Source organism: Rhodobium orientis (assembly GCF_003258835.1).
GTDB lineage: Bacteria > Pseudomonadota > Alphaproteobacteria > Rhizobiales > Rhodobiaceae > Rhodobium > Rhodobium orientis.
On the sequence record NZ_NPEV01000042.1, the window covers coordinates 1 to 50,515 of the forward strand.

Below are 50,515 nucleotides of genomic sequence, written 5' to 3' on the forward strand. Positions count from 1 at the left end.
CGGAAGGTCTGCGAGCAGGTGCCGTGGTGGCGGTAAAAGGCCCCGACCGTGGCAAAGGCCGACGACCGGCCGGCCTTCACCTCCTCATACTCCCTGATCAGGAAACGCCACTTCTGAACATAGTTCCGTTCAATCGTCCGGTCATAGCTGTTGTCGCGCATGGGTCGCTCCTTTCCGCAATCCCATCAGCGAATATCTGAACTTGCACAATTGCGAGGAGGCCGTAAGGCCGACGCGGCAATCCATGCGGCGGCGCAGCGCGGTCAGGCGTCTGTAGAAGCCTCCGACACGACCGTTCCCGCCTCCGCGGGCAGCGTCGCAATCACCTCCGCCGCGACGAAGGCGGCGATGACCTCAGGTCTCTTGTCCCGGCTGCCCTGGGCGCCGATGGGACAGACGAGGCGGGCAGCATCGACGGCCGAATCCTGCCTCGCGCAGTAACGCTCGAAACTCGCCCGCTTCGTTTTCGAGCCGATCATGCCGACATAGGCGGCATCGCCGCGAAGGAGTGTCTCGCGGACGATGAGGAAATCGAGCGAATGCTCGTGGGTCATGACGACAAAGGCGCTGCCGGCGCGGGCCGCCCGCACGACCTCTTCCGGCAGTGCCGTCAATCGTTTCTCAGCGTCGGGCCCGGTGCGGTCCAGTTCTTCCTGGCGGCTGTCAACGAGGACGGCGCGGACGGGCAGCAGCGCCAGCGCCTTCACCAGGGCGCGGCCCACATGGCCGGCACCGAACACAAAAACCGACGGCAGGGCGTCGGCATTCGTCGCGACTTCGGCGCGGATCGCGGCTTCGTCATCGGCGCCGAGCAGCGAGACATGCAGCGTCACCTTTCCGCCGCAGCACTGGCCGATCTCCGGGCCGAGCGCCAGGTCGAGGACCGGCGTTTCCGAGCCCTTTTCCGCAAGCAGCTTGCGCGCCGCGTCGATTGCCAAGAACTCCATCTGGCCACCGCCGATGGTGCCGAGCATGGCGTCATGCGAGACCAGCATCCAGGTGCCGGCCGCGCGGGGCGTCGAGCCCTTCGCCGCGGCAAGCCGCACCAGCGCGGCCTTGTCGTTGGCGGCGAGGAAGGCATCGAGCGCAGCGGGAGAGACGATCATTCTTTTTGCCCCTCTCCCTTGAGCCGCTCGATGGCCATCAGCACCCGTTCCGGCGTCGCCGGTGCGTCGAGCCGCGGGCAGACGCAGTAGTCTGCTGTCGAGGCGACCGCCATCGACAACGCTTCCAGCACGGAGATCGCCAGCATGAAGGGCGGCTCGCCGACGGCCTTGGAACGGCGAATGGTCGGCTCGCGGTTTTCCGACCAGTCGGCAAGCCGCACGTTGAAGACGCGCGGCCGGTCGGAGGCGAGCGGGATCTTGTAGGTCGACGGGGCGTGAGTCCTCAGCCGGCCCTTTTCGTCCCACCACAGCTCCTCCGTCGTCAGCCAGCCCATGCCCTGGACGAACGCGCCCTCGACCTGGCCCCGGTCGATCGCCGGATTGAGCGAGCGGCCGACGTCGTGGAGGATGTCGACCCGGTCGACGCGGTATTCGCCGGTGAGCGTATCGACGCTGACTTCGGAAACGGCGGCGCCATAGGCGAAATAGTAGAACGGCCGTCCCTTTCCCGCCGCCCGGTCCCAGTGGATGTCCGGCGTCTTGTAGAAGCCGGCGGCCGACAGGTGCACCCGGCCCAGATAGGCCTTCTTGATGAACTCCGGGAACGGAAAGCGCGTGTTGCCGACGCGGACCGTATTCGGCTCGAAAGCAACCTGTTCCGGCGGCACGTCGAAGGCCTCCACCGCGAAGGCGACGAGCCGCTCCTTGATTTCCTCGGCCGCCGCCTTTGCCGCCATCGCATTTAGGTCGGTGCCGGAGGAGGCCGCCGTTGCCGAGGTGTTAGGGACCTTCGCCGTCGTCGTCCCGGTGATCTTCACCTTGTCAAGGTCGACCTGGAAGCAGTCGGCGACGACCTGGGCGACCTTGACGAAAAGGCCCTGGCCCATCTCCGTGCCGCCATGGTTCAGGTGGATGGAGCCGTCATTGTAGACATGGACCAGCGCGCCGGCCTGGTTGAACCAGGTGGCCGTGAAGGAAATGCCGAATTTTACGGGCGTCAGGGCGATGCCCTTCTTGACGATCCGGTGGCTTGCGTTGTGGACAAGGACCGCCTCGCGGCGGGCCGCATAGTCGGCATCCTCCTCCAGTTCACCGACGATGCGCTCCAGAATGCTGTCGGTGACGGTCTGGTGGTAGGGCGTCACGTCGCGTTCGCCGGTGCCGTAGAAATTGGCCTTCCTGACCTCCAGCGGGTCTTTGCCCAGCGCGTAGGCGATCTCCTCCATGATCCGTTCGGCCGCGATCACGCCCTGCGGCCCACCGAAGCCGCGGAATGCGGTGTTGGAGACCGTGTCGGTCTTCAGCGGCCGGGAGACGAGGCGCACAGTCGGGTAGTAATAGGCGTTGTCGGCATGGAACAGCGCCCGGTCCGTCACCGGCCCGGAGAGGTCGGCGGAAAACCCGCAGCGGGCGGCGAAGTCGCCGCTCATCGCCAGCACCCGGCCGTCGTCGCCGAAGCCGACCTCGTAGTCGATCAGGAAATCGTGGCGCTTGCCGGTGGCGATCATGTCCTCGTCGCGGTCGGGCCGCAGCTTCACCGCCCGGCCGTATCTCTTTGCCGCCACTGCAGCGACGGCGGCGAACAGCGAGGACTGCGTCTCCTTGCCGCCGAAGCCGCCGCCCATGCGGCGCACGGCGACCGTCACCGCGTTCGACGGCACGCCGAGCACATGGGCGACCATGTGCTGGACCTCGCTCGGGTGCTGGGTGGAGGAGACCACCGTCACCTCGTCATCCTCGCCGGGAATGGCGAGCGCAATGTGGCTTTCGAGGTAAAAGTGGTCCTGGCCGCCGACCCGCAGGGTTCCCGCCAATCTGTGCGGTGCCGCTTCGAGCGCCGGACCGACATCGCCGCGCTGAAGCGTCAGCGGCTCGGTGACGTTCGGATAGCCGGCCTCGATGGCCTCGGCGACGTCGATGACGTGGGGCAGTTCCTCGACGTCGATGCGCGCCTTCTTGGCCGCCCGCCGCGCGGCATCCCGCGTCTCGGCGATTACGGCGAAGACCGGCTGGCCGTGGAACGCGATTTCCTCCTCTGCGAACACCGGATCGTCATGGCGGCCGGTGGAGGAAACGTCGTTGACGCCCGGAATGTCGCGCGCCGTCAGGACGCCGACGACGCCGGGGAAGGCTTCGACCTCGGAGAGATCGAGGCTTTTTATCCGGCCACGGGCAACGCCGGAAAGGCCGAGGGCGGCGTGCAGCGTTCCTTCGGGCGCGGCGATGTCGTCGGCGTAGTCGGCCCGGCCGGTGACGTGCTTTTCGGCGGAATCATGCTTTTCCGGCGTATGGACGCTGCCGCGGATTTTTAGGTCCATCCGGCGGCCTCCGGAACGGGCATGGCGGAGAGGCGGACCGGCTCGCCGATGTCCGAGGTCTCGTAGAAGAAGCGCAGGAGCAGGTTGCGGGCGATGAGGGCACGATAGTCGGCGGAGGCGCGCCAGTCGCCGATCGGGGAGAAATCCCCGGCGAAGGCGCTTGCCGCTGCGGCGACTGTCTCCTCGGTCCAGGGTTTTCCTTGAAGGGCCGCTTCGACGCCCCTCGCGCGCTTCGGGGTTGCCGCCATGCCGCCGAAGGCGATGCGGACGGATGCGACCGTGTCGCCGTCGAGCCTTAGCGCAAACGCACCGCAGACGGCGGAGATGTCCTCGTCGCGGCGCTTGGAAATCTTGTAGGCGGCGTTGAGGGTGTCCGGGGCCGGCCGGGGGATGTGGATCGCTTCCAGGAAATCGCCGGGTTTTCTGTCCTGCCTGCCGTAGTCGAGGAAGAAGTCTTCCAGCTCAAGAATCCGCCGCTCCTCGCGGTGGCGCAGGATCACCCGTGCGCCGAGGGCGATCAAGACCGGCGGAGTGTCGCCGATGGGCGAGCCGTTGGCGATGTTGCCGCCGACCGTCCCCATGTTGCGGACCTGCCAGCCGCCGATGCGCGGCCAGAATTCGGAAAGGTGCGGGAACATGCGCCTGATCGAAGCTGCGGCCTCGGAGTAGGTGACGGCTGCACCGAGAGTGAGGCCCGCCTCGTCCTCCGCGATCTCCTTCAGCTCCGTGAGATGGCCGACGAAGATCGCAGGCGAGATGTCGCGCATCTCCTTGGTGACCCAGAGGCCGACATCGGTGGCGCCGGCAACGATGGTTGCCTCGGGCATATCCGCGCGCAGTTCGGCGAAGTCTTCGAGGTCGGCCGGCAGGAAGGCGCGGGCGCCGTCTTTCTCGACCTCGACCCGCGCACCGTCGAAGGACGTGAGCTTTGCGGCAATTGCCTCGCGCCCGGTGACCAAAAAATCCTCGGCCGGATTGCCGAGGGCACAGGCGGCCCTGGCCGCGTCGACGATGGGCTGGTAGCCGGTGCAGCGGCAGAGATTGCCCTGCAGCGCCGTTTCGATCTCCGCCTCACCCGGTTCCGGCACCGAGAGCCAGAGGGCATAGAGCGACATGACGATGCCGGGGGTGCAGAAGCCGCACTGGCTGGCGTGTTCCGCGACCATCGCCTGCTGCACCGGATGGAGGCCATGGGGGCCGGCGAGGCGCTCCACCGTCACCACATGACAGCGGTCGACGGAGGCGAGCAAGCGGATGCAGGCGTTGACCGGCTCGTAGCGTAGGCCCTTTTCCGTCAGGCGGCCGATCAGCACGGTGCAGGCGCCGCAGTCGCCCTCCGCGCAGCCCTCCTTGGTGCCGGTAAGGCGGCGGGCGAGCCGGATGTGGTCGAGCAACGTGTCGTTCGGCCCGACCGCTTCAAGGCGGATCTCGTCGTCATTGAGAAGGAAACGAATGTCGCGGCGGATGGCGGTCATCGGTCGGCGGCTCCCGCGCCGTTCAGACAGCCTCCTCCGTGCGCCATGTGCACCCTTTCGTTTCTCCGCATGCAACCCACTGTCGTCCAGCGGCTTTGTTTCTGGCAAGTCCATATTTTGAGCAGGCAAAGGGAAACGGCAATCGGGCCGGGCACGCCCGGCAAAGGCCGCTTGCGCCTTGGGCGCCTGCAACGCACACTCGGACTTTGTGCCAGCCGCGCCCGCGGTCGTTTTTCCCTTCCCCCGGAGATGCCGGTGACGCGAACCCTCATCGAAAACGCCGAAATCGTCGTCACCATGGACGCCGAGCGCCGCGAGATTGCCGGCGGCAGCGTGCTGATGGAGGACGGGATCATTGTCGCCGTCGGCACGGACGTCGCGGCCGAGGCCGTCGACGAGGTCTTAGACGCGTCCGGCTGCGTCGTCACGCCGGGGCTCGTCAACACCCACCACCATCTGTTCCAGACGCTGGTGCGCGCCGTGCCGGGCGGCCAGGACGCGCTCCTTTTCGGCTGGCTGAAGACGCTCTATCCGATCTTCCTCAAGATGACGCCGGAGGATTTTTTCGTCTCCGCGCAGGTCGGACTTGCCGAGCTTGCCCTTTCCGGCTGCACCATGAGCTCCGACCACCAGTACATCTTCCCGAACGGGGCGAAGCTTGAGGATACGGTCGCGGCGGCGGAAAGCATCGGCGTCAGGTTCCACGCCACCCGCGGCTCCATGAGCGTCGGCGAGAGTTCGGGCGGCCTGCCGCCGGACCGACTGGTGGAGGCCGAGCCGGATATCCTGAAAGATTGCGAGCGGGTCGTCGACGCGCTCCACGATGCCGGCGACGGCGCCATGGTGCGGGTGGCGCTGGCGCCCTGCTCGCCGTTTTCCGTCTCGACCGGCCTCATGAAGGAGACGGCGGGGCTTGCCCGCCAAAAGGGCGTGATGCTCCACACTCACCTCGCCGAGAACGACGAGGACATCGACTACTCGCTGGAAAAATTCGGCTGCCGGCCGGGCGACTATGCCGAAAGCCTCGGCTGGACCGGCGACGACGTCTGGCACGCCCACTGCGTGAAGCTGGACCGGGCGGAGATCGACCTTTTCGCCCGCTCCGGCACCGGCGTCGCCCATTGCCCCTGCTCCAACTGCCGGCTCGGCTCCGGTATCGCCCCGGTGCGGCAGATGCGCGATGCCGGCGTCAAGGTCGGGCTCGGCGTCGACGGCTCGGCCAGCAACGACAGCGGCCACATGCTGTCGGAGGCGCGCCAGGCTCTGCTGCTGCAGCGGGTGAAGAACGGTGCCGATGCTATGAGCGCCCGCGAGGCGCTGGAGATCGCGACGCTTGGCGGGGCGAGGGTGCTCGGGCGACACGATTGCGGGTCTATCGAAGTCGGCAAGCGCGCGGACATCGCGGTCTGGAACGTCTCAGGGCTCACCGCGGCGGGAGCGTGGGACCCAGTCGCCGCGCTGGTGCTTTGCGGCCCGTTTGCCGTGCGCGATCTTTTTGTGGAGGGCCGGCCGGTGGTCAGCGGCGGCGTGCTGACGGGGGTGGAGCTCGGGCGGGTTCTTGAGACAGCCAGGACCCGTGTGGCGCGGCTGATGGGATAGTGGTGGTTCGCCGTCCCCTCTTCCGTCATGCCGGGCGGAGCGAAGCGGAGGCCTGGTACCCAATGCTCCTATCGACGCGGTCGCCCGCAGCGACCGCTTTCTGGATCGCCGCGTCGCCTTCGGCTCCTCGCGATGACGTTGAAATTCTTGAGAAAATAGCCAATTCCCGTCATTGCGAGCGCAAGCGAAGCAATCCAGACGCGGACTCTCGGCTCGCTGAGGGCATACCGTGTGGACAGGGGCATTGGACCCCGGGCCTCGCTGCGCTCACCCGGGGTGACGGCTGAGTGGGCGGCAGGCGAAGGCATCTAACACGTGCCTACGAAGCCGCGGCTAAAGCCGCACGAACGCCTCCGCGTCCAGCGAGCGTTCCTCAAGATTCGCGCCCGGACCGTCGCGGTCGACGACCAGAAAATCCTGCTCGGCGGCGAGAACCAGCAGCGGGTGGTGCCAGACGCCCTTGGCATACTGAACGCCCTGGTGGCCGCTCGCCCGGAAGCAGCGGAGGGCGTCGGTGCGCGGCTCCGCGGCGACGACGACGAGCCAGTCGTTGGCGCTGAGCGGCATGAAGGCCTGGCTGGCCAGCGGATGGCGTTCCAGCATGGCGATGCGGATCGGGTCGGGCCGGCGGCGGCCGCGAAAGATGGAGAGGATCGCCGTGCCGCCCTCGCCCGGATCGGCGGCGGCGACGGCGTGATAGCGGGTGGCGAAGCCTTCGTTGATCTGGAATGATGTCGCGCCGGCCGTCTCGATCACCGTGCCGAAGGGCGCGAAGGCATCAAAAGTCAGCGGTTCGGGGACGAGGTCCCTCATGCCTTCTTCCCGAAGATGCGCAGCCGGCTGATGCCGCCGTCGGGAAAGATGTTGAGCTTGACGTGGCTGACGGGGCCGAGGTCGGCGAGGTCCGCGGCCTCGAAGGTGTGGACGGTGTCGGCCTGAAGCTTCTTCTCGCCCATCAGGAGCGACCAGTTGACGGACTGGACGGTGATCGCCGCATCGTCGTGGGCACCGGCCAGGATCGCCTGCAGCGAGCAGCGATCCGGATAGTTGCCGCGGAAATGGGCGGTGTCGACCTCGATCTTTTCGACGACGCCGGCGGCGCCGAGTTCGACGATGATCCAGTCATTGCCGGGCGCGCGCCTCCGCCGCGTCTCCCAGCCGTCGCCCATGTCGACGCCGCGGCCCTCCGTCAGGATCGCCTGGACGTTGCCGAAATGGGCGTCGTTGTAAGCAACGATGCGCCCGCCGTTGTTCAGCGCCGAAAGCTCGACCGTTCCGTTTCCCGGCCAGTCGGCGACCACATTGCCGTAGACGCGCAGGCGCGCGATGCCGCCGTCCGGGAAGATGTTGAGCCGCAGCCAGCGCCAGGGGCCGGCCTCTGCGACCTCGGCAAAGTGATGCGCCGAGGGACCCAGCGGCGTGGAAGAGAGAATCTCCGTCCAGCCGGCGTCGTCCTCCGGCGCGGTCTCAGCGTCCGATGCCCAGAGCGAGGCGGCCGGCGGATAGTTGCCGGTGAAGTGGGAGGTGTCGATGTCGACGCCGCGGATGATGCCCCGCGCGCCGAGCTTCACCACGCACCAGTCATGGCCGGTGTCGCGGCGGCGCTTGGTCTCCCAGCCATCCATCCATTTGCCGAAATCGTCGTAGACGTCCGGTTTGAAGACCGGGGCGGCATCGCCGAGCATGCGGCCCATGGCGGCGAAGGAATCGTCGGAGCAGGCGACGGCCTCACTGCCGAGGCGCGGCGAGGCAAGGTTTACGGTGCCTTCGGCCCAGGCCGGCAACTCTGCGGCGGCGGCGGCGATGATTTCTCCCATGGGACTTCCTGCGGTTGGTCGCGGCATCGGCCGCACGTCGTCGGGAATAACAGGAACGGGCGGGGAGACAAGGGGCAAACCCGCCTCGCCATACCGTGTGCCGGAATTAGGACACGGCACCGGCCGTCGAGGTTCTTTAAGGTTTTTCTGCAACAGTGTGCCCGGAAAGCTGCAATGCTGCCCTTTTCCGTTAGGTTTCAGGGCCATATCATTGCGCAAATGCGGCGCAAATAAATCTTTTGTGTGATATGCGGCACTGAATACCGTGGTAATTCGGTTGTACGGCTATCCCAAGCGACGAAACACCAAAACGCCCGATGGCAACGACCTGAGCGCAACACGAGCGGATTCGATCATGACCCGACGGCACCTGCGGTATTCTCCCCTCCTTCCGGCCCTTTGCGTTGCCGCAACGGCGCTGGTGGCATCCGGCCCCGCCCTTTCTGCGGAAAAGGCCAAGGATGCCGGCGACGTCGCCGAAGCCGGGCGTCTGCGCCTCGTCATCTCGCGCTCCGAACAGCGGGTCGACGTCTATCGCGGCCTGAAGCTCGTCACCTCCTCGCGAATCTCGTCGGGAAAGCCCGGCCATGCGACACCCGTCGGCGTCTACAGCATCCTGGAAAAGCGCAAATGGCACCGCTCCAACATCTATAGCGGCGCGCCGATGCCCTTCATGCAGCGCATCACCTGGTCTGGCATCGCGCTCCATGCCGGCCACGTGCCGAATTATCCGGCCTCCCATGGCTGCATCCGGCTGCCGAAGCCCTTCGCCCAGAAGCTGTTCGGCATGACCGAGGTCGGGGCCGACGTCATTCTGACCGCCGAGCCGGCGCGGCTGACGTCGATCCACGACGCCCGCCTGTTCCAGCCCTTGGCGCCGGATGCCGTCGTCTCCTCCCATGAGGAGCCGGGCGATGCGGAGGCTGTGCCGCCGCATGTCGCGCTCGCCGACTTCGAATATCTCGTCGACCGCATGGCCCGCTACCAGAACCGCTCGACCCAGCCGCTCCGGATCCTCGTCACCCGGCGCACCGGGCGCCAGCGGATGATGGACATCCAGTCGATGCTGAAGGAGCTCGGCCACGATCCGGGCGAGATCGACGGCTATCTCGGCGGCAATACGGGCGGCGCGATCCAGTCGTTCCAGCGCGCCACCGGCGCCGCGCCGACCGGCATGGTCACGGACGAACTCGTCGCCGCGCTGCACAAGGCGGTCGGCCGGCCGGAGATCAAGGGCCACCTCTATGTGCGCCAGAACCGCAAGCCGCTGTTCGATGCACCGGTACAGATCCGCGACGTGGAAGCGCCGCTCGGCACCCACGTCTTTTCGATCGCCGACTTCGAGCCGGGCGAGACGAACGTTTCCTGGATGGCGCTGACGGTCGCGGGAAGCCATATCAGCAGCCCGCGCGAGGCGCTCGACCGGATCGACATCCCGCAGGACTTGCGCACCCGCATCTCCGAACTGCTGATGCCCGGCTCGTCGCTCGTCATCACCGACGACGGCATCGGCCGGGAAACCGGCCGCGGCACCGACTTCATCGTCCAGCCGAAGCTGCAGAAGCTGGCGCAGAACTAGGTCTGCGCCCGCGCCGCCGCGCCCGCCTTGTCGGACCGGCGCCGGCCATTGAGGCCGAGCCGCTCCTCGGCGGCGCCGATGATCGCTTCCAGAAGATCCGCATAGGACATGCCGGCGAAGCCGGCCATCAGGTTCTGCTTGCCGTCCCAGCACCAGCCGGGGTTCGGGTTGACCTCAAGCAGCTTGATGGTGCCGGCCGCATCGGCGCGGAAGTCGAAGCGGGCGTAGTCGCGGCAGCCGAGACGCTCGAACAGGCGCATGGAGTGGTCGATCAGCATCGCCTGCTCCTGGTCGGCGAGCGTTGCCTCGCGATATCTGATGCGCGTCCAGTAGGGGCTCTCCGGGTGCCATTTGGATTCGTAACAGAGGATCTGCGGCAGCTCCGGATCGAGGCCGGAATAGTCGACCTCCAGCAGCGGCAGGGCGCGCAGGCCCCGGTCCGGATTGCCGATCAGGCCGACGCTGTATTCGCCGCCGGACAGAAACTCCTGCACCAGCACCGGATTGTCGGGAAACAGCGCCCTCAGGCCATCGAGATAGGCGAGCAGTTCCTGCTGGTTGGTGACGACCGCGTCGCGGGTGATGCCCTCGCTGCTGTCGCCGAAATTTGGCTTCAGGAGCGCCGGAAAGACGGACGGCATCGTCGCGCCCTGGTCGCCGGGGCGGATATAGGTTTCGAGCGGCACCGGAACGTCGAGCTGGGTCGCGACGGCGCGCACCAGCCCCTTGTCGTAGCAGTTGGCAAGGCAGCGCGGCGGCGCGCCGGTATAGGGCAGGCCGACCATCTCCAGCAACGCCGGGACGTGCAGCTCCTTGAAGGGATCGTTGTTGAAGCCCTCGTCGCAGAGATTGAGGACGAGGTCGGTGGAGAGGTCCGAGAGGTCCCGTTCCAGCGTCGCGTGGTTGTCGAGGTAGCGCACGTTGAACCGGCCGATGTCGACAAGCGCCTCCTTCAGGAGCCGGATGGTCTCCATGTCCTCGTCGTTGAAATGGCCGTCGCGCTTGACCGCATCGGGCAGGCGCGGGTCGCCGAGGAGCACCGTCACATCGAGCGTGGCGCGCGGCTTGCGGGTCTTTTTGGCCTTCACCGGCGCCAGCGCGGTCAGCACCATGCGCCGCGCCATCATGCCGAGGTCCTGGTCGCGGTCGGACAGCGATTCCATCTGGCCGTGGTAGCGGATATCGCGGTAGCCGCAGGCTTCCATGAGGGCCGTCAGCGTCTCGCGGGTGTAGAGGCGCTCGGCATAGAACTGGTCGGCGAGAACGCCGAGTTCGTCATGGACGATGACCTCGCGCGAGATCAGCCGGTTGCCGTCGGAGGAGAGCGAGCGCTCGCGGCAGACGAAATGGTGGCCGTCGATCCATTCCCAGGAGCGCGGCTCGTAGTGGGTCTTGATCCAGTCGCCGTCGGACAGGTCGAGATAGAGCGTTCCGGACGGCTTCAAAAGCTTGCCGGCGCTCCTCAACACCTTGGCATCGTCGTCCTGGCTGGAGAAATAGCCGAAGGAATTGCCGAGGATGGTGATGCAGTCGAAGCTGTCGGCGGTGAGCCGAGGATTGCGGGCATCGCCCTCGCGGAAGGTGGCGGAAAGACCCTCGGCGGCGGCGCGTTTCCGCGCCAGCCGGACCAGGTAGCGCGAGCGGTCGAGGCCGGTGACGTGGCGGAAGCCGCGGCGCACCAGCTCCAGCGAATGCCGCCCCTGGCCGCAGCACAGGTCGAGGATGCGGCTTTCCGGGGTGACGTCGGCGGCCTTCAGGAGAAAATCCACCTCGCGGCGGGTATTTTCCGTGTTCTCCACCACGTCGCCGTCGGTCTTGATGTAAAGCGCGTTGAACAGGCGCCGCCACCATTCCTCCGGCAGATGGGCTTCCAGATCGGCGACGGGACCGAGAGTGCGTTGCGGCACGGGCAGTGGCGCCCGCGGCAAGCGGGAATTTGCGTTCGACATGGGATAAGCGGCTCCAGAAAACACCCTGATACGGATGTCTTGATGGAGGTTGCGAGGGCGCCCGCCGCTTGCCGTTGCCGCAGAAAACTGCGGGTCCGGTGCCCACTTCTTCGCGAGCCGACCTCCTGGCCTCAGCGACCAAGATCCGAAATGCTCACTAAACCAAACACGGCCCCAGTCAATACGATTTTTAGGTCCGGCGGCATTGCGCTGCGGTGCAAAAAAATTTGCCGCACGTGACGGAACCGAACGGGCGCTGCAACATTTCTTCCTGTGGGCGTTACCGCCTTTCCGGGACCGCGATTTCCCTGCGATTCCCCGGCACACCGTGACAAAACGCCAGCCGAGGCTTTATACCGGGTGCCAAGAATCCTGTATCATAGAGGGACGATCCGGTCGCCGGCTTGCCAGAAAAGTCGCCAGTGCGTCGCCCTCGGGCCCCAGTGCGTCGCCCTCGGGCCAAAGACAAGAAGGAGCTTGATCAGTCGTGGTAAACATCAAGGAAGGGGACTTGTACCTCGTTCATTTGAGCGTTCACGGACTGATCCGCGGCCAAAATCTTGAACTGGGACGCGACGCCGACACCGGCGGCCAGACGACCTATGTCGTCGAGCTCGTCGAGGCCCTCGGCCGCATGAAGGAAGTCGGCAAGGTCGACCTCTTCACCCGCCGCGTGGCGGACCCCGCCGTCGACCCCGAATATGGCGAGCCGACCGAACAGATCGCCGACAATGTGCGCATCGTCAGGATCGATGCCGGACCGTCGGAGGAGTATCTCTACAAGGAACACCTCTGGGACCACCTCGACAATTTCGTCGACAACGCCCTCGCCCATTTCCGCGCCGAGGGGCGCACGCCCGATCTCCTGCACAGCCACTATGCCGATGCCGGCTATGTCGGCACAAGGCTGGCGCATATTCTCGGCGTGCCGCTGATCCACACCGGGCATTCGCTCGGCCGGGTCAAGCGGCGCCGGCTTTTGGCGACCGGCCTGACGCGCGAGCAGATCGAGGCCCGGTACAATATGAGCCGGCGGATCGAGGCGGAGGAAAACACGCTGGCGACGGCCGAGCGGGTGATCACCAGCACCCACCAGGAGATCGAGGAGCAGTACGCGCTCTACGATCACTACCAGCCGGAGCAGATGCGGGTGATCCCGCCCGGCGCCGACCTCAACCGCTTCTATCCGCCCTCCGAGGCCGAGGGCGATCCGCGAAAGGCCCCGATCGCGGCGGAGATCGACCGGTTCCTGAACGAGCCGGACAAGCCCTTCATCCTGGCCCTGTCCCGGCCCGATGCCCGCAAGAATATCTCCGGCCTCGTTACCGCCTATGGCGAGAGCCCGGAACTGCAGGATCTCGCCAATCTGGTGATCGTCGCCGGCAACCGCGACGACATCGCCGACATGGACGACGGCGCGCAGGAGGTGCTGACCGATCTGCTCTTGCTGTTCGACCGCTACGACCTCTACGGCAAGGTCTCCTATCCCAAGCACCACAAGGCCGACGACGTGCCGGAGATCTACCGGCTGGCCTCGGCCCGCAAGGGCGTCTTCGTCAATCCGGCGCTGACCGAGCCCTTCGGCCTGACCCTGATCGAGGCGGCGGCGAGCGGCATTCCGATCGTGGCGACGGAAGACGGCGGCCCGCGCGATATCGTCGGCAATTGCGACAACGGCCTCCTCGTCGACGTTCTGGACACCGATGCGATCACCGAGGCGATCCGCAAGGTGCTGGAAGACGACGACGTCTGGGAGACCTACGCCAGGAACGGCGTCAAGGGCGTCAGGACCCACTATTCCTGGGAGGCCCATTCGCGGACCTATCTCGACGAGGCGGTGCCGGTCATCGACCGCTCGGGCCTGTTGTTCCGCCCGGAACTGCGCCGCAAGGACTCCGTCTACCGCGACCGGGCGATCTTCACCGATCTCGACCAGAACCTTCTCGGCGATCCGGACTCGCTGCCGGAGTTCGTCGAACGGATGCGGCGCAACCGGTCGACGGCGAGCTTCGGGATTGCCACAGGCCGCCGGCTCGACAGCGCGCTGAGGGCGCTGCGGCGCAACAAGATCCCCGAACCGGACGTGCTGATCACCTCCGGCGGCACCCAGATCCACTATGCGCCGGACCTGACGGCGGATGTTGCCTGGGCGCGCCACATCGACCACCACTGGATGCCGCGCAAGGTGCGCAAGCTGCTTGCCGACACGCCGGGCCTGGAACTGCAGCCGCCCGCGGAACAGAGCTGGTTCAAGATCAGCTACTATTACGACCCCAGCATCGCGCCCTCGATGGACGAACTGAACAGCCTGATGCACCGCGAGGAAATGGCGGTGAACATCATGCTGTCCTTCGGCCAGTTCCTCGACATCCTGCCGATCCGGGCCACCAAGGGCCTGGCCGTGCGCTACGTCACCGACCGCTGGGGCATCCCGATCGACCAGACGCTGGTCGCCGGCGGCTCCGGCGCCGACGAGGACATGATGCGCGGCAATACGCTGGCCGCCGTGGTCGCCAACCGCCACGACGAGGAGCTGTCGCAGCTCGTCGACCTGGAGCGGATCTATTTCGCCACCCAGCCCTTCGCCCGCGGCATCCTGGAAGCCATCGACCACTACGATTTCTTCGGCGAGTGCCGGGCACCGGAGCCGGAGGAAAAGGAAACGGAAAGCGCGGAGACCTGAGCGGCAGGCGCCTGTCCCCGCGCAGCGGCGTCCTTGCCGTCGGTCCGCAATCCGCCGGGACGGCCGGGATGGCCTGACGTCCCCTCCAACAGCTTGCTTGCGGCCGGGCCATCCGGCCAGTCCGGGCGAGCGCCGCCGCCCCTTCCGGGCGGCATTCGACAACCGCACCGCCCTTCCCTATGTAAGGGATGAGACATTCCGTCGTATGCAGGTTTCGGCCCTTCCGGCCGCACGGCACACGGCACCGCGGTCGCGGTCCTTCCAATCAATCTCTGGTCCATAGAACGGGAGCGGACATGAGCATCCAAAACGGCGTGGTCGAAGACCTCAAGGCCTTTGTCGAAGAACACAGGCCGGCAACGCACATGGTTCTTCACCACATCACCTCTCTCGACCGCCGCTTCATGCTGCGCAGCGACCTGCTCGATGCGTTGCGGTCGATCCCCGAAGAGGACACGCAGGACGGCATCCCGATGCAGGACACGGTGCTGGTCAAGACGCTTGAAAAGGCCCAGGAAGCGGCCCGAGACGGCGACTGGTTCTACCTGTCGCTGAGGGTGCGGATCGCGCGCTGGGCCTATGTGCGCATCCACCTCGACACGCTCGACGTCGAAGAGGTGTCGACCGACACGTACCTGCAATGCATGGAAAAGCTGGCGCTCGGCACCGGGCCGGTCGAGAACGACTGGACGCTGGAAATCGACTTCGAGCCGTTCACCCGCGAGTTCTTCAAGATGCGGGAATCGCGCTCCATCGGTTCCGGCGTCGAATTCCTCAACCGGCGGCTTTCCAGCCTCCTGTTCGACGGCCATGGCGACGGCGACCGCAAGCTTCTGGAATTCCTGCGGGTGCACCGCTATCTCGGCCAGCAGCTCATGCTCAACGACCGGATCAGCGACGTTGCGGGCCTGCGCGACGCGCTGCGCCGGGCGCTGGAAATCCTCTCCCGCGAGGAGCCGGAGACGGAATGGACCGACCTTGCGGTCAAGCTCCACCCCCTCGGCTTCGAGGTCGGCTGGGGCCGCAACGCCGAACTCATCGCGGAGATGATGCAGAACCTGCTCGACATCCTGGAGGCGCCCTCGCCGCGGATGCTGGAGCAGTTCCTGGCCAGCGTGCCGATGATGTTCTCGGTGGTGATCCTGTCGCCGCATGGCTGGTTCGGCCAGGCCAACGTTCTCGGACGGCCCGACACCGGCGGCCAGATCGTCTACATCCTCGACCAGGTGCGGGCGCTGGAGCGGGAAATGCGCGACCGGCTGGCGCGCCAGGGCCTCGACATCGAGCCGCGCATCGTCGTCGTCACCCGGCTCATTCCGGAGGCCGACGGCACCAGCTCCGACCAGCGCCTGGAGCCGATCGTCGGCACCCACAGCGCCACCATCCTGCGCGTGCCGTTCCACAATGCCGACGGCACCGTGCATCCGCACTGGATATCGCGGTTCGAGATCTGGCCGTATCTGGAGCGCTTCTCCTTCGACGTGGAGCGCGAGGTGCTGGCCGAGCTCAACAGCCGGCCGGACCTCATCATCGGCAACTATTCGGACGGCAACCTGGTCGCCACGCTGTTGTCGCAGCGGCTGAAGGTGACCCAGTGCAACATCGCCCACGCGCTGGAAAAGACGAAGTACCTCTACTCGGACCTGTTCTGGCACGAGAACGACGACCACTACCATTTCAGTTGCCAGTTCACGGCGGATATCATCGCCATGAACGCCGCCGACTTCATCATCACGTCGAGCTTCCAGGAGATCGCCGGCACGCCGGACAGCGTCGGCCAGTACGAGTCGCACGGTGCCTTCACGATGCCGGGGCTCTACCGGGTGGTGCACGGCGTCGACGTGTTCGATCCGAAATTCAACATCGTCTCGCCGGGCGCGGACTCCAACGTCTACTTCCCGCCGAGCGACACGGACCGGCGCCTGCCGCACCTGGAATCGGAAATCGAGGAACTGGTCTTCACGCGCGATCCGGGCGGCGACATCCGCGGCAAGTTCGCCCATCCGGACAAGCCGCTGCTGTTCTCCATGGCGCGCATGGACCGCATCAAGAACATCACCGGGCTCGCGCGGTGGTTCGGCGAGTCCGAGAAACTGCGTGAGGAATGCAATCTCGTGCTCGTCTCCGGCCATGTCGATCCGGCCAAGTCCGGCGACCAGGAAGAGGGCGAGCAGATCCACGAGATGCACCGGATCATGGACGAGTACGGTCTCAATGACCAGGTCCGCTGGCTCGGCATGCATCTGGAAAAGCAGTTCTCCGGCGAGCTCTACCGGTTCGTCGCCGACCGCAAGGGCGCGTTCGTGCAGCCGGCCCTGTTCGAGGCGTTCGGCCTGACGGTGATCGAGGCGATGAGCACCGGCCTGCCGACCTTCGCCACGTGCTTCGGCGGCCCCCTGGAGATCATCGTCGACGGCAAGTCGGGCTTCCACATCAACCCGAACCATGGCGACGAGGCGGCGGAAAAGATGGCCAGCTTCTTTGCCGCCTGCAAGAAGGACCCGTCGCGCTGGACGACGATCTCCGACCAGGCCCTGAAGCGCGTCGAAGAGCGCTACACTTGGAGCCGCTATGCGGAACGGCTGATGACGCTGTCGCGGATCTACGGTTTCTGGCGCTACGTCACCGACCTGGAGCGGGTCGAGACGCGGCGCTACCTGGAAATGCTCTACGGCCTGCAGCTCCGGCCGCTGGTCGAGAAGATGGCGAGCTAGACAAGGGGCGCCAACCAAGGGGCGGGGGCATTCCCGCCGCTCCCGCTGCCCTCATTCCGTTGGCGTCTTGGCGAAGGCGCTGATCAGGCGGTCCGAGAACTTTTGCGTCCTCAGGATATGGGTGCGGGTGATTTCCGTTGCCCGGGCGGCGTCGCGCTTCAGCGCGGCGTCGAGCAGGGTCTTGTGGTCCTCGCGGGCCGCGGTCAGGATTGCCTGCTCGCGCAGCGCCACCCGCCGGTAGCGGTAATGACGCGTAAAAAGCTGGTTGTAGAACGCGCGCAGCGTCGCCGACGGACAGGCGGCGCCGAGCTGGTCGTGGAAGGCGCGGTTCGCCGTTTCCAGGGCCCTGAGGCTCGCCTCGTTCTCGATGTCGACCGCCTGCTCCTGCTTGTCGAGGCCGTGATAGGCGCCGACCAGCGCCATCTCCCAGTCATCGTCGCCGGCCTCCACCGACTGGCGCACCACATCCACCTCGATCAACAGCCGCGCCTGGATGATGTCGGCGAGATCCTCAGCGGAAAACGGCGCCACGGAAAAGCCGCGGCGGTCATTGGCGATCACCAGCCCGTCGGAAATCAGCCGGTTCAGCGCCTCGCGGATGATGGTGCCGCTGACGCCGTAGTCGTCCTTGATATGCTGGGCCTTCAGCCGCGACTCCGGCGCATAGCGCCCGAGCACGATGGCCTCGCGGATGGACTCGTAGACTTGTTCGATCAGCGTCATGGGCCGACTCGGACTCCCCCTGTTTCTCAACAAAATGCATGACTGCTCGAATTTGGCAAATTATCGGTAATTCTATTTTTTATCGATATTTTTGTTGACGCCGGTCCGAGCTGCGAGTAATTCTTAACGCCAACAGGAGCGCGTCCCGGCCAACGGGACGCCGCCGCCGGCATGCCCCGGCGGTGCGACACCAAAGGGGGAGAGCCCATGATCGACCTTCGCGACATCTACAACGTCCGGCTCGGTACCGACGACCTCGACGGAGCCCAGCATTTCGGCACCGAGATCCTCGGCCTGCAATGCGTGCTTCGGACCGACGATCACGTCTATCTGCGCTCCGACAAGCGGCACCATTCGGTCGCCTTCTTCAAGGGCGAGAAGAAGGACAGCACCATTGCCTTCGAGCTGAAGCGCTGGGACGGGCTCGACGACGCACTGGCCGAGCTGGAGGCCGCCGGCGTCGCATGCGGGCGCGGCAGCGACGAGGAAGCCGCCGTCCGCTTCACCCACGAATTCGGCTGGTTCATCGATCCGACCGGCAACCGGGTGGAGCTTCTCGCCCGTCCGTTCGACGCCAACCGGCCCTACCATCCGAACCGGCCGACCGGCATTACCGGCTTCGGCCATGTCGGCCTCAACACCACCGACCCCAAGCGCGACCAGGCCTTCTGGCTGAGCCATTTCAACGCCCGGATCTCCGACTGGATCGGCCCGGCCCCGCTGATGCGCGTCAATGCCCGGCACCACCAGATCGCCCTGTTCCCGACCAAGGGCCCCGGCATCCAGCACATCAACCACCAGGTCGACACCATCGACGACCTCCTGAAAGCCGCCTACTACTTGCAGGACAAGCAGGTGCGGATCGTCTTCGGACCTGGGCGCCACGCCACTTCGGGCGGCTACTTCCTCTATTTCGAGGGCCATGACGGCAACACCTTCGAGTTCTCCACCAGCGACCGGATGATCATCGAGGACGAGGCCAACTACCGGCCGCGCCAGTTCGCCCTTGAGGACGAGTCCTTCTGCCTGTTCGGCGCCAAGCCGGACATCGCCGAGTTCCGCAAGTAGCCCGCTTGCGCGCATTGCCGCCGGCGCCGATCGCGGGGCCGGCGTCGTGCGGCCGGATCGATGCCGGTCCCGCTCCTGTCGCAATTCGCGCGTCAAAAATAACGATATTTTTCATTTTGACGATATTTTTTCCTCGCGTCGGTTGACATGGAATAAATTATATATAAAGCATATTTTTATCGATATTAAGAGCCTTTCGCAAAAGGGGCCATCACCAGGGAGGACGACATGGCGTCGGCCGCAAACGACAGAGCCGTCAAGGCCGCGGAGCACCACGACACCGACCCGTCGTCCCTTGCCGCCCGCGCTGGATGGATCGGCCGGGTCAGCGGCATCCTCGCCCGCGGCGAGGCCATCGTCGCCGGATCGCTCGCCGCCTTCACCTTCCTCCTGCTGCTCCTCAACGTCGTCACCCGCGCCCTCTCCGTCCCGATCCTGTGGGTCGACGAGCTTGCCGTCTTCGCCATGGTGTGGATGGCCTTCGTCGGCGCCTCGCTTGCCATTCATCACCGCGGCCACATCGCGGTAACCCTCGTCTCCGACGCCCTGCCGTCGCGGCCGAAGGCGTGGCTGGCGCTGACCGTCGACCTCTTGCTGCTCGCCTTCATCCTCACCCTCCTGGTGCTGATCTGGCGCTGGTTCGATCCGGTGACGGCGCTTTTCGCGGAGAACCTGGAAGCCTTCAGCCTCATCGACTTCAACTTCATCTACCAGGAGCCGACGGTCACCCTCGGCGTGCCGAAATTCTGGTTCTGGCTGATCCTGCCGATCTTCTGCCTCACCACCATCGTCCACAGCCTCAGCAACATCGCCGTGAGCCTCGGGCGCCTCGGCGGCTGGGAGTAGCGCCGTGGCGGTCGGTCTTTCCTTTTTCGCGCTCCTGCTCACCGGCGTGCCGATCGCCTTCGTGCTCGCGGCCTCCGCGCTGATCTACGTGGCCGTCAGCGGCAACACCGTCCTCTTCCAGTCCTATCCCTCGCAGTTCTTCGGCGGCCTGGAGAGTTACGGGCTGCTTGCCCTGCCGCTGTTCATCCTGCTCGGCGAACTGATGAACGAGGGCGGCATCGGCCGGCGGCTGATGACCCTTGCAATGGCGATGATGGGCCAGGTGCGCGGCGGTCTCGCCTACGTCAACCTTGCCGCCAATGTGATGATGGCATCGATCCTCGGCTCGACGGTTGCCCAGATCGTCGTCATGAGCCGGCTCGCCGTGCCGGAGATGGACCGGGCCGGCTATCCGCGCGACGTCTCCATGTCGATCACGGCCGCCGCCGGCATGCTGGCGCCGATCATCCCGCCGTCGATGCTGTTCATCGTCTATGGCGTCATCGCCCAGATCTCCATCGGCGATTTGTTCATCGCCGGCATCGTGCCGGGCCTGCTGCTGGCCGCCGCCTTCCTCGTCGTTATCGCCGTCCTCGGCCGCATCCACGGCTTTCCGACCAACGAGAAGATGTCGTGGAACGCCCGCCTCAAGGCCGTCGCCGATGCGCTGCCGGCAGCCCTCATCCCGATCACCATCGTCGGCTCGATCCTCGGCGGACTGGCGACGCCGACGGAGGCGGCCGCCATGGCGGCGATCGTCTCGATCCTGATCGGCAAGTTCGTCTACCGGGAGCTGGAGATCTCCCATCTCGGCCCGGCCTTCGTGCGCGCCGCGCGCAGTTCGGCCGTCGTGCTCTTCGTCATTGCCGCGGCCGGCGTCTTTTCCTGGGTGATCACCTTTGAGAACATCCCGACGCTGGTCGCCGACTGGCTGCAGGACCTGACGACCTCGCCGATCGTCTTCCTGCTGGTGCTGAACCTGTTGCTGCTTCTGGTCGGCATGATCATCGACCCGATCCCGGCGCTGATCCTGATCGTGCCGGTGTTGCTGCCGGTCGCCACCGACGTCTACCAGATCAACGCCACCCATTTCGGCGTCATCATCTGCCTCAACCTTGCCGCCGGGCTGCTAACGCCGCCGGTCGGAACCGGGCTGTTCACCGCCGCGTTGATGAGCGGCATCAAGGCGGAACGGATCGCGCTCCTGGTCGCGCCGTTCCTGGCCGCTGCCGCCGCGGTGATCGTGCTCCTCGTCCTGTTCCCCGGTCTCATGTCCCTGATCTGACCGCCAGCAAACGCAAGCATCGAACGAACACAAAAACACACGGAGGAAGACATGCACTTCAGACCCGCCGCCGCCCTTCTCGCCCTCGGCATCCTCGCCGCCCCGAGCCTTGCCGCGGCCGACGACTACCGCATCGGTCTCATCACGCCGCCACCGCACCAATGGACCAAGACCGCGACCGCGCTGGCCGAGGACCTCAAGGCCAAGAGCGACGGGCGCATCAACCTCACCGTCTTTCCGAGTGGCCAGCTCGGCTCGGAGTCGGAGATGCTGCAGCAGCTCCAGACCGGGGCGCTCGATTTCGCCTTCCTGACGCTCGGCGAATTCGCCAACCGGCGCGACGACTACGGCATCTTCCTTGCCCCCTATATCGCCAAGGACGTGCCGGCGGCGCGCAAGCTTCTCTCCGGCCCGACGGCCCAAAAACTCCTGAAGTCGGTCTCCAAGCTCGGCCTCGTCGGCTTCGGCTACGGCATGGCGGGCCTGCGCCAGATCGTCATGCGCGGCGAGATCACGTCGGGCGCACAGCTTGCCGGCAAGAAGATCCGCACCGTGCCGTTCAAGCCGGAGCTCGATTTCTGGGTCAAGGTCGGCGCCGCACCGACGCCGATGCCGCTGCCGGCGCTCTACGACGCCTTCGCCAACGGCCAGATCGACGGCATGCAGATCGACTTCGAGGGCACCTGGAATTCCAAATACTACGCCCATGCCGGCACGATCATCGAATCCAACCACATGATGTTCCCGATGGTCGCCGTCGGCTCGGCCCGCAAGTGGCGTGAGGTCAGCGACGAAGACAAGAAGCTGATCGCCGAGGCGATGGCTGCCCGCCTCGACAGCCTCGTCGCCGCCTATGAGAGCATCGATGCGGACTATCTCGCCAAGCTGCAGACCAGCAAGGTGCCGGTGATCACCGTCGACCGCACCTTCTTCGGCGAGGCGATCGACGCCTGGTACGCCGAATGGCGCGAGCGCGCGCCGCTCCTGAAGGAGCTTGAGGCCGAAGCGGCGGCCATGTAGGCGCCGACCGGCCTTGGCAATCCCGTCCGGCGGCATCCGTGCCGCCGGATTTTCTCTTTCCCTCCCCTCCCGGTATGTCCATGAGCGATATCGATCCCGCCCTTTCCGTGGCCGTGCGCAAGGCCGCCCGCGCGCTCGGCCGCCACGGCCTCGTCCACGCCTATGGCCATTGCTCGGCACGGATCGATGCCGACCGGTTCCTGGTCACGCCGTCGAAACCGCCGGGGCTGACCGAGCCGGGCGAGGCGTGTCAGGTGGTGCCGGTTGAGGGTCCGCTGCCGGACGGCATCCTCGGCGAGGTGCGCATCCACCAGCGCATCTATCGGACGCGCCCGGAGGTCGGCGGCGTCGTGCGGTTCATGTCCCCGCAAATGATGGCGCTCGCCGCCCTCGGCCTGACGCCGAAACCCCGGCACGGTTTCGGCGCCTATTTCGCGCCGGCGCCGGCGCTGTGGGACGATCCGCAGCTCGTGCGCGACGACGACAAGGCTGCCGGCGTCGTGGCCGCCCTCGGCAGCGGCCGGGCCGTTATGATGCGCGGCAACGGAGCGGTGACGGCCGGCGAGACATTGCAGAAGGCTGTCGGCCTTGCCTTTTACCTGGAGGACGCCTGCCGGGTGGAGCTTGAGGCGCTCCGCACCGGCCTTGCCGAGACCGCGCCCCTGCTCGATGCCGACGAGGCCAGGCTGAGGGCGACGGACGCCGGCATGATCTTTGAACGCCTGTGGGATTATCTCACCGCCGGCGACCCGGAATAGGCCAAAGCCCTTACCCTTTTCGCTCTCCTGCACTAAAAAGCGGGTAACCCCTTCCTTTCGACCGGGCCGGCACTCCTTTCTCCCTTGCCGGCGTCACGGCCGTTCCCGCATTCCAAGGAGAGCTCCATGGACTACACCACGCTCGGACGCACGGAGCTTCGCGTCTCCACCCTCTGCCTCGGCTCCATGACCTGGGGCTCCCAGAACACCGAAGCCGAGGGCCACGCCCAGATCGACCGCGCGCTCGATGCCGGCATCAACTTCATCGACACGGCCGAAATGTACCCGGCCAATCCCGGCCCGTCCGACTATCCCGGCAAGACCGAGGACTATATCGGCACCTGGATCGAAAAATCCGGCCGGCGCGGCGACGTGGTGCTGGCCACCAAGATCACCGGCGAGGGCTCCTCGCGGGCGCGCGGCGGTGCGCCGATCACGCCGCAGGCGATCCGCGAGGCGCTCGATGCCTCGCTGAAGCGGCTGAGGACCGACTATGTCGACCTCTACCAGCTCCACTGGCCGAACCGCGGCAGCTACCATTTCCGCAAATACTGGGACTACGACCCCACCGGCATCGACCCCGCCGTCGTGCGCCAGGACATTGCCGACACGCTCGGCGAACTGCAGCGCCAGGTCGAGGCCGGCAAGATCCGCCATGTCGGCCTTTCCAACGAGACCGCCTGGGGCACGCGCCAGTTCCTGGAGATTTCCGAGCGCGAGGGCCTGCCGCGGGTGGCGACGATCCAGAACGAATACTCGCTGATGTGCCGTATCTTCGACCTCGACCTCGGCGAGCTCGCTTGCGCCGAAGACGTCGACCTCCTCGCCTATTCGCCGCTCGCCTGCGGCATCCTTTCGGGCAAATATGCCGGCGACACAACGCCGGAGGGTTCGCGGCGGTCCCTCAACGCGACCATCAACGGGCGCCTCGTTCCGACGATCTGGCCGGCCCACGACGCCTATCTGGAGATCGCCAGGAAGCACGGCCTCGATCCGGCGCAGATGGCGCTCGCCTTCTGCCTGACGCGCCCATTCATGGGCTCCGTCATCTTCGGCGCCACCTCGATCCCGCAACTGGAGACCGCACTCGGTGCGGCCGACCTGACGCTCTCCGACGAGGTGATGGACGACATCAAGGCGGTCCACCGGCAACACCCGATGCCGTTCTGAGTCGCCGTCCGAAAACCGTGCCGCCGGCAAGACCCGACGGCCGGAAGCGGCTCGATATGCGACCCGTTCGCCCGGTCAAGATGCAGAGATGTACTTTTTCAATGTGATCGGCATCGCCGACGTCAACTGGCGCCGGGCGGACGCAACGATGCCGGAACACCATGACGGGCAGCGGCCTCGGCGATGAGATCGACGCCGCGCTCCATGCGCTCCTCCGGCACATAGGCAAAGCCGAGGCGGAAGGAATTTTTCGGCGCGCGCGCCATGAAGAACGTCGCACCCGCATCGACGATGACGCCCTCCTCTCTGAGCGATGCGCTGAACGCGGTGGCGTCGAAGCCTTCCGGCCCCGTCAGCCAGAACGAGGTCCCGCCGACGGAGTGCCTGACGGAGAATGCCGAAAGCCTGGTGTCGATCGCCGCCTTCATGCGCCGCCAGCGCTCGCCGTGGCGGCGCACCAGCGTGCGCAGGTGCCGGTCGTAATAGCCGAGGCCGAGGAATAGCGCGGTCGTTTCCTGCAGGATCGTCGGCGGATGCCTGAGCAGCATGGTGCGGATCGCCCGAGCTTCCGCAATGATCTGTCGGCTGGCCACGATGAAGCCGATCCGGAGCCCCGGCGACAGGGTCTTCGACAGGCTGCCGACATAGATGACCCGGCCGTTGCGGTCGAGCGCCCGGAGCGTCGGCGAGGCATCCGCCCCGCCATGCATCTCCGCCTCGTAGTCATCTTCCAGGATGAAGAAATCGTCGCGATCGGCGCGGGCGACGAGGTCTTCCCGGCGCGCCATCGTCATGGTGACAGAGGTAGGGAACTGGTGGCTGGGCGTCGTATAGACCAGCTTGCAGGCTGGCGGGATGTGTTCCGGCACCAGCCCATTGTCGTCGACGGCAACGCCGGCCACCCCGTTGCCGGTGAGCGTGAAGGCGTTGCGGGCGTCCGGGTATCCGGGGTCCTCCACCGCGATCGGCCCCGCCTTGCGGGCGAACAGGAGCCCCATGATCGCCAGCGCGTTCTGGGCACCGAGGGTCACCATGATCTCGTCATCGCCGGCAAGGACGCCGCGATAGTGGAGCAGCCGCTGGCGGAGCTGCTGCAGCAGGTGGGGGCTGTCGCCGGCGATGTACTCCCCCGTCCATTCCGTCAGGGTGGACCGCTTCAGCGCCTGGCGGGAGCACTCGCGCCAGGCATCGATCGGGAACAGCGCCGGATCGGTCTGATTGTAGATGAACGGATAGGGATAGTCGGCCCAGTCGGCCGGATGGTCGACCCGCTTCAGCGACGACGGCGCATGCGGGCCGAAGTCGACGGTCTCGGTGTCCGGCGCAGCGCCGCCCCGGTCCGCCGGGACGACCGGCAGCGCGGCGGCGCTCACCACATAGCCCGAGCGATCCTTCGCCTCCAGCAGCCCGAGATCGACGAGCCGCGAATAGGCCGCGAACACCGTGTTGCGCGAGACCTGAAGCTGGCCGGCCAGCGCCCGGCAGGAGGGCATGCGAAACCCCGGCGGCAAGGCGCCGCGCGAGATCGCCGCGCTGACCTGTTCGCAGATCCGGTCGCGCAGCCTCAGTCCGGGGTTCTGCGGCAGCTCGAAGATCCGTGACGTCAGGATGTCCATGTCGCTCGCCTCCTTGCGTCGCACCGAGACTGGCACAGCCTTCGCCATCTGTCCCTCAGAAACCGATCACCTGTCCCTTTTCCTCTCCCCCGGCTGCCCGCATTGTCGTGAGAGCCACGCTCGAAGGGAGACGATCAATGGACAAGGCGACAGAGACCACGGCGGCATCGGGCCTTGAGACGGACTGGTCCCGGGAGGCAATCCTTGACAGGCGCGACCGCTATTTCGCGGCGACGCAGCGCGCCTTCGTTCCCTATGAGACGCCGCTCGTCATCCGGCAAGGCAAGGGCCAGTATGTCTGGGACGAGGACGGCAACCGGCTGATCGACCTCCTCGGAATGAACCTGTGCATCAGCGTCGGCCACGCGCATCCGGCGGTGACCGCCGCGGTCAAGGACCAGGTCGACCGGCTGACGCACTGCACGACCATGTTCCATCATCCGGTGCCGGCGCATTTCGCCGAAGAACTCGCCGCCACCATGCCGGCGGGCGAGGACTGGGTCGTCCACTTCACCAATTCCGGCACCGAGGCCATCGACCTCGCCATCATGCTGGCGCGATCGGCCACCGGCAATTCCGACATGCTGGCGCTGCGCAATTCCTATCACGGCGCCACCTACGGGGCGCAGGGCGTCACCGGCGTGCGCAACTTCCGGCACAATATCGGTCAGCTTTCGAACATCAGCTTCGTTGCCGAGCCGAACCAGTATCGCGGCATCTTCGGGGCGGGCACCGAGCCCTATCTGGAGGAGATCGACCGCACCATCGCCTACACCACGAGCGGGGCGCTTGCCGGCATGATCATCGAGCCGGTGCAGGGCTATGGCGGCATCGTCGTCATGCCGGACGGCTATCTGAAGGGTGCCTTCGAGCGCGTGCGCGCGGCCGGGGGCCTGTGCATCGTCGATGAGGTGCAGTCCGGCTTCGGCAAGACGGGCGAGGCCATGTGGGGGTTCGAGCGCCACGGCGTCGTCCCCGATATCGTCGTCATGGCCAAGGGCATCGGCAACGGCATCCCGCTCGGCGCCGTCGTCATGAAGCGCCATGTCGCGGAAGCGATGCGCGAGAAATTCCTGTTCCACACCTATGGCGCCAACCCGGTCGCCTGTGCCGCCGGCCGCGCCGTCTTGCAGGTGATCAGGGACGAGAACCTGATCGAGAACGCCCGCACCGTCGGCGCAGCGCTGATGGAGCACCTGGAAAGCCTGAAGCAGCGCTACCAGGTCATCGGCGACGTGCGCGGCCGCGGCTTCATGATGGCGATCGAACTGGTCAAGGACCGCCAGACCCGGGAGCCTGCGCCGGAGGCCACCGCGAAGGTGTTCGAGCGGACCCGCGACAACGGCCTCATCATGTCGAAATCGGGCAACTTCAAGAACATCCTGCGCATGGTACCGCCGCTGTGCCTGTCCATGGACGACGTGGAGCCCGTCGCCGAGGCGCTGGACAGGTCGTTCAGCGGCGTGTCGCCGGAGTAGGTGGTGACGGAGAAGACCGCGTCTCCCGCGCTGCAGCCGGCACCCCGACGTGCCGATCTCCCTGCCTCGCCGCCAGTCCGACCGATATCGCAACCCGCACCTCGGGTCGGCCGACCGCTGTACATGACACCGTGCCCCGGCGGGGGCGGTTGACGCATGCGCCTGCCGCCGGCGGAGGACGCATGGGCCCAGGCCCAGTACTTGCCATTCAACAGTTTAAATATGCCCTTTTCGGAGCAAAGACCGGTGGTTGTTTTTCCCGGCACCAGAATCCGGATCGCAATGCCATTTTGAAACGGCCAATTTGGAGAATAATCGGCTCAATTCGATTCCCGACGTGGCACCGAATTCCTCCTTTCGGAGCAAGGTTGGGACCGGGACGTCCTCGTTCTGCGGATAGCGGCGAATGTGACGCATCTTTATACTATTCATCGTGACACAATAAATTTGCAAACCGTGCTAAACGCATCTTCCAAAAATCGCTATCCGCCAAACAAGAAAACAGCCACCAGAGGTTCCGAACAAAAAGAACAATCTTCTGCCAATACGGGGCTGGCAATGACCGTAGCATGCGACCAAGAAAGACCTAAACCGAAAGTACGTCTGGCTGCCGTTACCTCTGAAGACAGGATGACCAGGGATTCCTGGCTGATCCTGATTGTTGTTTGCATCGCCTGGATTTTCGACGCTGCCGACGGCACCATCTTCTCCCTGACCATGCCGCTCATCCGGGAAGAGTTTCACCTGTCGCAATCCGCGATCGGGCTGATCGGCACGATGTTCCTTGCCGGCGCGACGCTGGGCTCGTTCACCCTTCCCATCATCGGCGAAAAATACGGCCGCCGCTGGGGCATGATCACCTGCGTCGGCATGTACTCCGTCTTCACCGGAGCAATCGGCCTTGCCGGCAGCGCCATGACCGTCGGCATCGCGCGTTTCCTGACCGGCATCGGGACCGGCGGCGAATGGCCCATCGGCGCCACCTATCTGGCCGAGGTCGTGCCGCCGAAGAAGCGCGGATTCTGGATGGGCATCATGCAATCCGGCTATCCGCTCGGCTATTTCCTCGCCAGCGTCATCTTCGCCACCGTCGCAGCCCTCGGGCTCGGCTGGCGCGCCTGCTATTTCGCACTCGTGCTGCCGGCGCTGATCATCATTCCCGTCGTCAGCCGGTTCAAGGAGAGCCAGACCTGGGTGGATCGCAAGAACGCCTCGGACGCGGACGCGACGAAGGTGTGGCGGACGCGCGAAGGCTTGTCGGCGCTGTTTGCGACGCCGGAAGACCGCAAGGCGACGATCGTCGCCTCGGTGCTGCATATCACGCTCGGCGTCTATGGCTGGGGCGCGACGATCTGGCTGCCCTCGGCGCTGGTCAGCGACTTCGGGGCGACCTCGGGGCAGATCGGCAGCGTCTTCATCATCATCTACGCGGTTGCGACGGTCGGCTATCTGCTGTCCGGATGGCTGCAGGACCGCATCGGCCGCCGCTGGTGCATCATCGTCTGCCTGATGCTCGGCATGACGGCGGTGGTCGGCCTCAACGTTCTGCGCTGGATGGACGCGCCGTCGATGATGGCCGTGTTCGGACTGGCAATCCTGCTGGGCTTTGCCCAATCCACCAACACGCCGCTGATCACCTACACGAGCGAGATCTTTTCCTCCAAGAACCGGTCGATGGGGCTCGGCTTCTCGGTCGCGAGCGGCAAGGTCGCCGCCATCCTCTGCCCCACCGTCATGGGCGTGATCGCCGACTATTCCAGCGTCAGCACGGCCCTCTTCTACTCAACACTGTTCGGCTGGCTGGCAATCCCCGTCGCCCTCTGGGGCAAGGAAACCGCGGGGAAGACCCTGGCCTGATCGCGTCACCGAACACCGCCGGCGCCTGAAGGCGCCGCCCCCTCCTCTCGATCCGTTTCCGGGCGCAGTCGGCGCACAGGCTAGGTGCGCCCGGAATCCCTCCAACAGTCCCCGACTGTCCTTTCCTCCGTGCAACAGGAGAAGTTCCATGAAAATCAAATCGATCACGGTCACGCCGTTCAGCGTTCCCTACAAGCATGTGGTGAAGTGGGCCGCAGGCGTTCTCACCGCTTCCGATCACCTCATCGTGCGCATCGAAGCGGAGGACGGCACCTGCGGCCATGCCGAGGCGATCCCGCGCCCGATGATCTATGGCGAGACCCAGGAAGGCATGTACTACGCGCTGACCAAGCATCTGATCCCGCCGCTGATCGGCGAGGATTCGCTCAACCTTGAGCGCATCTGGGAAAAGATGGAGCGCCTGCAGTGGAACCCGGCGGCCAAGGGCGCGATCGACGTCGCCCTGTGGGACCTCAATGCCCGGCTGCTCGGCGTCTCGGCGGCGCAGCTCCTCGGCGGCCCCTATCGCACGGATGTTCCGGTCTCCTGGCAGATCCCGCTGGTGTCGAACGAACAGGCGATCGCGGAGCTCAAACGCCTGACCGGCGAAGGGTTCATCTGCTTCAAGGTCAAGGGCGGACCCGATCCGGACAACGACATCGCGCTGTTGAAGGAGATGCGGGCGGAGGCCCCGAATGCGCGGCTCTATATCGATGCCAACATGGACTACGGCCGCCAGGACGCGATCCGCGTCATGAAGGCGCTCGAAGGCGTCATCGACAGCCTGGAGGAACCGATCCGGGCGTCCGACGATGCCGGCCGCCTCGATCTGGCCGCGCGGACGAATATCCCGATCCTGACCGATGAATCGAGCTTCACGGTCGAGGCTGTCTACCATCAGCTACAGCTCGGCGCAGTCCGCGAGATCGGCATCAAGATCCCGCGCACCGGCTTCACCAAATCGCGCAAGATCGTGCACCTGGCGGAGGCCGGCAACCTGCCGGTCCAGGTGTGCCTGCAGGCCGAATGCGACTACGGGGCCGCGGCCTGCGTCCAGTTCGCCGCCGCGTTCCGGCAGATCAGCCTGCCCTGCGAGGTCGCCTGTTATCTCGACTGCGTCGCCGACTCCATCATCAAGAGCCCGCTGGTCATCAAGAACGGCCATACCCAGCTCCCCGAAGGCCCCGGCCTCGGCGTCGAGCTGGATTGGGACAAAATCGAGAAATACCGCGTCAAGATCGGCTAAGGCCGACGCGGGCCGGCGGCAGCCGCCGGCAGCCCGACTGTGCACCATTCGATGGGGCGCGCCGCCGAAAGGCAGCGCGCCCCGTTGTCTTTGTACCGGCGCCCGGAAAAGTAATCCCAAAATTATGGTCAAGTAAAAACGTTGCGGCGTGGTGTCGCAGAAACGTCCTGTCAAACACATTTTGCGGCACGGATGAGTCACGACATTGCTGCGCTGCACAAAACACCCCTCCTTTCATAGGAAAATTGGCTCCTTTCATTATCGATCTGCGAATTGTGGAAACGGTGCCCTGGCTTGTATTTGGTGAAGATAGAGAAGGAAAAACAAAACAGTAGAGCCAAGGAAGCAAGTGGCAATGCAACCAATAGGAATTACGTCGATCGGCGTACATATCCCCTATTACTACATGCAGCGGAATACGATCGCCGCCGCATGGGGGGCACGCGGGCTCAAGGGCTGCCGCAGTGTCGCCAATGTCGATGAAGATGCCGTCACGATGGCGGTCGAGGCAATCAGGGACGCCGGCGCCGACGCATTGGGCGGCGGTATCCAGGCGCTGTATTTCGCCTCGACAACGGCGCCCTACGCCGAGAAGTCCCACGCCGCGATCGTTGCCACAGCGTGCAACCTTCCCGAGACGGTGTTCACCACGGACATCGCCAGTTCGTTGAAGGCCGGCACCGGGGCCCTGCGCATGGCCCTCGATGCGGCCATCGCCCGGCCCGGCACCAATACCGTCGTCGTCGCCGCCGACTGCCGCGACGCCGCGCCCAAGTCGCCGCAGGAACAACTGTTCGGCGATGCCGCCGCCGCGGTGACGATCGGCGACGAGAACCCGATCGCCGTGATCGATCACATGTCGGGCAACACCCGCGAAATCGTCGACGTCTGGCGCAATGCGGGCGAGCGCAACATCAATACGGCCGAGCCGCGCTTCGTCACCGATTGCGGCTACAAATCGGCCATGCAGGCCGCGGTGGCCTCCTTCCTGAAAGAGACCCGCACCAGCGCTCCCGACTACACGCGCCTGGTGATCTCGACATCGGATCTGCGGGAATATCTCGCGGTTTCCAAAAAGCTCGGCTTTTCTCCGGAGCAGGTCCAGGACCCCTTGATGCTGGAAATCGGCTGCTCGGGCACCGCACAGGTGTTCGTCGCCCTGGCCGCTGCCCTGGAGACCGCCACCCCCGGCGACCGGATACTCGTCGCAAACTACGGCAATGGCGCCGATGTGTTCTCGCTGACCGTTACCGACGCGATCTGCCGGTGTCCGCGGCGCAGCCGCATGCGCGACCTCCTTGCGTCCCGGCGCGAGCTTGCCGAATACGGCAGGCTGCTCTCCTTCCGCGGGACCATCGAGCCGGCCGCCGGGGAACCCTTCCGCCTGACGATCTCGACCGCCATGACCTGGCGCGACCAGGGAACCTATCTCGGGCTCGAGGGCAGCGTCTGCGAGGAATGCGGCACCGCCGCCTTTCCGGTGAACCGCGTCTGCCATTCGTGCGGTGCGAAGGACAAGTTCACGGTTTCGCCCAGATCCCACATGGAACCGGAAATATTCACCTATTCCGTCGACCGCCTCGCCGGCCGAAGCGACGATCCCGTCGTTGTCCAGACAGTCGCCGAAGATAAATCCGGCTGCAGATACTACCTGAACATGACGGACTTCAATCCCGAAGAGATCTTCGTAGGTAAAAAACTCAACTTTACCTTACGCAAGATCCACAATCTCGGGAATTTCGTCAACTATTACTGGAAGTTTCGGCCGCTGCGCAAAGCCGAGGAGAAAACCAATGAAGGATAAGGTCGCCATCGTCGGAATGGGCTGCTCCAAGTTCGGCGAGCGCTGGGACATGGGCCTGTCCGACCTGATCATCGAAGCGGCTTACGAGGGCTATGCCGACGCCGGCATCGAACCCGGCCAGATCGATGCCGTGTTCTATTCCAACGGCACCACCGGCGCCCTCGCCGCGACCCCGGTCGCCGACGCGCTGAAGCTGAAGAACATCCCCATCCTGCGCAACGAGAACTACTGCTGTTCCGGCCATATCGCCCTGATCGAGGCGTGCATGGCGGTGGCCAGCGGTGCCTACAAGACCGTGCTCGCCATCGGCGCGGAAAAGCTGAAGGACACCGGCTTTGCCGGGCTCGGCGCCGGACGCGGCATCTCCACGGTGATGGAAGCCCGCCGCACGGCGCCCGGCTCCTTCGCCCTGATCGGTACGCGCTATTTCGAGGAGAACGGCATCTCCTACGATGAAGGCAAGCGGCTGCTGGCCAACATCGCGGTGAAGAACCACGCCAACGGCATGCTCTCCCCGAAGGCGCATTTCCACAAGGAGATCACCGTCGAGGACGTGCTGAAGGCGCCGATCATCGCCACCCCGCTCGGCCTGTTCGACTGTTGCGGCAACAGCGACGGCGCGGCCTGCGCCATCATCACGAGTGCGGAGAACGCCCGCTCGTTCCGCGACGACCCGATCTGGATCAAGGGCTTCGGCATCTCCATGGACGCCGGCCTGCCGCACATGCGGCCGGGCTTCGGCTGGACCAGCTTCGATGCCCTGAAGGTCTCCTCGGGCAAGGCCTACGAGATGGCCGGGATCAAGAACCCGCGCGAGGAGATCGACGTCGCCGAGGTCCACGACTGCTTCACCGTTACGGAGATGCTGATCTACGAGGACTTCGGCTTCAGCGCGCGCGGCCGCGCCCGTGACGACATCGACAGCGGCTTCTTCGAACGCACCGGCGGACTGCCCGTCAATGTCGACGGCGGACTGAAATGCTTCGGCCATCCGGTCGGGGCGAGCGGCATCCGCATGACCTACGAAATCTACAAGCAGCTCCAGGGGCGCACGGACAATCCCGAGCGCCAGCTGAAGGGCGCCGCCCGGGGCCTTTCCCACACCTTCGGCGGCCCACCGCAGCTCAGCGCCGTTCTCATCGCCGGCAACGAAAAAGGCTGAGCAAGCCACAGGAGAAGACAATGGAATACACCAACGGATCGGCCTTGTCGGGGCTGAAGGTCCTCGACATGGGCAGGGTTCTGGCGGGGCCGGCATGCACCGCCCTCCTCGCCGATCTCGGCGCCGACGTCATCAAGCTGGAAACGCCCGGCGTTGGCGACGACTCCCGCATCAACCTGCCCAAGCAGAACGGCCAGAGCACCTATTTCGTCAACTTCAACCGCAGCAAGAAGGGCATCACCCTCAACCTGAAGAAGGGCAAGGACATCTTCCTGCGGCTGATCAAGGAAGTCGACGTCCTCGTCGAGAACTTCCGGCCGGGCGTCATGAAGAAACTCGGCTTCGACTACGAGACGCTGCGGGAAATCAATCCCGGCCTGATCTATGCCGCGGTGTCCGGCTTCGGCCAGACCGGCCCCTACAGCCAGCGGGCCGGCTTCGATCCGGTCGCCCAGGCGCTCAGCGGCATGATGAGCATCACCGGCTATCCGGACCGGCCGCCGGTGCGCTGCGGCTCCTCCGTCGCCGACGTGATGGCCGGCATGAACGCCACCATCGGCATCCTGGCGGCGCTGCAACACCGCCACGCCACCGGCCGCGGGCAGTTTATCGACGCCTCGCTGGTCGAGGCGGCGATCGTCGGCATGGCCAGCGTCAACCAGGTCTACCTGACCACCGGCGTCGTCCCCCAGCGCCAGGGCAACGGCTACACGGCCTGCGCTCCCGGCGGCTGCTACCACGCCATCGGCGGCGAGGTCGCGCTTCTGGCGATGGGTGAGGTGGCCTGGGAGAAGCTCTGCAACATCATCGGACGACCCGAGCTTCTGCAGCGCCCCGAGTTCGCCAACAACGACGAGCGGGTCAAGAACAAGCCGGAACTCGACCGGCTGATCGACGAGGCGACCAGCACGATCCCGATCGACGACCTGGTCGAGCGCCTGCTGGCGGCCAAGATGCCCGTCTCGCCGATCTACAACATCGCCCAGGTGGCGGCGGACCCGCACCTGGCCGACGACCGCCATGTCTTCACCGAAGTCGATCACCCGACGATCGGCAAGGTCAAGATCACCAACCAGCCTTTCAAGATGTCCGAGACCAATCCGCACGTTCGCGGACCTTCGCCGTCGCTCGGCCAGCACAACAACGCGGTCTACCGCGCGCTCGGCTACAGCGACAAGGAAATTGAAGACTTTGCTGCCAACGGAACGATCTGATCAGGGAGTTGAATCAAGATGACACAAGCAGCGATTTCCGACCCACCGAACGTCTCCAAGCCGAAATTCATCGATAAGGCTTTCGTCTACAAGACCTTCATCGTCGTGTTCCTCGGCTGGACGTTCGTCGGGTTCAGCAACACGTTCAACCTGGCGCTGTCCGGCATGATGGAGGAGATGAATTACTCGTCGACCTCGATCGGACTGGTAGTCAGCGTCTATTCGTTCGGTGGTTTCATCAGCGCGCTCTGGCTGCCGTTGCTCGCCGACCGCAAGGGGCGGCGCCTGGGCATGTGCCTGAGCATCGCCTTTGCCACCATCTTCAACAGCATGATCGGTTTCACCACCAGCATCATCCAGCTTCTGCCGCTGCGGTTCATCTCCGCCCATGGCCAGACCTGCCAGTGGGGCATCGGCTCGTCGCACCTTTCCGAGGTCGTCCCGGCACGGGACCGCGGCGCCTTCCTGGGCCTGATGCAGATGGGTACCCCCGTCGGCTATTTCCTGTGCTCGGCGATGTTCACCGTCATGATGACCATGGGCTTTTCGTGGAGAACGTTCAGCCAGATGGGCATCATCGGCATCGTCATCTGCATTCCGGTGATCTTCTGGCTGCGCGAGAGCGACCTGTGGCTGCGCGACCACGGCAAGAAGGTCCCGAACACGGGCGGCGCGGCCGAAGTTCCGCCGGTCACGCGTGAAAAGAAGATCACGACCTGGGAGCTGTTCCGGCCGCAATACCGCAAGAGCACCTTCGTCGGCATGGCGCTGCATTCCATCGGCGCATTCTGGGCCTGGGGCAACACCACCTGGTTCCTGGTCTGCGCAGCGCAGGACTTCGGCATGGACGCGGTCGCACGCGGCAAGCTCAACATGCTGATGTGGGGCGTCGCCATCATCGGCTATCCGCTTGCCGGCAAGATCGGCGACATGATCGGCCGGCGTCGCGGCATGCTGCTGTTCACCGTCATCATCCTCATCGGCACCCTGATGATGTTCGTCTCGAGCAGGTCGGCCACCCCCGACGTCACGCTGCTCTATATCGCAACGCCCATCATCGGCATCGGCCTCGGCGTGCACTCGATCCTGATCGCCTACTCGTCCGAGATCTTCCCGTCCCACGTCAGGGCCACCGGCAACAGCCTGTCCATCGGCGTCGGGCGTCTGTCGGCCGTGTTCTCGATGATGGCGCTCGGCGTGATCGCCGACGTCACCACCCCGACGACAGCCGAACTGGTCTGCGCCATCGGCGGATTCCTGATGGTTCCGATCGTGTATATCTGGGGCGTCGAGACCGCCCGTAAGGAACTGACGGAAATCGCCGACTAGGTCGGGCACCAAATCCCTCCCCCGGGACGCCCGGGGGAGGCTCGACCCGGAGCTGCCTCGTTCTTGGGCGCCTTCGGGTCCTGGACAAAAAGAGCAAGAATAGTTGTTCCGACAGGAGAAAAACGATGCAGGACGTCATGTTGAAGCTCAAAGACAGGCTCAACGGTGTCCCGACGCCGATACCTTCGCCAACAAGTATTACGGGCGGGTTCTGACCGGCGACATCACCCTGAAATACGATGACGAGGTCTACACCTTCGCCGTCCATAACGGGAAAATCATCGACGTCACCGAAGGCATCCCGCTCAGCGGCATCGACCTCGGGGTTTCCGGCGCCAAGAAGGACTGGGACCAGTTCGCTGTCCGCAAGAGCCTCACCGTTTCCACCAACAAGATGAACCCTAACTGCCTCGCCCATATGGGAGCGCCGCTTCGCACGCGGCAGAACTTCAACGCCGTGGCCTATCTCTGCCGCGTGTTCGCCGAAATTCTTGAAGGCACGAAGTAGGAGGCACGATCATGGCAATCACCGGATTCTACAAAAAAGTTCAGGGCATCAAGACCTATTTCGAGACCAATGACGGTCCCGAGGACAGCCCCTACACGATCATCTGCCTGCACACGGCCGGCCGCGAGAACCGTCAGTACCACGACATTCTCGAGATCATGGAGGACAAGTACAAGGTCTACTCGTTCGACATGCCGGCGCACGGCAAGAGCTGGCCGCTGCCGCACAACAAGGCGATCGACACCTTTGAGGGATACGGCGCCTTCGTCTGGGACGTCATCCAGGAGCTGGATGCCAAGAACCCGGTCGTCATCGGCTGTTCGATGGGTGGCAACATCGTCTACTACATCGCCCAGAACTATCCGGTCTCGGCCATCCTCTCCATGCAAGGTGCGGACTATACGCCGACGGTCGATGCCCGCATCCTGGAGATGCTCGACCACCCCTATGTCAGCGTCCAGCACTCGCAGATCGAGTATTCGGAATGCCTGATCGGCCGCGCCTGTTCCGAGGAAGCGCGCGACTTCATCATGCTGGGCGTCGCCCAGGAAATCTCCAGCACCAAATATGCGGACCTGAAGCAGTACACGGGGTTCGACGTTCGCGACAAGATGTCGACGATCACCTGCCCGGTCCTCATCGTCCATGGCGTGGACGATCCCATCGTCACGGAAGAAATGGTCGCCACGACGACGGCTCGACTGACCAATGTGAAGAAGCTGGTCTACAAGCCGGTCCAGGACTACGGCCATTTCCTGATCGTCGAGAACCCGCAGGTCGTCTGCGACTGTCTCGACGAGTTCCTGTCCGATCTTTGACGCCGAGCGCTCGGGGGGCGGCCCGCCCGGCTGCCCCTTGAGAGCGCTGTCGATAGAAACGCCCTTCCTCCCGAAGCTTCGATCCGCCCCGGCCTGACGGGACACGGATTTCGGATGTGCTGAAAACCACTGCGGCAGGCGCCCGGTGGAACGGGAGTGGTCGGCCGATTTTCTTGGGCTATCGGCCGGGTCGTTGCGTCGAGACCGGGTCCTTTTCCTCAACTCCGGGACATCTCCTCAAAGGGAATTCCCCGGGGCTTTGTCTTTCCAACATCGGCACACGTCCGGGAGTACTTTCGTGGCTAACTGCTCGCCCCTTGCACTGGTCGTCAACTGCGGCTCGTCTTCGCTGAAATTCGCCCTCTTCGATACATCCATGCCCGCTCCTCTCGTCGACGGACTTGCCGAACGCCTGGGTTCCGACGAGGCGACGATCCGGTTCCACATCGACGGCACACGCCGGACGACGCCGATCGCCGGCGCAGGACACCAGCAGGCATTCGATGCCCTGCTTGCCTTTCTGACCGACCACGGGCTTAGCGCACGCATCGGCGCGGTCGGGCACCGCGTGGTCCATGGCGGCGAGCGCTTCACGACATCGGTCGAGATCACCGAGGAGGTGATGGCCGGCATCGCGGAATGCGCGGTGCTCGCGCCGCTCCACAATCCGGCAAACCTGGTCGGCATCCGGGCCGCGATGGCGGCCCTCCCCGATGCGCGGCACGTCGCCGTTTTCGATACCGCCTTCCACCAGACCATTCCCGAAGAGGCCTATCTCTACGCCCTGCCGCAGCGGTTCCGGCGCGATTTAGGCGTCCGGCGATACGGCTTCCATGGCACCTCCCACCGCTACGTCGCGGGGCGCGCGGTGGAGTTCCTGGGTCTCGACCCGAAAGACCATGGCCTCATCGTCCTTCATCTCGGCAACGGCGCTTCGGCGACTGCCGTCCGCAACGGCATCAGCGTCGATACCTCCATGGGCCTGACGCCGGTGGAAGGGCTGGTGATGGGCACGCGCTGCGGCGATGTCGATGCCGGCGCGCTCACCTATATCGCCCGCCGCGCCGGTCTGGACGTCGACGCCCTCGACGCCATGGTCAACAAGGAGAGCGGGCTGCTGGGCCTGTCCGAACTGTCGAACGACTGCCGGACGCTGGAAGCCGCCGCCGCCGAAGGGCACGCCGGCGCGCGCATGGCGCTCGATGTCTTCGCCTATCGCATCGCCAGGACCGTCGGTGCGCTGAGGATGCCGCTGGCCCGCCTCGACGCCGTGGTCTTCACCGGCGGCATCGGCGAGAATTCCGCAAGCGTCAGGGCTTCCGTCATTGCCCGCCTCGGCTTTCTCGGCATGAACCTCGACGAGGCAGCGAACCGGGCGACCACGGGCGGCAACGCCGGCTGCGTGAGCGGACCGGGACGCCCCGCGGCCCTCGTCATGCCGACCGACGAGGAGCGCATGATCGCCTGCGACGCTGCCTCTATCGCTTTTTCCAATGCCCCCGTCGCCTTTTCCGTGTTCGCGGAGGCCGCAGAATGACCATCCGACATTCCCCACTCCTGATCTACGTGGCGCCCACCACGATCGACCTCGGCGGCTCGGCCACGGCCCTCGGCCTGGCACGAGCGCTCCAGCGGGCCGGAGCCTCGGTCGGCTTCGTCAAGCCGATCGGCGATCACCGCGGCCATTGCGAGGACGCCGATGACTCCGTCGGATTCGCCAGACGGATCCTCGGGCTCGACGTGCCGGACGCCATCCCGCTCGCCGAGGCCGAGGCGATGGTCCGGGGCGGCGAGATCGACACGCTGCTGGAAAAGGTCGTCTCCCTCGTCCTCGCCGCCTCCGAGGGCATGGATGCGGTCATCATCGAAGGGGCCGCGCTGAGCGACGCCCATCCCCTGATCGCCGAACTCGACATCATCATCGCCAGGTCGCTGCGCGCGAGCGTCGTTCCGGTGCTCCTCAGCCGCGACGAGACCGCCTCCGGGCTCGCCGAGACGATTGCCGATGCCGCCCGCCGCTTCGGCTGGGAAGGCTCCCCGCCGAAGGGCGTCGTGGTGACAAGGATCGCCGGCGCCCTTGCCGGGCGGATCGGCGACGCGGATTTCGCCGCGACGCTGCTGGGCGTCGTGCCGGAAGACGCATCCTTCACCGCGCCGCGCCTCGTCGATGTCGTCGACGATCTCGGCCTGACCGTGCTGGCGCCGGGCGACATGCGCGATGCCTGCGTACGCGACGTCGTCGTTGCCGCGCGCAGCCCCGAACATCTGGTCGAACGGCTGAAGCCCGACACCCTGGTGGTGACGCCCGGCGACCGTTCCGACGTGATCGTCACGACGGCGTTCGCCAAAGCGAGCGGCATGCCGATCGCCGGGCTGCTGCTGACCTGCGGCGCCCGCATCCATCCGGCGCTCGAGGCGTTCCTGGCGCCGCGCCTGAAGGGCCTCAGCGTGCTGTCGAGCGACCTGGAAACCTTCGACGCCGTTCGCCGGCTCGGCGCGGTCGACCGGCGGATCCGGTCCGGGGACGACGCGCGCATGGAACGGCTGATCGACCATTTCGCCGATCATCTCGATGTCTCCGTCTTCCTCGCGCGCGATCTCCTGCCCGAGCCGAAGGCGATGACCCCGCCGATGTTCCGCACCGAGCTGATCCGCTCCGCGAAGGCGGGCAACCGGCGCATCGTGCTGCCGGAGGGAGACGAGCCGCGGACGTTGGCCGCCGCCGCGATCTGCGCGCGCAAGGGGATTGCCCGTTGCGTGCTCCTCGGCGCGCCGAAGGTCGTCCGGGCCGCCGCCGCGCGGCACGGCATCGACCTGCCGGAGAGCGTGGAAATCGTCGACCCCGACGCCGTGCGGCGGTCCTACGTCGCGCCGATGGTGGAGCTGCGCAAATCCAAGGGGCTGACGCCGCAGCAGGCGCTCGCCCAGCTTGAGGATAGCGTGGTGCTCGGCACCATGATGCTGGCGGTAGGCGATGTCGACGGCCTCGTCTCCGGCGCCGTGCACACCACTGCCTCGACGGTCCGTCCCGCGCTGCAGCTGATCAAGACGCGACCCGGCTCGACCATCGTCTCGTCGGTCTTCTTCATGCTGATGCCGGATCAGGTCTTCGTCTATGGCGACTGCGCCATCAATCCGAACCCGACGGCGGAACAGCTCGCCGAGATCGCCATTGAGTCGGCGGAATCCGCCCGCGCCTTCCGCATCGAGCCGCGCGTCGCCATGATCTCCTATTCCACCGGCGCCTCCGGCAGCGGCGCCGACGTCGACAAGGTGCGCGAGGCAACGCGGCTGGTCGGCGAGCGCCGCCCCGATATCGCCATCGACGGGCCGATCCAGTACGACGCCGCCTCGGTCGAAAGCGTCGGCCGCCAGAAGGCCCCCGGCTCGGCCGTCGCCGGGCGCGCCAACGTCTTCATCTTTCCTGATCTCAACACCGGCAACACGACCTACAAGGCCGTGCAGCGCTCGGCCAATGTGGTCTCGGTCGGCCCGATGCTGCAGGGCCTGCGCAAGCCGGTCAACGACCTCTCCCGCGGGGCGCTCGTCGACGACATCGTTTACACGATCGCCTTGACGGCCATCCAGGCGACATCCGCCGGGGCGGCAGAAGAGCCCGCATCCACCAGGAACGCAGTGCCGGCATCGGCCCCCGCTGCTCCCTCCCTTCAAGGCGGGGCTGCGTGAAGCCGTGCCGGTCTCTTCTGCCCGAAGAGGCCGGCACGGTTTTTCCCCATCGTCCCGTTGGCGGACGTGCCGGCAATGCGGCAGGCAGCGGGACCTTTGCAAAGCGATAAGACATTGCGCCTTATGATAATCGTGAAGACAGGCACCCTCTCCCCGGCGCTCGCAAGAGCCGCACCGAAGGGGGCGCCGCGTCCCCGGCAAGGGACCTCGATGCCCGGTCGTGGCCGCGGGCTGCGGTTGCCCGCGCGGCAATGACACGACCCCCTGTTCCCCGGAGGCCTTTATGGGCGTAGCGATTGCGGATCTCATGAAAGAGGAGATCTTTGCCGAGAACATCGAACTGGTCGCCGGCCGGGAGGGGGTGGCCAGGGACGTTCGCTCCATCTCCGTCATGGAGGTGCCCGATTTCCCCGACGGCGACGTCGGCCGGGGCATGATGATTCTGACGACGCTGTCGGCCTACAAGAACAATATCGAGGCCATGGTCGACGCCTTCCGCAAACTTGCCGCCAAGGGTATTTCAGGCCTCGTGGTCAAGCTCAACAGGCTCAATCCCTATATGGATGTCCTGCCGAGCGAACTGATCGACTTTTCCAACCAAAACAACGTTCCTCTGTTCATCATCTCGAAAGTAAATTTGCCATTCCGCGAAGTCATATTCTGTGTTATGACACGGCTGGTCAATTACAAATACTCGATACTGCTGCGCGTCAACCAGCACTATGAGGAGCTTTACGACGCGATCGTCAAGCGCGAGGGCCTTGCCAACTTCCTCCAGAGGTTTTCCGCCTCAACCCGGCTGGCCTGCATCTGCATCTCGTCGAACGGGGAAACCCTGGCCAGCAGCGATCGCGACAATGCGTTTTCGCCGGCGCTCATTTCCCGGCTGATGGAAGACATCCGCCTGTTCGAAGCGGAAAGCGACGCCAACCGGCCCTACGCCCGCGCCGGCTGCATGGTCTTTCCGGCGATGCTGCAGGACGGGATCGGGGGCTATTTCATCGTGCGGATGGAACACGACCTCGAGGAGGAGGAGATGTTCTTTTGCCGGCAAATGGTGTCGTTCCTGTCGATCAAGATCCTGGAAGACTACCTGCTCCTGGAAAGCGGCCAGCGCGCCTCCGCAATCACCGTCGATCGCATCCTCTATGGCGTCATCAACGACCCCGAAGGGCTGCAATTGAGCCTGGAAAGCCTCGGCTTTTCCCACAACGGCCTGATGAGGATCCTGTTGATCCGCGACGCGACGCGCCAGAACGGATCGACGCTGGATGCCAGCCACTATTCGCGCTTCGAGCATTTCAAGGCGTATTTCAAGCGCGAGTTCGGCGGCAGCGTCGTCCACTCGTTCGCCAACGGCTACATCGTGTTCCTGGCCCTGAAGCAGGACATGAAACTGGGCGTGCTGAAACGCAAGCTGCTCGCCGCCCTGGAGTCTCCCCGCGTCGACGCCGGATTCTGCCTCGGATGCGGCTCGCCGGTCGAGAAGGTGGGAGACATCCCGAAGAGCTTCTTCGGCGCACGCTCCGCCGTTCGTTTCGGGCACATCTTTGCGCCCGAGGAACGGATTCACTTCCAAACCGATTTCCTGGAAGTCAGCGCCGTCTCCCATCTGCTGGGAACCGCAGAGCACACGGCGATCAAGAGCAACGTCATCTCGCCGATCAAGCGATATGACGCCGACCATCGCTCGGATCTGTGGACCAGCCTCGACGTCTGCATCTCCGCGAGCTCCCTGAAGCAGGCCGCCGAAACGCTCTCCATCCACATCACGACCCTCAGGTACAGGATCAAGAAGATCGAGGACCTGACGGGCATCGACTACTTCAATACCAACGGCCGATACCTTCTGCAGACGGCATCGATCCTCGACAAGATCGAGTAAGCGACATCGATTCCCGCACGGCGACGGACCATCGATCGCCCCGGCGGCGCCCGCAATTCCGGCGCGTTGTCATCTCTTCGGATTTCTTGGTAGCGGGGGAGGGACTCGAACCCCCGACACGCGGATTATGATTCCGCTGCTCTAACCAACTGAGCTACCCCGCCACATGTCCCTGCCGCCCGCCATGCCGGCGGTGGCCCGCCCGCCTGTTGCTGCCGGAGGTCTCGAGCCAACCCCGTTTCGGCAGCTCCGCCGTCGGCCGGGATGCCGCGTCGGGGCGACGTTCGTCCGGCCTTGGCCCAGGGAGCGAAGACAGCGGCGATATAAGGGCGGTCAAACCGCCCTGTCAACTCCGGAAATCGCCGCCGCGACATGCCCCTTGCCGCCCGTCGTCGCGCGGCGCCGATGCCGGCTGCGACCGCAGTGCCCGGCACGCCTTGCGGGCTGCCCCTCCCCGACGCCGAAGGCACCGCCGGCAGGCCCCGCCCCTCACCCCTGCGGACGCTTGCGGGCGGCCGGCGCCGGCCGTTTTCTCGCGTCACCACTGCAAATCTGGTAACGTCCGATCATAAACCGTTGATGCGGTGCGGCTCCGGAGCAGCCCGATCTTGACATTCGCTTTTTAACAACTGCTAATGGACGATCAAATCCAAGAGAAACAGCGGCCGACCCGCCCGCGCTGCAGTACGGCCGCCGAAAGCAAGGGGAGAATCGCACCATGTCCGAAGACGCCGAGGGCACGAATACCAAGACGATGACCATCATCGTCACCAAGGGAACACTCGACTGGGCCTATCCGCCCTTCATCCTCGGCTCGACGGCCGCGGCGATGGGCGTCGACGTGCAGATGTTCTTCACCTTCTACGGCCTGACGCTCCTGAAGAAGGACCTCAACCTGAAGGTCTCGCCGCTCGGCAATCCGGCGATGGAAATGCCGATGATGGGCGGCCACATGTCGATGCCCAACATCATGGGCGTGATGCCGGGCGTCACCTCGCTCGCCAGCACCATGATGAAGAACATGACGAAGAAGAAGGGCGTCGCCTCGATCGAGGAACTGCGCGACATGGCGGTGGAAGCCGACGTCAAGATGGTCGCCTGCCAGATGACACTCGACCTCTTCGAATACTCCAAGAAGGACCTCATCGACGACATCGAACTGGGCGGCGCCGCGACCTATATCGACATGGCGCTGAAGTCCGACGTAAACCTGTTTATCTGATCCCCGGAGCCGGCCCCCGCGCGCCACGCTTTGCCCGAGCGGTCGGGCACGGCTGCGGGTGCTGCTAGAAGCATGTGAGGAAGAGGAGACCCCATGGCTGACGTAATGCTGGATGCGAAGGGCCTGAATTGCCCGCTGCCGATCCTGAAGGCGAAGAAAGCGATCAAGACGGTGCCGTCGGGCGGCACCCTGGAAGTGCTGTCGACCGACCCTGGCTCGGTCGCAGATTTCGCCGCTTTCTGCCGCACCACCGGCAACGAGCTGCTGGAATCCGGGCAGGACGGCGATACCTACCGGTTCGTGATCAAGCACGTCTAAAACGCTGCGATTACGGTATTTTCCAAACCACATTCGCATATATTAATATTAGCGAATGTTGCAGAAATGTATCAGACGACGGCCGATCCTGTTGCTAAGATCGGCCGTCGTTTTTCGTTGAAAAACCCTTTGCGCAACGTCGGGCGCGGCAAAAGAACGAAGACCAAAATCGCGAATTGCCGGGTGGCGAGACGGACGACTTAGAGGACCGGCGGGCAGACCGGCCGAACAGAACGGTCGGGCACTGCCGGAACCAGGCATCCTTTGGGGGGAATTCATGAACACCAGAACACTTGCGGTCTCCATTCTCGCGGTTTCGGCGTCGGCGCTGATGGCGCTTCCGGCGGCCGCCACGGAGGGCTATTTCCAGCACGGCTACGGCGCCCGCTCCAAGGCGCTCGCCGGCGCCGGCGTCGCCGATTCGGCGGACGCCACAGCTCCCGCCAACAACCCGGCCGGGCTCGTCAATGCCGGCGACCAGATCGATTTCGCCTTCTCCCTGTTCAGCCCGCGCCGCAGCTTCAAGGGCACCGGCGGCTTCGGCTTCACGCCGCTCGGCGAGCACGACAGCGGCAGCGAATACTTCCCGATGCCGAACATGGCGGTCAGCTACAAGCTCGACGCCGACAGCGCCATCGGCCTGATGGTCATCGGCAATGGCGGCATGAACACCGACTGGAGCGCGATGCCGCGCAACTTCACCACCGGGCCCTGCATCGACCCGGGAACCGGCCTGCCGCGGCCGTTCGCGCGCGGCACCTATTGTAACGGCAAGGCCGGCGTCAATCTCGGCCAGGTGCTGATCGGCGCCACCTACGCCCGGCGCATGGGTCCGGTCTCCTTCGGCCTGACGCCGATGCTCGCCGTCCAGTGGTTCAAGGCACAAGGGCTCGGCGCCTTCGCCGGCTCGTCCAACAGCCCGACCAACCTTACCGGCAACCAGCACGACTGGTCCTATGGCGGCGGCTTCCGGGGCGGCATGCAGTTCGACGTCACCGATCGCATCCGGCTCGGCATTGCCGGCCAGACGCCAATGTGGATGACCAAGCTCGACGATTATTCGGGGCTGTTCGCCAATGGCGGCGAGTTCGACATTCCGCCGAGCGCGACCATTGGTGTCGCCTTCGACGCGACGCCGGACGTCACCGTCATGTTCGACTACCAGAGGATCTGGTACTCGAGCGTCGATGCCATCGCCAATCCGTCGCGCAATATCCTGACCTGCCCGCCGGGCGGCGGCGCGCCGGGCTGTCTCGGCGGCTCCAACGGCGCCGGCTTCGGCTGGGAGGACGTCGACATCTTCAAGGTCGCCGTGGAATGGAACGCGACGCAGGAACTCACCCTGCGCGCTGGCTATGCCTACAACACCCAGCCGATCGACGGCCGCGACGCGATGTTCAACATCCTCGCCCCGGGCGTCATCCAGCACCACATCACCGGCGGTCTGAAATACGACATCAACGAGCGGAACTCATTCGAGCTGGCCGGTGCGTTCATGCCGAAGACCACGGTCCACGGCCGCGAACTGCCGCCGCCCTTCGGCGCCGGCGCCGGCCACGGGGTCGACCTGTCGATGAGCCAGTTCGACATCACCGCAAGCTGGACCTACCGCTTCGGCGACCTGACGCCGAGCGTTGCCCTCGACGACGAGCCGATCATCCGCAAATACTGACGGCCATTTATCCGGGCCACTCACCGACAAAGAAAACGCCGCGATCCGAAGGGACCGCGGCGTTTTTTGTGTTCTTCTGGCGGAAAGCGCGATCAGGCGAATTCGCTGGTCTCGACCGGGTCGAAGGGCATGGCGTGCAGGCAGTCGCCCTCGTCGGAGGCGGCGGAGGACGGGTGGTACCAGTTGAGCCGGGCGCGCAAGGTCACGACGGTGCCGAGGATGGTCAGCGCCGGCGCCTCGATGCCGGCCTCGGCGACCTTGTCGGCGATGTCGGTGACGGTGCCGGTGACGACGCGCTGGCTGCGGCGGGTGGCATTCTCCACCACCGCCACCGGCAGGTTCGGATCGGCACCGCGGGCAAGGAACTCGCGGGTCAGCTCCGGCAGCATCGACAGCCCCATATAGACGACGACGGTCTGGGCCGGTTGCAGCAGCGTTTTCCAGTCGAGGTCGAGGCGGCCGTTCTTGCCGTGGCCGGTGACGAAGACGCAGGCCTGGGCATGGTCGCGGTGGGTCAGCGGAATACCGGCATAGGCCGAGGCGCCGGTCGCCGCGGTGATGCCGGGCACCACCTGGAACGGGACCTCGGCATGCGCCAGGCGCTCGATCTCCTCGCCGCCGCGCCCGAAGATGAAGGGATCGCCGCCCTTCAGCCGCAGCACGCGCTTGCCCTCTTTCGCCAGCCGCACCATCAGCTCGGAGATGTCCTCCTGGGGCATGGTGTGATCGCGGTTCATCTTACCCACATAGATGCGTTCCGCGTCGCGGCGCACCAGGTTGAGCAGGCAGTCGCTGATCAGCCGGTCGTAGAGCACGACATCGGCGCGCTGGATGAGGCGTAGCGCCCGGAAGGTCAGGAGGTCCGGATCGCCCGGGCCGGCGCCGACCAGATAGACCTCGCCGACGGTCGGGCGCGCCGCCTCCCGGCGCGACGCCTCAAGCTCGCTGTTCAGCGTCGCCTCGGCCTTTTCCGTCGCCCCGGCCAGCACCAGGTCGGCGACCGGGCCGTCGATGATGCGCTCCCAGAAGCGGCGGCGGGCGGGACCGTCGGTGATCGCCTCCATGACCCGGCCGCGCAGCTCGCCGACGAAGCGGGCGAGCCGGCCATAGGCGGACGGCAGCATGGTCTCCAGCCGCGCCTTGATGATGCGGGCAAGGATCGGCGAGGTGCCGGAGGAGGAAATGGCGATGAGGAGCGGATCGCGGTCGACGATCGCCGGGGTGACGAAGTCGCAATAGTCGGGGCTGTCGACGATGTTGACGAGGGTTCCCGCGTCCCGCGCGAGCGCGTGGACCTTGAGGTCGATCTCCCGGTCCTCCGCCGCGCCATAGGCGAGGATGGCGCCCTGGAAATGCTCCTTGCGGGGCGTTTCCGACAGCACCGTCAGGTTCGGGTGGTCGGCCCATTCCTTGAAGTCGTCATTGACGCTGTCGGCCAGCACCGTGACGCGCGCGCCGGCGCGCAGCGCATGGTCGGCCTTTCGCGCCGCGGCCGTGCCGCCACCGACGACGACGACGCGCTTGTCGCGAATATCGAGGAAGATCGGCAATTGCTCCATCGATCCGTCGAAGCTCCTTTGCGGCGCGTGGTCCCGCGCCTTCATCGTGTTTCGGTCAGGCCGTTTCGGCCTTGTCCGCCCAGCCCTGCATGGCTCCCGCCCAGCGCGCGGCCGTTTCCGCGTCGATGTCGACGGAGGTGATGCGCTTGCCCTCGCGGATGGTGACCCGCAGCAGGGTCATGCCGCTGTCGAAGGTGACTTCCTTCAGGGTGACTTCGCGCCCATAGGGCGCGGCGATCTTTTCCAGTTGGGTAATGTCTTCGCTACTCAAAACGCTGTCTGTCCTGGACCGTGTGCTAGACCCGATCGCCCCAATAGAAGGCGGTCTCCAACTTGATTTCCCAGTTCCTGGGCGTATCGCGATAGTCCGGTTTGACGTCGAAATGCAAGAACCGCTCGCCGCCTTTGGCCGCCTCGACGACGAGTTTCTTCAGGTCCTCGAACGTCGTGACTTCCGGGTGCTGGATGATCAGGTCGCTGAGATTTGCCATTTTTTCGAAGTCCTATGCGGCCGCGGCCGACCGCACTTCGATACGGTCGATATAGCGTGCACGAAAGTAAAGTCTCGTCCGGCCCGGCCGGTGGTCGTCGACGAAGCCGGTCCGGTCATGGAGAACGTTGTTGCAGATGACGCCTTCGCCCGCCCCGAGGCGATAGCGGAAAAGCAGCGGGTCGTCGCTTTGCAGAATGTCGCGGAGCGCGGCGACGGCGGCCGTCGTCTCATCGCCGTCGCGCCAGTCGATGTTGCGCTTGCGTTCCGTGAACCGCATCAGCAGCCTGTCGGTAACAGGGTCGACGGAAAAGACCGGACCCGTCGCCCGCGGCCGCGTGCTGCCGTCCGGCTCCACATGCTCCGGGATCGCCATGGCACCCGGATGCATCAGGGCTTTGACAAGCGCCGGGTCGCGGTCGCGCAGGCGGATATAGGCGATTTCCGGATCGAAGAGACCGTTCTCGCCGCCCTCCGCCGCCGGGCGCACGCAATGCAAGAGCATGGCGCGGATCGGCGCCTCGGGCGGATTGTAGTAGCCGTCGGTGTGCCAGCGGATCGGCTTGTCGGTATAGGGAATGAAGCCGTGGCGACCGCCCTCGCGCACCACCTCCAGCGCCACCAGCCCCTCCTCGTCCATGGAGCGGTGGGCCTCCAGATGGCGCAGGCCGAAGATCCCGGCAAAGGCGCGCAGGCGCTGGCGCACGGTCGCCGGGTCATCGCAATGGCTCCGGCAGCGATAGATCGCCATGTTGGCGCGGGCGTTGAGTTCGACGATGGCGGCGCGCTCGGCCGCAGTGACCGCGCCGATATTGCCGACCTCGACGATCAGCTCGGCCGCGCTTTTCGGGAAGTTTGCAAGCTTCTCGTCCCGCCAGGCGCGGTAGGCGGCGTCATTGGCGAGGTCGAAGGGAGAGCCCATGGCGCTGGTTCCGCTCACGACGCGATCTCCTCGACCGCCTCAGCCGCCTCGGCGGATTGCCGCGCGTCCTTGCAAGCGCGCATGAAGGCGACGAAGCGCTCGACCCAGCGGTTGGCGGCGGTCGATCTCAGGTGGCTGAAGCCGGCAACGAGATTGCCGCGCACGATGCCGTCATTCGCGCCGTCGATGCCGTGGCCGCGGGCGACGCGGCAGGCAAAGACGGTATCCCTTCCGACGTTTTCCAGCCCGGCATAGTGGAACTCGTGGGCGCGCATCGGCGCCCCCTCCTCCGCCAGCGGCCAGGGCGCGGCGCCGGTCGGCTCCAGGCGGACGAGGCCGCGACCCTGCGGCCGCTCGTGCATCACCGCATCGGCGGCAACGGCGCCGACCATGGTATGGCGGGCGCCGTGCCAGGTCAGCGTGCGGCAGAGATACATGAGGCCGCCGCATTCGGCGTAGGTCGGCAGGCCATTGGCGATGGCGCGGGCGATATGGCAGCGCAGGCGATGGTTGTCTTCCAGCTCCGCCATATGGGTTTCGGGAAAGCCGCCGCCGATGAAGAGGCCATCGCACGGCGGCAGGACGGTGTCGCGCATGGTGTCGAAGAAAACCGGCTTTGCACCGGCCGCAGCAAACGCCTCAAGGTCGTCCTGGTAGTAGAAGCCGAAGGCGGCATCGCGGGCGATCGCCACCGTCAGGTCCGGACGCGTCAGCGCCGGAACGACGGGCGTGGCTAGGGGCGTCGGCGCGGTTTCGGCAATCGCGATGAGCGTGTCGAGGTCGACACCGGCGGCGATCGCGTCGGCCTGGCGCGCGACCTGGCGGTCGCGGTGGTCGGTGTCCCCGGGCGTGGTGAGGCCGAGATGGCGCTCGGCAATGCAGAGGGACGGATCGCGGCCGACGGCCCCGATCACCGGCACGTCGGTGTAGTGCGCCAGCACCGCGCGGACCTTTTCCTCCTGGCGGGTGGAGACGACGCTGTTGAGGATGACGCCGGCGATGTTCACGTCCGGGTCGAACTGCTGGTAGCCGAGGACGAGCGGCGCGGCGCCCCGCGTGATGCCTTCGACGTTGAGGACGAGGACGACCGGGCTTTCCGTCAGCTTGGCGAGGGCGGCGTTGCAGTCGCCGCCTTCCACGTCGAGGCCGTCATAGAGGCCCTTGTTGCCCTCGATGAGGCCGATATCGGCGCCGTCCATCTTTGCCGCAAAGAGGCTGCGGATCTCATCGGCGTCCATGGTGTTGAAGTCGAGATTGTAGCAAGGCCGTCCGGCGGCGCGCGACAGCCACATCGGGTCGATGTAGTCGGGGCCCTTCTTGAAGGGCTGCACCGCCATGCCGCGGCGCCCGAGGGCGGCGGCGAGCCCGACGGAGACCAGGGTCTTTCCCGACGACATGTGCGCAGCGGAGAGATAGATATGGGCCACGTTACCCTTCCCGGAACACCTGCTCTGCCCGCCTCCAGCGGGCATTGCCGCACCCGCCGATCACGGGCGGGCTCTGGTCAAAAATCGCCTTGCGCGCCGCGCTTCAGCACCGCCTTCATGATGTCCTTGACCTCCATCGCCTCTTTCTTCAGGTCCTCCGGCAGCGGCTTGCCGCCATGGATCATCATGTCCATGTCGAGGGTGTAGATCCA

Annotated in this window: 38 protein-coding genes and 1 tRNA gene; 25 read left to right on the forward strand and 14 right to left on the reverse strand. The window is 65.5% G+C overall.

Annotation, left to right across the window (positions count from 1 at the left end; all coding sequences use genetic code 11):
* Nucleotides 1–263: 263 nt before the first annotated feature.
* The 3 genes from xdhC to xdhA are packed head-to-tail and all read right to left on the reverse strand — an operon-like array spanning nt 264 to nt 4,899.
* Nucleotides 264–1,106 carry a xanthine dehydrogenase accessory protein XdhC gene (xdhC, locus tag CH339_RS17115; RefSeq protein ID WP_111435596.1) on the reverse strand — a complete coding sequence of 281 codons (843 nt, stop codon included), beginning with the start codon at nt 1,104–1,106 and terminating at the stop codon, nt 264–266.
* Complete coding sequence (gene xdhB / locus CH339_RS17120) at nt 1,103–3,424, reverse strand: xanthine dehydrogenase molybdopterin binding subunit (RefSeq protein ID WP_111435597.1); 2,322 nt, start codon at nt 3,422–3,424, stop codon at nt 1,103–1,105. Before xdhB ends, xdhC begins: the two co-directional genes overlap by 4 nt.
* On the reverse strand, nt 3,415–4,899 hold the full coding sequence (gene xdhA / locus CH339_RS17125) for a xanthine dehydrogenase small subunit (RefSeq protein ID WP_111435598.1): 1,485 nt from the start codon (nt 4,897–4,899) through the stop codon (nt 3,415–3,417). The genes xdhB and xdhA overlap by 10 nt, the downstream gene beginning before the upstream one ends.
* A gap of 255 nt (nt 4,900–5,154) precedes the next feature.
* Between xdhA and CH339_RS17130 the strand changes: the two genes are divergently transcribed.
* On the forward strand, nt 5,155–6,498 hold the full coding sequence (locus tag CH339_RS17130; RefSeq protein ID WP_184443247.1) for an 8-oxoguanine deaminase: 1,344 nt from the start codon (nt 5,155–5,157) through the stop codon (nt 6,496–6,498).
* A 333-nt stretch (nt 6,499–6,831) separates the two neighbouring features.
* Here the strand turns inward: CH339_RS17130 and CH339_RS17135 are convergent, their stop codons facing one another.
* Nucleotides 6,832–7,311: an ureidoglycolate lyase gene (locus tag CH339_RS17135; protein WP_111435600.1), complete on the reverse strand. Its 480-nt coding sequence runs from the start codon at nt 7,309–7,311 to the stop codon at nt 6,832–6,834.
* A complete protein-coding gene (gene alc, locus CH339_RS17140) occupies nt 7,308–8,315 on the reverse strand; it encodes an allantoicase (protein WP_111435601.1) in 1,008 nt (335 codons plus the stop codon). The genes CH339_RS17135 and alc overlap by 4 nt, the downstream gene beginning before the upstream one ends.
* Before the next feature lie 355 nt (nt 8,316–8,670).
* Between alc and CH339_RS17145 the strand changes: the two genes are divergently transcribed.
* A complete protein-coding gene (locus CH339_RS17145; protein WP_111435602.1) occupies nt 8,671–9,894 on the forward strand; it encodes a L,D-transpeptidase family protein in 1,224 nt (407 codons plus the stop codon).
* On the opposite strand, the gene CH339_RS17150 is transcribed toward CH339_RS17145, so the two are convergent.
* Nucleotides 9,891–11,801: a methyltransferase domain-containing protein gene (locus tag CH339_RS17150; protein ID WP_245408162.1), complete on the reverse strand. Its 1,911-nt coding sequence runs from the start codon at nt 11,799–11,801 to the stop codon at nt 9,891–9,893. The genes CH339_RS17145 and CH339_RS17150 overlap by 4 nt on opposite strands.
* Before the next feature lie 553 nt (nt 11,802–12,354).
* Here CH339_RS17150 and CH339_RS17155 point away from each other — a divergent pair.
* On the forward strand, nt 12,355–14,526 hold the full coding sequence (locus tag CH339_RS17155) for an HAD family hydrolase (protein WP_201240942.1): 2,172 nt from the start codon (nt 12,355–12,357) through the stop codon (nt 14,524–14,526).
* 296 nt (nt 14,527–14,822) lie between these two features.
* Nucleotides 14,823–17,240, forward strand: coding sequence for a sucrose synthase (locus tag CH339_RS17160; RefSeq protein WP_111435605.1), 2,418 nt, complete (start codon nt 14,823–14,825; stop codon nt 17,238–17,240).
* 51 nt (nt 17,241–17,291) lie between these two features.
* Here the strand turns inward: CH339_RS17160 and CH339_RS17165 are convergent, their stop codons facing one another.
* Nucleotides 17,292–17,963 (reverse strand): GntR family transcriptional regulator, encoded by a 672-nt coding sequence (locus tag CH339_RS17165; RefSeq protein WP_111435606.1) that lies wholly within the window; start codon nt 17,961–17,963, stop codon nt 17,292–17,294.
* A gap of 207 nt (nt 17,964–18,170) precedes the next feature.
* Between CH339_RS17165 and CH339_RS17170 the strand changes: the two genes are divergently transcribed.
* From CH339_RS17170 to CH339_RS17195, 6 genes are all read left to right on the forward strand, one after another.
* Entirely contained in the window at nt 18,171–19,031 is an 861-nt protein-coding gene (locus tag CH339_RS17170; protein ID WP_111435607.1) for a VOC family protein, read from the forward strand.
* A gap of 228 nt (nt 19,032–19,259) precedes the next feature.
* The gene (locus CH339_RS17175) at nt 19,260–19,877 is read left to right on the forward strand and encodes a TRAP transporter small permease (protein ID WP_111435608.1); all 618 of its coding nucleotides are present in this window, start codon (nt 19,260–19,262) and stop codon (nt 19,875–19,877) included.
* 4 nt (nt 19,878–19,881) lie between these two features.
* Nucleotides 19,882–21,141, forward strand: a complete 1,260-nt coding sequence (locus tag CH339_RS17180; RefSeq protein WP_111435609.1) for a TRAP transporter large permease — start codon at nt 19,882–19,884, stop codon at nt 21,139–21,141.
* Between the two features lie 51 nt (nt 21,142–21,192).
* Complete coding sequence (locus tag CH339_RS17185) at nt 21,193–22,161, forward strand: TRAP transporter substrate-binding protein (protein ID WP_111435610.1); 969 nt, start codon at nt 21,193–21,195, stop codon at nt 22,159–22,161.
* Nucleotides 22,162–22,241: 80 nt separating this feature from the next.
* Nucleotides 22,242–22,919 carry a class II aldolase/adducin family protein gene (locus CH339_RS17190; protein WP_111435631.1) on the forward strand — a complete coding sequence of 226 codons (678 nt, stop codon included), beginning with the start codon at nt 22,242–22,244 and terminating at the stop codon, nt 22,917–22,919.
* A 126-nt stretch (nt 22,920–23,045) separates the two neighbouring features.
* Nucleotides 23,046–24,089, forward strand: coding sequence for an aldo/keto reductase (locus CH339_RS17195; RefSeq protein WP_111435611.1), 1,044 nt, complete (start codon nt 23,046–23,048; stop codon nt 24,087–24,089).
* 122 nt (nt 24,090–24,211) lie between these two features.
* On the opposite strand, the gene pdxR is transcribed toward CH339_RS17195, so the two are convergent.
* The gene (pdxR, locus tag CH339_RS17200; protein WP_111435632.1) at nt 24,212–25,705 is read right to left on the reverse strand and encodes a MocR-like pyridoxine biosynthesis transcription factor PdxR; all 1,494 of its coding nucleotides are present in this window, start codon (nt 25,703–25,705) and stop codon (nt 24,212–24,214) included.
* Nucleotides 25,706–25,842: 137 nt separating this feature from the next.
* Here pdxR and CH339_RS17205 point away from each other — a divergent pair, with 137 nt between their 5' ends.
* From CH339_RS17205 to CH339_RS17260, 12 genes are all read left to right on the forward strand, one after another.
* Complete coding sequence (locus tag CH339_RS17205) at nt 25,843–27,183, forward strand: aspartate aminotransferase family protein (RefSeq protein ID WP_111435612.1); 1,341 nt, start codon at nt 25,843–25,845, stop codon at nt 27,181–27,183.
* Between the two features lie 630 nt (nt 27,184–27,813).
* Nucleotides 27,814–29,040, forward strand: a complete 1,227-nt coding sequence (locus CH339_RS17210; RefSeq protein ID WP_170138566.1) for an MFS transporter — start codon at nt 27,814–27,816, stop codon at nt 29,038–29,040.
* Between the two features lie 148 nt (nt 29,041–29,188).
* Entirely contained in the window at nt 29,189–30,286 is a 1,098-nt protein-coding gene (locus CH339_RS17215) for a mandelate racemase/muconate lactonizing enzyme family protein (protein ID WP_111435614.1), read from the forward strand.
* Nucleotides 30,287–30,641: 355 nt separating this feature from the next.
* On the forward strand, nt 30,642–32,090 hold the full coding sequence (locus CH339_RS17220) for a 3-oxoacyl-[acyl-carrier-protein] synthase III C-terminal domain-containing protein (protein ID WP_146610222.1): 1,449 nt from the start codon (nt 30,642–30,644) through the stop codon (nt 32,088–32,090).
* A complete protein-coding gene (locus tag CH339_RS17225) occupies nt 32,080–33,252 on the forward strand; it encodes an acetyl-CoA acetyltransferase (RefSeq protein WP_111435616.1) in 1,173 nt (390 codons plus the stop codon). Before CH339_RS17220 ends, CH339_RS17225 begins: the two co-directional genes overlap by 11 nt.
* 20 nt (nt 33,253–33,272) lie before the next feature.
* The gene (locus CH339_RS17230) at nt 33,273–34,466 is read left to right on the forward strand and encodes a CaiB/BaiF CoA transferase family protein (RefSeq protein ID WP_111435617.1); all 1,194 of its coding nucleotides are present in this window, start codon (nt 33,273–33,275) and stop codon (nt 34,464–34,466) included.
* A gap of 18 nt (nt 34,467–34,484) precedes the next feature.
* Nucleotides 34,485–35,795, forward strand: a complete 1,311-nt coding sequence (locus tag CH339_RS17235; protein ID WP_111435618.1) for an MFS transporter — start codon at nt 34,485–34,487, stop codon at nt 35,793–35,795.
* Nucleotides 35,796–35,898: 103 nt separating this feature from the next.
* Nucleotides 35,899–36,303 carry a hypothetical protein gene (locus CH339_RS17240; RefSeq protein ID WP_111435619.1) on the forward strand — a complete coding sequence of 135 codons (405 nt, stop codon included), beginning with the start codon at nt 35,899–35,901 and terminating at the stop codon, nt 36,301–36,303.
* A gap of 11 nt (nt 36,304–36,314) precedes the next feature.
* Nucleotides 36,315–37,121, forward strand: coding sequence for an alpha/beta fold hydrolase (locus CH339_RS17245; protein WP_111435620.1), 807 nt, complete (start codon nt 36,315–36,317; stop codon nt 37,119–37,121).
* A 298-nt stretch (nt 37,122–37,419) separates the two neighbouring features.
* On the forward strand, nt 37,420–38,658 hold the full coding sequence (locus CH339_RS17250) for an acetate/propionate family kinase (protein ID WP_111435621.1): 1,239 nt from the start codon (nt 37,420–37,422) through the stop codon (nt 38,656–38,658).
* Complete coding sequence (gene pta / locus CH339_RS17255) at nt 38,655–40,808, forward strand: phosphate acetyltransferase (protein WP_111435622.1); 2,154 nt, start codon at nt 38,655–38,657, stop codon at nt 40,806–40,808. Before CH339_RS17250 ends, pta begins: the two co-directional genes overlap by 4 nt.
* Nucleotides 40,809–41,091: 283 nt before the next feature.
* On the forward strand, nt 41,092–42,693 hold the full coding sequence (locus CH339_RS17260; protein ID WP_111435623.1) for a PucR family transcriptional regulator: 1,602 nt from the start codon (nt 41,092–41,094) through the stop codon (nt 42,691–42,693).
* An 87-nt stretch (nt 42,694–42,780) separates the two neighbouring features.
* Here the strand turns inward: CH339_RS17260 and CH339_RS17265 are convergent.
* Nucleotides 42,781–42,857: transfer RNA gene (locus CH339_RS17265), tRNA-Met, on the reverse strand.
* Nucleotides 42,858–43,411: 554 nt separating this feature from the next.
* Here CH339_RS17265 and dsrE2 point away from each other — a divergent pair.
* From dsrE2 to CH339_RS17280, 3 genes are all read left to right on the forward strand, one after another.
* A complete protein-coding gene (gene dsrE2 / locus CH339_RS17270; RefSeq protein WP_111435624.1) occupies nt 43,412–43,915 on the forward strand; it encodes a sulfur carrier protein DsrE2 in 504 nt (167 codons plus the stop codon).
* Between the two features lie 93 nt (nt 43,916–44,008).
* Nucleotides 44,009–44,233 carry a sulfurtransferase TusA family protein gene (locus CH339_RS17275; RefSeq protein ID WP_111435625.1) on the forward strand — a complete coding sequence of 75 codons (225 nt, stop codon included), beginning with the start codon at nt 44,009–44,011 and terminating at the stop codon, nt 44,231–44,233.
* A 277-nt stretch (nt 44,234–44,510) separates the two neighbouring features.
* Nucleotides 44,511–45,905, forward strand: coding sequence for an OmpP1/FadL family transporter (locus tag CH339_RS17280; protein ID WP_111435626.1), 1,395 nt, complete (start codon nt 44,511–44,513; stop codon nt 45,903–45,905).
* 92 nt (nt 45,906–45,997) lie between these two features.
* Here CH339_RS17280 and cysG read toward each other — a convergent pair whose 3' ends face one another.
* The 5 genes from cysG to CH339_RS17305 are packed head-to-tail and all read right to left on the reverse strand — an operon-like array spanning nt 45,998 to nt 50,303.
* Complete coding sequence (gene cysG / locus CH339_RS17285; protein WP_244669046.1) at nt 45,998–47,509, reverse strand: siroheme synthase CysG; 1,512 nt, start codon at nt 47,507–47,509, stop codon at nt 45,998–46,000.
* Between the two features lie 10 nt (nt 47,510–47,519).
* Nucleotides 47,520–47,735 carry a DUF6967 family protein gene (locus CH339_RS17290; protein WP_201240943.1) on the reverse strand — a complete coding sequence of 72 codons (216 nt, stop codon included), beginning with the start codon at nt 47,733–47,735 and terminating at the stop codon, nt 47,520–47,522.
* Nucleotides 47,736–47,760: 25 nt separating this feature from the next.
* Nucleotides 47,761–47,955, reverse strand: a complete 195-nt coding sequence (locus CH339_RS17295; protein WP_111435628.1) for a sulfur relay protein DsrC — start codon at nt 47,953–47,955, stop codon at nt 47,761–47,763.
* Nucleotides 47,956–47,967: 12 nt separating this feature from the next.
* Nucleotides 47,968–48,894, reverse strand: a complete 927-nt coding sequence (locus tag CH339_RS17300; protein WP_201240944.1) for a TauD/TfdA family dioxygenase — start codon at nt 48,892–48,894, stop codon at nt 47,968–47,970.
* On the reverse strand, nt 48,891–50,303 hold the full coding sequence (locus tag CH339_RS17305; protein ID WP_111435630.1) for a cobyrinic acid a,c-diamide synthase CobB: 1,413 nt from the start codon (nt 50,301–50,303) through the stop codon (nt 48,891–48,893). The genes CH339_RS17300 and CH339_RS17305 overlap by 4 nt, the downstream gene beginning before the upstream one ends.
* Between the last annotated feature and the right edge of the window lie 212 nt (nt 50,304–50,515).

Coding starts and splice junctions, on each gene's coding strand:
- xdhA (WP_111435598.1), bottom strand. CDS start 4,899: ATGACCGCCATCCGCCGCGACATTCGTTTCCTTCTCAATGACGACGAG.
- CH339_RS17230 (WP_111435617.1), top strand. CDS start 33,273: ATGGAATACACCAACGGATCGGCCTTGTCGGGGCTGAAGGTCCTCGAC.
- CH339_RS17280 (WP_111435626.1), top strand. CDS start 44,511: ATGAACACCAGAACACTTGCGGTCTCCATTCTCGCGGTTTCGGCGTCG.
- CH339_RS17170 (WP_111435607.1), top strand. CDS start 18,171: ATGATCGACCTTCGCGACATCTACAACGTCCGGCTCGGTACCGACGAC.
- CH339_RS17210 (WP_170138566.1), top strand. CDS start 27,814: ATGACCAGGGATTCCTGGCTGATCCTGATTGTTGTTTGCATCGCCTGG.
- CH339_RS17205 (WP_111435612.1), top strand. CDS start 25,843: ATGGACAAGGCGACAGAGACCACGGCGGCATCGGGCCTTGAGACGGAC.
- xdhB (WP_111435597.1), bottom strand. CDS start 3,424: ATGGACCTAAAAATCCGCGGCAGCGTCCATACGCCGGAAAAGCATGAT.
- CH339_RS17145 (WP_111435602.1), top strand. CDS start 8,671: ATGACCCGACGGCACCTGCGGTATTCTCCCCTCCTTCCGGCCCTTTGC.
- pdxR (WP_111435632.1), bottom strand. CDS start 25,705: ATGGACATCCTGACGTCACGGATCTTCGAGCTGCCGCAGAACCCCGGA.
- CH339_RS17245 (WP_111435620.1), top strand. CDS start 36,315: ATGGCAATCACCGGATTCTACAAAAAAGTTCAGGGCATCAAGACCTAT.
- CH339_RS17160 (WP_111435605.1), top strand. CDS start 14,823: ATGAGCATCCAAAACGGCGTGGTCGAAGACCTCAAGGCCTTTGTCGAA.
- CH339_RS17260 (WP_111435623.1), top strand. CDS start 41,092: ATGGGCGTAGCGATTGCGGATCTCATGAAAGAGGAGATCTTTGCCGAG.
- CH339_RS17275 (WP_111435625.1), top strand. CDS start 44,009: ATGGCTGACGTAATGCTGGATGCGAAGGGCCTGAATTGCCCGCTGCCG.
- CH339_RS17190 (WP_111435631.1), top strand. CDS start 22,242: ATGAGCGATATCGATCCCGCCCTTTCCGTGGCCGTGCGCAAGGCCGCC.
- CH339_RS17185 (WP_111435610.1), top strand. CDS start 21,193: ATGCACTTCAGACCCGCCGCCGCCCTTCTCGCCCTCGGCATCCTCGCC.
- cysG (WP_244669046.1), bottom strand. CDS start 47,509: ATGAAGGCGCGGGACCACGCGCCGCAAAGGAGCTTCGACGGATCGATG.
- CH339_RS17215 (WP_111435614.1), top strand. CDS start 29,189: ATGAAAATCAAATCGATCACGGTCACGCCGTTCAGCGTTCCCTACAAG.
- CH339_RS17175 (WP_111435608.1), top strand. CDS start 19,260: ATGGCGTCGGCCGCAAACGACAGAGCCGTCAAGGCCGCGGAGCACCAC.
- CH339_RS17295 (WP_111435628.1), bottom strand. CDS start 47,955: ATGGCAAATCTCAGCGACCTGATCATCCAGCACCCGGAAGTCACGACG.
- dsrE2 (WP_111435624.1), top strand. CDS start 43,412: ATGTCCGAAGACGCCGAGGGCACGAATACCAAGACGATGACCATCATC.
- CH339_RS17220 (WP_146610222.1), top strand. CDS start 30,642: ATGCAACCAATAGGAATTACGTCGATCGGCGTACATATCCCCTATTAC.
- alc (WP_111435601.1), bottom strand. CDS start 8,315: ATGGGAGAAATCATCGCCGCCGCCGCCGCAGAGTTGCCGGCCTGGGCC.
- pta (WP_111435622.1), top strand. CDS start 38,655: ATGACCATCCGACATTCCCCACTCCTGATCTACGTGGCGCCCACCACG.
- CH339_RS17235 (WP_111435618.1), top strand. CDS start 34,485: ATGACACAAGCAGCGATTTCCGACCCACCGAACGTCTCCAAGCCGAAA.
- xdhC (WP_111435596.1), bottom strand. CDS start 1,106: ATGATCGTCTCTCCCGCTGCGCTCGATGCCTTCCTCGCCGCCAACGAC.
- CH339_RS17135 (WP_111435600.1), bottom strand. CDS start 7,311: ATGAGGGACCTCGTCCCCGAACCGCTGACTTTTGATGCCTTCGCGCCC.
- CH339_RS17225 (WP_111435616.1), top strand. CDS start 32,080: ATGAAGGATAAGGTCGCCATCGTCGGAATGGGCTGCTCCAAGTTCGGC.
- CH339_RS17165 (WP_111435606.1), bottom strand. CDS start 17,963: ATGACGCTGATCGAACAAGTCTACGAGTCCATCCGCGAGGCCATCGTG.
- CH339_RS17195 (WP_111435611.1), top strand. CDS start 23,046: ATGGACTACACCACGCTCGGACGCACGGAGCTTCGCGTCTCCACCCTC.